The following is a 50,076-nucleotide window of genomic DNA, read 5'->3' as shown; positions in this document are numbered from 1 at the left end:
CTTGGGCAATGTCTGATGAACGATCGGATTACCGTTGCCTGACCGCGCGGTATCGGATCATATCTCGAGAAGCTGGTCTTAAGACCTGACACAAGCGAGCTGCTCGGCGTAGCTCCGATAAAGTGATCAGGTCGAACACGTCGATGGCATCATGAAATGATCCGGTTGTAAAAGGTAACCGGATTTTGGACTGACTGCACGGCAATCGCAAGGTTGTCCGGATGGTCAGATTTGGCACCCCCACTCTTTCGTCTCAAACTGGGGCGAAAGCCGAGTGGATAAGGTTTGCCAAATCCAAATATAGATGAGCATTGGCAATGAGAACGATTAAGTGTCGTAAGGGCATTTGGTGGATGCCTTGGCATGCACAGGCGATGAAGGACGTGATACGCTGCGAAAAGCCGTGGGGAGCTGCGAATGAGCTTTGATCCATGGATCTCCGAATGGGGCAACCCACCTTAAATGCTTGGGAATCTGGCGCCGCAGGCGCCGCGAATAGGAATAGCGAATAGCGAATAGAATTTAAAAACTGTTCGCTACTCGCTACCAACTATTCGCCAGCGTCGCGAAGCGACGCCAGGTTCCAAGCATTGTGATAAGGTATCTGCACCTGAATACATAGGGTGTAAGAAGCGAACGCAGGGAACTGAAACATCTAAGTACCTGCAGGAAAGGACATCAACCGAGACTCCGCAAGTAGTGGCGAGCGAACGCGGACCAGGCCAGTGGCAATTGTGATTAAAGTGGAACGCTCTGGAAAGTGCGGCCGTAGTGGGTGACAGCCCCGTACGCGTAGATATCACGATTGTCCTAGAGTAGGGCGGGACACGAGAAATCCTGTCTGAACATGGGGAGACCACTCTCCAAGCCTAAGTACTCGTGCATGACCGATAGCGAACAAGTACCGTGAGGGAAAGGTGAAAAGCACCCCGACAAGGGGAGTGAAATAGAACCTGAAACCGGATGCCTACAAACAGTCGGAGCCCGCAAGGGTGACGGCGTACCTTTTGTATAATGGGTCAACGACTTAGTGTAACAAGCAAGCTTAAGCCGGTAGGTGTAGGCGCAGCGAAAGCGAGTCTGAACAGGGCGATATAGTTTGTTGCATTAGACCCGAAACCGAGTGATCTAGCCATGAGCAGGTTGAAGGTTGGGTAACACCAACTGGAGGACCGAACCCGCATCTGTTGCAATAGATTGGGATGACTTGTGGCTAGGGGTGAAAGGCCAATCAAACTCGGAAATAGCTGGTTCTCCGCGAAATCTATTTAGGTAGAGCGTCGAGCGAATACCCCCGGGGGTAGAGCACTGGATGGGCTATGGGGACTCACCGTCTTACTGATCCTAACCAAACTCCGAATACCGGGGAGTACTACTCGGCAGACACACGGCGGGTGCTAACGTCCGTCGTGAAAAGGGCAACAACCCTAACCTCCAGCTAAGGTCCCCAAGTCATGGCTAAGTGGGAAAGGATGTGAGGATCCCAAAACAACCAGGATGTTGGCTTAGAAGCAGCCATCATTTAAAGAAAGCGTAACAGCTCACTGGTCTAAATAAGGGTCTTTGCGCCGAAAATGTAACGGGGCTGAAGCCATGCACCGAAGCTGAGGATGTGTAGCAATACACGTGGTAGCGGAGCGTTCCGTAAGCTGATGAAGGGATACCCGTGAGGGGTCCTGGAGGTATCGGAAGTGCGAATGTTGACATGAGTAACGATAAAGAGGGTGAGAGACCCTCTCGCCGAAAGACCAAGGGTTCCTGCTTAAAGTTAATCTGAGCAGGGTTAGCCGGCCCCTAAGACGAGGCGGACACGCGTAGTCGATGGGAACCACGTTAATATTCGTGGGCCTGGTGGTAGTGACGGATTGCACAAGTTGTTCTGGTTTATTGGATTATCAGGGCAGCGGAGCGGTTCCAGGAAATAGCTCCACCGTATAGACCGTACCCGAAACCGACACAGGTGGTCAGGTAGAGTATACCAAGGCGCTTGAGAGAACTATGTTGAAGGAACTCGGCAAATTGCACGCGTAACTTCGGAAGAAGCGTGACCCCATTTTAGGCAACTATGATGGGGTGGCACAGACCAGGGGGTAGCGACTGTTTATCAAAAACACAGGGCTCTGCGAAGTCGCAAGACGACGTATAGGGTCTGACGCCTGCCCGGTGCTGGAAGGTTAAGAGGAGAGGTGCAAGCTTTGAATCGAAGCCCCAGTAAACGGCGGCCGTAACTATAACGGTCCTAAGGTAGCGAAATTCCTTGTCGGGTAAGTTCCGACCTGCACGAATGGCGTAACGACTTCCCCGCTGTCTCCAACATAGACTCAGTGAAATTGAATTCCCCGTGAAGATGCGGGGTTCCTGCGGTCAGACGGAAAGACCCCGTGCACCTTTACTATAGCTTTACACTGGCATTCGTGTCGGCATGTGTAGGATAGGTGGTAGGCTTTGAAGCGGGGACGCCAGTTTCCGTGGAGCCATCCTTGAAATACCACCCTTATCGTCATGGATGTCTAACCGCGGCCCGTCATCCGGGTCCGGGACAGTGTATGGTGGGTAGTTTGACTGGGGCGGTCGCCTCCGAAAGAGTAACGGAGGCGCGCGATGGTGGGCTCAGACCGGTCGGAAATCGGTCGTCGAGTGCAATGGCATAAGCCCGCCTGACTGCGAGACTGACAAGTCGAGCAGAGACGAAAGTCGGTCATAGTGATCCGGTGGTCCCGCGTGGAAGGGCCATCGCTCAACGGATAAAAGGTACGCCGGGGATAACAGGCTGATGACCCCCAAGAGTCCATATCGACGGGGTTGTTTGGCACCTCGATGTCGGCTCATCGCATCCTGGGGCTGGAGCAGGTCCCAAGGGTTTGGCTGTTCGCCAATTAAAGCGGTACGTGAGCTGGGTTCAGAACGTCGTGAGACAGTTCGGTCCCTATCTGCCGTGGGTGTAGGAATATTGACAGGATCTGTCCCTAGTACGAGAGGACCGGGATGGACATATCTCTGGTGGACCTGTTGTCCTGCCAAGGGCATAGCAGGGTAGCTATATATGGACGGGATAACCGCTGAAGGCATCTAAGCGGGAAACCCACCTGAAAACGAGTGTTCCCTATCAGAGCCGTGGAAGACGACCACGTTGATAGGCCGGGTGTGGAAGTGCGGCAACGCATGAAGCTTACCGGTACTAATAGCTCGATCGGCTTGATCGTTCTCATTGACTGTGCTCATCGAACAAAGTTCGATAATGCGAATAGCGAATAGGGAGTAGCGAATAGTTGCTCCTCATCCGCTCCAAAGACGTGTTCAAAACCAGCGAAAGAGCAGCAGCGAAATCTATTCGCTATTTGCTACTCCCTATTCGCTCAAACCCAAATCCAGCTTCTCAAACAAAAAGTTGCGCTTTGCCGACCTGGTGGTTATGGCGGGGTGGCTGCACCCGTTCCCTTTCCGAACACGGCCGTGAAACGCCCCTGCGCCCATGGTACTTCGTCTTAAGACGCGGGAGAGTAGGTCGCTGCCAGGTCTGCAAAGCGCAACTAAAATCTTCTCAATCACAATCCGGCCCAGGCCAACACAAAAGGGTCGCGACAGCGGCCCTTTCTGCTGTAAAATAATTCCGCGGGGTGGAGCAGCCCGGTAGCTCGTCAGGCTCATAACCTGAAGGCCGCAGGTTCAAATCCTGCCCCCGCAACCAAATGCAAAAAGCCCGCAGCTCGCGGGCTTTTTTGATTCCAAAGCCCATCTAAGCAAATCGCCGGCACGAAGAGCTCATCTTCTCGAAGAAGGCCAGACAGATGCCCACATTGGTCGCCTTCACGATCGGCAAACAAATAGCGTTTTGTCCTGAAGTAGCGCAATACAGAGACGTACGCATCGAGCCAGTCGTCCTGAACTCGGGTAATATTGTAAGAGGTGCGTCGCCGTTATACTATGTAGCCTGACAAGGGGAACAAGTGCTCAGCGAATAGCCGGAGCGAAAATCCGGTTGCGCGTTTCTCCCCGATGAATAAGTGGCCGCGGATCATGGAACTTATCGTCGCCTTTGGCCTGATCGTTTTCAAGGTCGCGTTGCTGATTGCGATCTTGCTGCTGCTGCCCTTGCCGCTGACCTGGCTGGAACGCAAGATCGCCGGGCATATGCAGCAGCGGATGGGGCCGATGCGCGTGGGGTGGCATGGGCTCCTGCAGCCGGTGGCGGATGGAATCAAGCTCTTAACCAAAGAGGACCACATCCCGGCCGAGGCCGACCGATTCCTGTTCAAACTGGCGCCGATCCTGGCGCTCGCTCCGCCCTTCGTGGTGTTCGTCGCAATCCCTTTCGGCGAAACCATCTCGGTCCGCGGCACCGAGATCACGCTCTACCTCTCCAACATGAATGTGGCGCTCCTTTTCGTCTTCGCGGTGATCGGGATCGAGGTCTTCGGCGTTATCTTCGGCGGCTGGGCTGCTAACAGCAAATACGCGGTCCTCGGCAGCCTCAGGACCTGCGCGCAGATGATCAGCTACGAGATTCCGATGGGGTTCGCGGTGATCGGGGTGGTCATGCTGGCGCAATCCATGAGCCTGCTCGACATCGTGCGGGCCCAAACCGATGTCTGGAACATCGTCTACCAACCGGTCGGCTTCTTCGTGTTCTTCGTCGCCGGACTGGCCGAAGCGCAGCGCATTCCCTTCGATCTGGCGGAAGCGGAAGGCGATCTGGGGGCCGGGTTCCATACCGAATACAGCGGTATCCGCTTTGCATTCTTCATGGTTAGCGAATATGTCATCGTATTGCTGGTGTCGGTCCTGTTGGTGATCCTGTTCTTCGGCGGCTGGAACGGCATATTGGTCCCCATGCCACCGCTCCTGTGGTTTCTGCTCAAGGTGGCGTTCTTCGTCTATTTGTTTATATGGTTCCGCTTCACTTTCCCTCGCTATCGCTATGACCAACTGATGGCAATCGGATGGAAAGTCTTGCTTCCTCTTTCGATGGCGAACATAATTATAACCGGTGTACTTTTAGGAGCCGCAGCGGCTCCGTAGCGAGGCGGCGATGTCGCGCGCACAAGACAGAATTGGGACATGGATCGGCTGGACGTTTTTCGCCGATCTGGCGAACGCCTTGACTCTGACCTTCGGCTACATGTTTTCCAGCCCCGTGACCATGCAGTATCCGGACACGGAAAAATGGTTGCCCTACTCACGCTACCGCGGGCATCACTTCCTGAAGCGTGACGAAGAGGGCGAGATTAAATGTGTGGCCTGCGAACTCTGCGCGCGGATCTGTCCCTGCGACTGTATCGAAGTCGTCCCCTATGAGGACGAGAAGGGCAACCGGCACCCGGCCAAATTCGAGATCGACACGGCTCGCTGCCTGTTCTGCGGGCTGTGCGAGGACGCCTGCCCAGCAGATGCAATCGCGCTGGGCCAGCAGTACGAATTTTCGAGTTTTTCCTCGGCCGACCTGGTGATCGGGCGCGACGACCTGCTCGCCAAGCCGGGCAAGGCGGCAACCGGCGGCGGCGTGGTTTCCGCACGCCTGAATACAAAGAAGGACGTGCTCGTCGAGACGAAAGAGATGCAGGGCTACAACTGGTGGCGGAATATCCGGCGAACGTGAACGCGCGCCATCCGTCAAGCCGGAGCGCGCAGACAGGAGGCTCAGATGCTTGTCGGCGAAATCATGAAGAACAAGGGTGTCGGTGTCATCGCGGTCGCTCCCGATCAGACGATGGTGGAAGTCTTGAGGCTGTTTCGCGACAACAATATCGGCTTCGTCGTGGTCAGCCAATCGAACGACGAATACCTGGGTTCGTTATCGGAGCGGGATTGCTGCAACGCGGTCGCGGAATACGGGGCCGAGGCGGCGATGATGCGGGTTGCGGATGTCATGAACCGCAATGTGGCGACCTGTTCGACACGGGATTTGCTACCCGTCGTGATGGGAATCATGACCCAGCGGCGTACGCGTCATGTGTTGGTCATGGATGGAGGCGATGTTGTCGGCGTGGTCAGCATCGGTGACGTGGTTAAGCATAGGCTCGACGAAGCGCAGCGCACAGAGCAGGAACTGCAGGATTACATCTGCGGGACCAGGTATCACTGACGTCGCCGGCTTGATGTGAGGACTCTGGGGCAGGGCAGCTTGCGGAAGGCGCGGCGCCCCGACCCCAAATCTTCAGACCCCACGCCAGATCCGGCTCGTGCATTCGGCCTCAAGAGTGGCATGCACCTTCTGGACCTCCACCGGGCATGGGTATTCGCCCCGCCGCATCAGGCTGTTGAGACGCAAGGCTCTATAGTTTTCCGGAATGAAGACGAGACCCTTGGGAAACCGCCTGTCGACCTTGAGCTGTGCCGTCAGTTCGCCCTGGGCTGAACGCACGATCACCGGATCGCCATCCGAAAGGCCAAGCTGTGCGCTATCCTGCGCGCTCATTGCGACATAGGGATCGTTGGCGACCGTGTTCAGGATGTCCGACCGTTCGGAAAGATATCCGTTGTGGAACAGGCAGTCGCCGGTGATCAGCATGAGCCGGTCGGTGGCTATCGGGACGGGCGGCGGCGCAAGGAACACGCCAGTCTGTGGTGTTGGCACTGCCCTGGTGAATGCGCCGTCAGCGCCAAGCCCGTCCTGCGTCAATCCCTGATAGACCGGAACCAATCGGGTAATCTCATCGAAAATTTCGCCTTGCGTCGAAGGCTGCAGCACCTGGTTGCGGAGAGCTGCGATGAAGTCGAAGATCGCCAGATTGCCTCGCGCCTCGAAAACGAGCTCACGGAATTTGCGAACCTTCTGGATCCGGCCTTCGTTGTTGGTGAACGTGCCGGATTCTTCGCCGTAACCCGCCGCTGGCAGGACGACCTCAGCCAGCCCGGCCGTGTCCGTAAGAAAGGCGTCCTGGACGATCAGGAGATCGGCGGCGCCAAGCGCCTGCTGCACGAACGCCCGGTCGGGATAGCTGATCAGGGGGTCGGTTCCGGCAATGTAGAGCGCACCCATCCGCCCGCCGACGCAGAGTTCCAGCATGGCATCGAGACCCGCGCCCGGTTCAGACGGGATTTCGGCGCCCCAGTTCCGCGCAAGCGTCGTGCGCGCCGCATCATCGGCGACCGGCCGCAGCCCCGGCAGAGCCGCTGGCAGACCCCCCATGTCCCAGGCGCCCATCTGGTTGGCACGGTCGAAGACGAACTGCATCGCCGGGCCTTTGTCGAGCAGGCGGAGAAGCTGCAGCAGGTTGTTGATCTGCTGCAGCGTCACGGGCGCGTCGGGTGATCTCAGGAGATCGACGCTGACAAGCACGGTGACGCTGTCGGCCTCGTTGAGCACGGTTGCCAGACGACCCGGCCCATCACTGCGGGCATCCGCCGCTGACCTCTCGACTGTTGCTTCGATGGTCGCAAGAACGCTGCCGGGCAAGGCCTGACCAGCCGCTGTCACGAGTCCGGCTACGACCGCCGCAATACTCGCCGCCTCTCCGCCCGCCAGTACGCGAACCACCACTCTGGCATCGTCGTCCAGACGAGATGGCCGCGCGGAGAGCATGAGCAATCCGGCCTGCCGCCGCCGCGCGGCATCCCGCAATAGGTATTCGGTGACCGGGTTCTCCTCGGTCACGTTTCCGCCGACGATGAGTATACAGTCGTTGCCGATCACATCGCCTAGCGGTGCGCGGCTGTAGAACCCTCGCACCAGCGGACCGAGCGTATCGAAGGGCGCGGACCAGCGAGAAGAGCAGTCGATGTTGTTGGTCCGGAACACCGTCCGCAACAACTTCTGGAACTGATAGAGCACCTCGTTGGGCAGTCGCGGCGAGGCCAGCCCGCCGGCTGCCTTGCCCTCGACGGACGATAGCCGCCGGCGCAGATAGTCGCCCGCTTCGTCCCAGGAAACCGGCACCAGGGCGCCGTCCCGACGGATCATCGGCCGCTTGATTCGGTCCCGGCTGGTGACGAAATCGAGACCAAAGCGTCCCCGTACGCAGAGCGTTTCGCGGTTCAAGCCCTCGTCCCACTTCGAGCGCACCCGCAGGAACTCACCCTTGCGCGTACCCACGGTCAGCTGGCAACCGGTGCCACAATGCGGACAGACCGTGTCGGTCTCGACCAGATCCCAGGGGCGCGCCTTGTAACGATAGGGGAAGCTCATCAGCGCGCCGACCGGGCAGACCTCCACGCAGTTGCCGCACTGGTCGCAACTTGCGAGACTGCCCTCGAAGCCGGTGACGGCGGTATCCATGCCTTTTTCGACGGTGCCCAGCGCCACCGCGCCGACGACCTCCTCGCACATCCGCACACAGCGCTGGCATTGGATGCAGCGGTTGACGTTCATGATGATGACGGGGCTGAGACGGATGTCCTGTGAGTGGAATACGCGCTTGGGGTCATGGAACTCGCTTTTGCGGGGTCCGTAGGCCATCACCATGTCCTGAAGCTCGCATTCGCCGCCCTTGTCGCAGATCGGGCAGTCGAGGGGGTGGTTGGCGAGCAGCATGTCGAGCATGGAAGAGCGCGTTTCCTCGATCTGAGGCGTATTCGTCCGCACCACCATACCGTCGGTGACCGTGGTGGCGCAGGACGGCTGCAACCGCCGCAGCCCCTCGATCTCGACCAGACACATGCGGCAGGAGGCCAGCGCCGGCAGGCGCTTCATATAGCAGAAGGTCGGGATATCGATACCTAAGTGCTGGGCAGCCTGCAGCACCGTCGAGCCGGGCTCGACTTCCAGTATTTGCCCATCGATCGTAACGCTGACCATACTTCCTCGCAATCTGTGCCACGCAATCCTTCAGTGAAGCGGGCACCTTCGTTCCTCGATATGGGCGACGAACTCTTCGCGGAAATGCTTAAGGGCTGCCCGCAATCCCATCGCGGCGCCATCACCCAAAGCACAAAACGTATTGCCGAAAATGCCTTTGCAGAGCATGTCCAACTGCTCCAGATCGCCGGGTGCGCCATCCCCGGCCTCAATCCGGCGCAAGATCTTCACGACCCAGTTCAATCCTTCCCGGCAGGGCGTGCACTTGCCGCAAGACTCGTGGTGGAAGAACTCGATGATCCGCGTGGCGACCTTGACCATGCAGGTGGAGTTGTCGATCACGATAACGCCGGCCGAACCGAGCATCGAGCCAGCGGCAGCCAGCGAGTCGAAATCCATACCCACGTCCAGCCCATGCTCCGGGATGACCGGTGCCGATACACCGCCGGGGATCACCGCTTTGATCCTGCGCCCCGGTGGGGGGCCGCCGGCGTGGTCGACCAGTTCGCGCAGCGGTATGCCCATCGGCAACTCGTAGAGGCCGGGTTTACGGACCTGCCCGCTGACGCAGTAGAGCTTCGGGCCGGGGCTTTTCTCCGGGCCGATGTCCCGAAACCAGTCCGACCCCCGCACAACGATATGCGGCACGCAAGCGAGCGTCTCGACATTGTTGATCACTGTGGGGCTGGCGTAGAGCCCGGCCACGGCCGGAAAGGGCGGCTTCAATCGCGGCTGCGCCCGCCTGCCCTCGAGCGACTCGAGCATCGCGGTCTCCTCGCCACAAATATAGGCGCCGGCGCCGCAGTGGATGTGGACGGTGAAATTGAAATCCGAGCCTAGAATGCGCGATCCTAGATAACCCTTGGCGTGAGCCTCGGCGATCGCCTGCTCAAGGCGACGGATCGCCGTCACATATTCTCCGCGGATGTAAACATAGGCGGTTTTGGCCCCGATCGCGTAAGCGCTTACCGCCAGCCCCTCGATGAGCTGGTGCGGATCGCGCTCCATGAGGATCCGGTCCTTGAAGGTGCCCGGCTCGCCCTCATCGGCGTTGCAGCAGAGATATTTCGGCTTGCTCGACTGCTTCGGCACGAAACTCCATTTCATGCCCGTCAGGAATCCGGCGCCGCCGCGACCGCGCAGATTGGACCGTTTGACAAGCTCAACGACCTCGTCAGGCGTGTATTCGCGCAGCACCTTGACCAGCGCCTGGTAGCCTCCGCCGGCTTCGTAGGTCGACAGCAAATGACCGCCCGGCACGTCGACATTCTTGAGGAGGATCGGTTCAAACATGACGGTAATCTCCCGGCGGTGCTGCTAAGGCGAGATCGGCACCAGTCGGTTGCCTCGCCTCCGTTCGCAACCTGTCGAGAAGCGCGTCGATTCGCGCGATGTCGAGGTCGCCGTGATAGTCGTCCCCGACCTGCATCACTGGAGCCATCTCGCAGGCGCCGAGGCATTCGACGGTCGAAAGCGTGAACAGCCGGTCTGGAGTGGTTTCGCCCTTCTTGATCCCGAGGACCTCCTCCAGATGCCTCAGCAGGTCCTCGGATCTGCACAGCATGCAGGAGACGTTGTCGCAAAGCTGCAGATGGAACATGCCCACCGGTTCGGTATGGAAGAGGGTGTAGAAGGTCGCCAGCTCGTAGACCCAGATCCGCTCGACTCCGAGAATGTTGGCGACTTCCTCCAGCACCGGACCAGGCAAATGGCCATGCTCCGTCTGCGCGATCCGAAGCGCGGGCATGATCGCCGAGCGCTGGTCGGGATACCGCGCCGCCGCCTCTTCGATCTTTTCGCGCATGGTCATCATCGTCCAAATCCTCTGCTACTTGTCCACCTCCGCCATTACGGGGTCGAGGCTGCCGAGCACGGCGATCATGTCCGCCAGATACCGGGCGTTGGTGACCCCGAAGAGGGCCTGAAGATTGACGAACGAGGGTGCTCGCACCTTCATGCGGAACGGTTTTGGCGAGCCGTCACTGATGATGTAAAAGCCAAGCTCGCCCTTTGGCGCCTCGATCGCCGAATAGACCTCGCCCTTCGGCACCTTGAAGCCGTAGGCCGACAGGTCGAAATGTTGGATCAGCGCCTCCATCGAGCAGTGCACCCGATCCTTGTCCAGCGGGAAGGCGATCGTCGGCATATCGATCTGGAACGGCCCCTCAGGCATCTGGTCGATGCATTGTTCGATGATCCTCATGCTTTCGCGCATCTCGTCGACGCGGCATCGCCAGCGTGCATAGCAATCGCCCTCGTCACGGGTGATGACGTTGAAATCGAGCCGGTCGTAGATCTCGTAGGGCTCATCGCGGCGGATGTCCCAGTCGACACCGGAAGCACGCAGGTTCGGACCGCTGAGGCCGAGATCGACAGCATCCTCGGCGGAGATCACGCCGATCCCCTTCGTGCGATTGAGAAACACCCGGTTATCTTCGAGCAGTCGCTCATAATCGCGGATTCGGTTCGGGAAGATGTCGCAAAACTCCCGGATCTTGGGGAAGAATCCGTCAGGCAGATCCTCGCGCACGCCGCCGACCCGGCAGAACGAGGTGTGCATGCGTGCACCGGTGATCATTTCCAGGAGGTCCATGATCATTTCACGTTCGCGCATGACGTAAAGCAGCGCGGTCATGGCGCCGAGATCCATCGGCAAGGCGCCCGTGATCAGGAGGTGACCGGAGATCCGAGCCAACTCGGCCATCATCACGCGGATATATTGCGCCCGGATCGGTGCTTCTATGCCGAGGAGTTTCTCCACCGCCAGCGCGAAGGCGAGGTTGTTCGAGGGCGGACAGAGATAGTCGAGCCGGTCCGTCAGCGGGAAAATCTGGGTATAGGTGAAGCTCTCCGCCAGTTTTTCGGTGCCGCGATGGAGGTAGCCGATATGCGGATCGACGCGCTCGACGAACTCGCCGTCCAGTTCGAGGACGAGCCGAAGAACCCCATGGGTGCTGGGGTGCTGCGGACCGAGGTTGAGAAGCACTTCCCTGGTATTGAGGGCTTCGCCTTCAGGCCTGCTGAGCTCGGTGACTTCTGTCATCTCAACGTTCCGGCGTAGACGGCCTCCCTTGCGGAATGTCCCTGGTGGCAAGGTCGGGCTGCGTTGGCGGCGGACCTTCGGCACCGAATGGGTTCAACTTGTCCCTATAGCCCCTGAGGGGGAAATCCTTGCGCTGGGGAAAGCCCTCGAAGCCTTCCCACATATAGATCCGGCGCAGATCCGGGTGTCCCGCGAACCGGATGCCATACATGTCCCAGGCCTCACGCTCATGCCAGTTGGCGGTGCGCCAGACTCCCGTGACCGAAGGCACTTCAGGAGGATCGCCAAGGCGGCACTTGATGCGGACCCGCCACCTGTTGGGCAGCGAATAGAGATGGTAGACCGCCTCGAACCGCGGCGTCTCGGGATAATGATCGACCCCGCAAACGTCCGAGAGGAAGTCGAATTGCAGTGCCGGATGCTCTTTCAGGAACCGGCAGAATTCGACGATCCTCTCGGGCGGAACGGCAAAGACGTCGATACCGTGCGCAGTGCCGAGGTCCTCGATTGTTTCTCCGAAGCGCTCCATGATCGGAGCGCGATTGAGGGACGGCTCCACACTCATGGCGCTATAACCCGATCCAGAGGTGTTCCGGCGAGCGCCCGGGACCTCTTGATCTTTTCTTGAAGCAGGAGGAAACCGTGCATCAGCGCCTCGGGCCGCGGCGGACAGCCGGGCACATGCACATCGACGGGCACGAAGGTTTCCGACCCCTGCACCACGGCGTAGGTGTTGTAGACGCCACCCGAGATGGCGCAGGTGCCCATGGCGATCACCCAGCGCGGTTCCGGCATCTGGTCATAAAGCCGCCGCACGACAGGCGCGAATTTCCGGGTCACTGTGCCGGCGATGATCATGACGTCGGACTGGCGCGGCGAGGGGCGGAACACCACCCCGAAGCGGTCGAGATCGTAGCGGGCGCAACCGGCTGAGATCATTTCGATGGCGCAGCAGGCAATGCCGAAGGTTTCAGGCCACAGCGCCGAGCTTCGGCTCCAATTGATGACACTGTCGGCCGTGGTGAACAGCACGCTATCGCGGATCGCGTTGTTTACTGCTCCCATTCCAGCGCTCCCTTCAGCCAGGCGTAGGCGAAGCCTACAAGAAGCAGCAATATGAAGACGAACATCTCGACATAGCCGACCAGCCCGATGTCTTTCAGGACGACGGCCCAGGGAAAGAGGAACATCGTCTCGACATCGAAGACGACCAGCAGGATCGCGAGGATAAAGAATGGCACTCTGAAGCGCCCCGCGGCGGCCTCACCCGCGGCGTCCATGCCGCATTCATACGGCATGTTCTTTTCGGGATAGGGATTGGACGGACGCAGGAGCGAGGAGACAAAAAGCGTCGCTCCCGCCACCAGAACAACTCCGGCGACCATTACCAGAACCGGCAAGAATTCCATTGCAGTCATATCGCACTGCACCGGTCACCCAGCGATGGCTTCGCTTGCGCCGCGACCGACCCCGTTTTGGAACCGGTAATGCGGTCGCCCCGGGAAGCGACTTGGGCAATCCTTTCCTGAAGGGTAAGTTTATTCCGTCGAGCGGAGCATTGCAAATTCAATGATCAGCCGCCGAACGCAGAATGTTGGGCAAGCCTCAGAAACCACGACGGAAATAGGCCGATGCCGATGGTGCCGGCGGCGGTGAAGGCGAGCGTGGCGCGAACCAAGGGTGTTAGCGCCGGGTCGAACGTCCTTTCCGGCTCGCGCATGTAGATCACCATGACGATGCGGATGTAAAAGTAGGCGGCAACGGCGCTCAACAGCACTGCGATCACGGCGAGCATGACGAAACCTCGCTCGACGAGCGCAGCCAGAACGTAGAACTTGGCGAAGAACCCGGCCGTTGGCGGAATGCCGGCCAGCGAGAACAGATAGAGCAGCATCAAAAGCGCTAGCCCTGGATGCTGCTTGGCCAAACCCGCGTAATCTTCGATAACCTCGCCCGAGAAATCGCCGTTCCGCATCATGGTGACGATGCCAAAAATGCCGAGATTCATGAACGAGTAGATCAGCAGATAAAGCATCACGCTGGCGATACCGTCCGCACCGCCGGCCACCACGCCGAAAATGGCGAACCCGGCATGAGCGATGCTGGAATAGGCCAGCAACCGCTTGAAATTGTCCTGCACAAGCGCCACGAAACTACCGAGCGCCATCGTCACCACCGCAATGACCGCGACGATGATCCAGACGTCTGAAGCTGCGACCAGAGGGTTGAGGAACACCCGAAGGATGACCGCGAACCCCGCCGCCTTGGGGCCGACCGACATGAAGGCGGTGATCGTCGTCGGCGCGCCTTCGTAGACGTCCGGAACCCACATATGGAACGGCACCGCGCCGACCTTGAAGACCAGCCCCGCGACAATGAAGACTACCGCTAGCAGCAATCCGGGATCGAGCGGACCGCCGGTCACCGCTGCAGCCATCGCGTCCAGCTGGGTGGTGCCGGTCAGCCCATAGACCAGCGAAACGCCATAAAGGAAAATCCCGGTCGAGACTGCGCCAAGGATCACATATTTCAGCGCCGCTTCGTTCGACCGCCGCTCTCGCCGCAGGAAGCCGGTCAGCACATAGGTACAGAGCACCACCAGCTCGAGGCCCACATAGATCGACATGAGATCGGTGGCCGACGCCATGATCATCATTCCCGAAAGCGCGAAGAGCAGCAGGACATAGTATTCGCTGCTGCCGATCCCTTCGATGTCCGCATATTTTCGCGAGAGGAGGAATGTCAGAACGGTGGCTAAATAGAACACGAATTTAAAGAAGACCGCGAAGCGGTCGGCGACGAACATGCCCGTGTAGGCCGGCCGCACCTCTCCCGCCAGCATGAGTGTCGCCAAGGCGGCAATCAGCACGATGGCAACGGAAGCCCAGACAAGGAAATGTTCCTGTCTCTTTTGCACAAACTGTCCCAGGATCAGCAGGGTGCATGCCCCCGTGACCACCACGATCTCGGGAAGGCTTGCAAGGACCGACTGGAGAAGCGCAGCAGCGGTCATGGGCCGCTCTCCTCACCGTGCACCTGCGCCAGCAGATGTTTTGCCGAGGCGTCGATGATGTTGAGAAAGGGTTTTGGATAAAGCCCGACCCAGAGCACGAAGACGGTCAGCGACAGAATTGCAGCGATCTCGCGGGCGTTTACGTCACGTATCTTGAACCGGGCGCTGACGCTCGCCGGACCAAGCGCGACTTTCCCATACATGCCAAGCAGATAGGCCGCGCCCAGCAATGCGCCCAAGACGGCGGCCGCGCCGACGGCCAGATTGGCCGAAAACCCGCCAGACAGCACGAGCAACTCGCCCACGAACGAATTCGTTCCCGGCAGCGCCATCGACGACAGGATGAACAAGGCAAGAAACGCGGTATAGACGGGTGCTGCCTTCATCATCCCGCCATAATCGGCGATGCTGCGGGTGTGGGTCCGCTCATAGATCAGGCCGACGAACAGGAACAACGCGCCCGTCGTCACGCCATGATTGAACATTTGCAGGATGCCGCCCTCGAGCCCGCGGAGGTTCAGCGCGAAAAGCCCCATCGTCACGAAGCCCATGTGGCTGATGCTGGAATAGGCCACCAGCTTCTTGAGGTCGTCCTGAGCCAGCGCAAGCAACCCGCCATAGACGATCGCAAGTGCCGAAAGCGAAAGCATCAGGGTTGAAAAATACACTGATGCGTCCGGCAGCATCGGCAGCGAGAATCGCAGGAAGCCGTAGGCGCCCATCTTCAGCAGCACTCCGGCGAGGATGATGCTGCCCGCTGTCGGCGCCTGCACATGGGCGTGCGGCAGCCAGGTATGGACCGGCACCATCGGCACCTTGACCGCGAAGGCGACCAGGAAAGCGAAGAACAGCCACGACTGGACCCCGAACGGCAAATCCTGTGCCGTCAGAGCGAGAATGTCGAAGGTTTCGCCGCCGTTGAAATAGAGCACGATGATGCCGACGAGGAACAGGACGCTGCCTGCCAGCGTGTAAAGGAAGAACTTGAAAGCCGCATAGACCCGGCCGTCGCCGCCCCAGACGCCGATGATCAGGTACATCGGGATGAGCATCGCCTCCCAGAAGACGTAAAACAAGAACAGGTCGAGTGCGCAGAACACCCCCAGCATCAGCGCCTCCATGGCCAGCAGACTGACCATGAATTCCTTCACCTTGCGGTCGATCGCGACCCACGAGGCGAGCACGCAGGTCGAGCCCAGCAGCGCGGTCAAGAAAACAAAGAGTGCGCTGATTCCGTCGATGCCGAGCGCATAGTTGATCCCGAACGCAGGAACCCATTGGCGCGTCTCGGTGAACTGCATGGCGTGGGTCGTCGTGTCAAAACCGGCCAACATGGCGATGCAGAGAGCGAGGTCGAGGACGGTGACACCCAGCGCCACCCACCGCACCGCAGCGTCGCTGCGCAGAAACATCAGAACCGCTGCCCCGGCGGCGGGTGTGAATACGATGAGGCTGAGTAGCGGTAACCCCATAGGCCCCCCTACCGCCAAGCCACGGCGAAGATGGCGGTGGCCGCGATCACACCGACGATCATCGCGAGCACGTAATGGGTCACGATGCCGGTCTGCAATCGCCGGAGCCGCCCGCCGCCGCGCAGGATCGAGCGGGCAACGCCGTTCACGACGGCGTCCACCCCGGTGAGATCGATCTGCAGTCCCGCCCGTGCCGCCCCATACAGCAGGGGCAGCGCCGCGGTTTCGGACACGTCGCTCACCGCCTTCTCGTAGCGCGCCAGCGGCCGTTCGGCGAACCACATGAAGACCCGCGCGCCCTTGCGATAGAACCAGTCGGTGTCGATGCTGACGGTGTTCTCCGGGTCGAGCGCCCGCAGGAACAGCACGAACCCGAAGGCAGTGAACATCAGCACGCCGAGGCTCTCCGTGACATGGAGGCCAGTATAAGGTTCGAAGTCGACCGGATAGGGCAGAAGCGCATAAAGCTGCTGCGGGAACACTCCGATCGCAATGCAAAGCACCGCCGCCATTCCCATCGCGACCAGCATGTTGCGCGGCGGCTCCCGCGCCTCCAGCTTCCGGTCGGTGCCGAAAAACATGTAATACGGCAGCTTCAGCCCCGTGTGCAGGAAGGTCCCCGACGATGCCATTGTCAGCGCCAGCACCACCAACGCCCGATGATCCTGTCCGGCAGCGGCGATCACCATGGATTTGGTGACGAAGCCCGAGAAGAAGGGAAACGCCGAGATCGCGAAGGCGCCGACCATGTAGAGCGCCACTGTCAGCGGCATGGTCTTGTAGAGCCCGCCAAGCTCGGTGAGCTTGCGACGGCCGGTGACGTAGATCACCGCCCCGGCGCCCATGAACAGAAGCGCCTTGTAGAGGATGTGCGCGAAGGCATGGCTGGTGGCGCCGTTGACAGCCATCTCGGTCCCGATACCGATGCCGGCCACCATATACCCTACCTGGCTGACGATGTGATAGGCCAACAGGCGTCGGCAGTCGTTCTCCAGTACTGCATAGATGACGCCATAAAGCGCCATCGCGGTGCCGAGCCAAACGAGAAGCTCGGTTCCCGGAAACGCGCGCGCCAGCACATAAACGGCGGTCTTGGTGGTGAAGGCGCTCATGAACACCGCCCCGGTGACAGTTGCCTCAGGGTAAGCGTCGGTCAGCCAGGCGTTGAGCGGCGGCACGGCGGCGTTCAGAAGAAACCCGGCAAGGATCAGGTAGGCGCCGGCGCCCATCCCCCCTTCGATCGGACCGAAGAGAAGCGAGCCTGTTGAAAGCCCGTAGAGAATGATGCCGCCAAGCAGGACGACGCCGCCGGTGATATGGACCATGAGATACCGGAACCCGGCGCTGATCGCTTGGCGGCCGCCCTGTGCGAAGACTAGATAGGCAGAGGCAAACGCCATGCCTTCCCAGAACAGGTACAGCGTCAGGTAGTCGCCGGCGAATACCACGCCGAGCGCGCTCCCGACGTAGACGAACGCAGCGACGTGCTGGCCGGGGCGAGGCAAGTGCAGCGCGTAGACTGTTCCGATCAGAGCCATGATGGTGAAAACCGTGGCGAAGACGCTGCTCAGCTTGTCGACCTTCAGGACCTGGATTTGCTGCCCGAGGAACGCCGCCGCGCCGTAGTTGCCCGGCTGCATCGTAACCACGGCGAGGATCGCCAACGCCGGGATCAGCAGCAGATAAGCCTTACGGATCGATCCTCCGAGGAATGGGATCGGCAAAGCGCCCAGAACGAAGAGAAGGGCCGGATGAATGAAGTCAGTCATAGTAGTCCACGCGCCGCATCAGCCCAGCCCGATGGCCGAGAAACTTGGAAACGAAGATGAGCAGCACGCACGAGCCGAAGCCGTAGAGGGCCGACCAGCCCGGCAGGCGCTCCCACAGGTATTCGGCGTGTTCGCGGGGGACCAGAAAGTCGGCGATGACGATAAGAACGAGCGCCAGATAGAACAGCCGGCGCCGCTGATGCGCATATTCTTCGGCACCAAAGAAATCGACCACGCGCTTGATCATCTGACCACTCCGTCCGCCAAGGTGAGAAAATAGCCGGGGAAGATGCCCATCAGCACCGACAGGATGGCGGTCGCGACCAGCGGGATCGTGACCATCGGAATTTCCCGAACCGTCGCGGGGCTCTCCTGTGCCTCAGTCCCGAAAAAGGCGAGATAGCTGACTGGCAGAAAATAGGCGGCGTTCAGGACAGAACTTATGAGGAGCACGATCAGGAATGGGATTTCCCCCGCCTCCACTGAACCCCGTGCCAGATACCACTTGCTGACGAAGCCCGCGGTCGGCGGCATCCCGATCATGCTGAGCGAACCGACGAAGAACGCCCCCATCGTCCAGGGCAGCCTGCGGCCGATCCCAGCCATATCGCTGATGTTGCGCTTGCCAGATGCGCAATAGATTGAACCCGCGCAGAAAAAGAGCGTGATTTTGGAGAACGCATGCGCCGCGATGTGAATGATCCCGCCGACCATCGCGACGGGCGACAACAGAACCGCGCCCAGCACGATGTAGGAGAGTTGGCTGACGGTCGAATAGGCGAGCCTCGCCTTCAGGTCGTCCCGCGTGAGGGCGTAGACCGACGCCATGAGGATCGTGAACGAAACCAGATAGGCCGTGGCGATACCGAGGCCCAGCTTCCCCACCAGCTCGACGCCGAAGACATGGAAGATCACTCGCAGCACGCAGAACACGCCCATCTTGACCACGGCCACCGCATGCAGCAGCGCGCTGACCGGTGTCGGGGCCACCATCGCGGCAGGCAGCCAGGCGTGCATCGGCATCACCGCGGCCTTGGCGAAGCCAAAGAGATAACAGAAATAAACGACCGTCAGCAGCTGCGCGGAGGCATCAGCCCCCGCCAGCAGCCCGCCCGTCACAAAGTCGAGCGACCCCGCAATGTGGTAGGTCAGCGCCAGCGCGGCGAGCAGCACGCTTTTCGACGCGCCCATCAGATAGACGAGGTACTTGCGGCTGCCCGTCCATCCTTGCTCGTCCTCGTGGTGGTAGACGAGGGGATAGGTAACGAGACTGAGCATCTCGTAGAAGATCACCAGCGTAAACAGATTGGCGGCGAAGGCACCGCCGGCGGCGGCCGCCAGACTGCTGGCGAAGCAGGCGAAGAACCGGGTCTGCGCGTGCTCGTTCAAGTGGCGCATGTAGCCGATGGAATAGATCGCAGCCACGATCCACAGCAGCGACGAGACGGTGGCAAACACCATTCCGAGCGCATCGACCCGGAAAGCTAAGTCAATCCCCGGCAGGATCTCGAACAGGCGCAAATCGATCGTCCCGCCCGCCAGCACGGTGGGCGCCATCGAGGCGACAATCGCGAACATGGCGATCGCGGCCAACGGCGAAACGATATCGCGGAGTTTCTCGCGGTTGTTCAGAAGGAGAATCGCAAGGGCCGCCAGACCTGCGACGGCAACGGCAAGCAGCGGCCGGATCGATATCACCGGGTCCAAACCGCTATCCTTTCATCATGGTCACGTCGTCGACCTTGAGGGTGGACTTGTTCCTCACGAGGGCGACCAGGATACCGAGGGCGACGGCAACCTCCGCCGCGGTGATTGCGATGACGAAGATCGCGAAGATCTGCCCGCGGAAATCGTCGTAGTAATGCCCGAAAGCGATGAAGTTGATGTTGACGGAGTTGAGCAAAAGCTCCAGCGACATGAGCACCACCAGAATATTGCGCCTGATCAGTACGCCCGCTGCTCCGATCACGAACAGGACCACTCCAAGCACAATATACCACCAGAGCGGAACCATCATTGCTGCTCCTTCCGCGCCAGCACGATGGCGCCGATCAGGGCCGCCAAAAGGATCACGGAGGCGATTTCAAACGGCAGGAGATAGTCGGCGAAAAGTGTTGTGCTGAGCTGCCTGAGCTGATCGCCGCCACGCATGGCGACAGGTTCGATGACCGAAAAGCGGTCACTCCAGAGCACCAGCACAAGCATCTCGACCCCAAGCAGAACGACCAGCACCAGAGCCGGCAGGTTGCCGCCCGGCAGGAACCGCTGCAACACCGCTTCGCGCACATCGATCATCATGATCACGAACACGAACAGGACCATGATCGCGCCGACATAGACAAAGATCTGGATGACCGCGAGGAACGGCGCCTCGAGCAAGACGAAGATGGCCGAGATATTGAGGAAACACGCCATCAACGCCAATGCGCTGTGAACCGGATTCCGCGCCAGGACCACCGTCAGGGCGGTGATCACGGACACCGTAGCGAACAGAAGAAAGAACCCCTGATCCATCGACGCCGACCCTCCGGCGCGAACTGTCACTCGGCGCGAGACGGCCGGCTTTGAGGTTACGCCGCAACTTCAGATGCGTTCGCAAATTGTGCCCTAGTATCGGATTTTTCACAAGTTTATTGTCATCGGCAGAGCGAAACCAAGCCAGCCCGATACCGCGAAGACCGCTCGCGACGCGCGCGTTCGATAGCGCATAGCAATCGGACAATCTAGCGTGGCCGCTAGCAGCAGGCGGTCCGACCGGAGGGGCATCTATCGGACATATCGTGCTTGTGTAGGCAATAGCGTCCTGCAGCTTCTTGCGTCCGCCAACTGAAGGGGCTCCCAAGCGACGACGGAGCATAAGTCTGACTAGGTGGCGAATAGCTCACCAGTGAAGACTTCATCTTCGCTGGTCGGTTCCTGCATGCCGGACATCATTGCTGGAAAATCAACAGGACGTAGGCCAGGAAAAGCACGAGGTGGACAGCACCCTGCATCAGATGCGTACGGCCGCTGGCAAAGGTAATGATGCTGACGGCGAGAGTGAGCAGCAACATCACAAGGTCTCCATGCTCCAGACCGAGGGTTACCGGATGTCCGTAAAGACGGCTGATGACGAGCATCGCCGGCACGGTCAGCCCGATGGTCGATAAAACCGACCCGAGAAAAATATTGATGGAGCGCTGAAGATTGTTGGCGATGGATGCGCGCACGGCGCTGATTGCCTCCGGGGTCGCGACAAGAACGGCCATGACGACACCACCAAATGCGGTTGGGGCCCGCAGGGTTTCGATGATGTAATCGATCGGCCGCGCGAGTTGTTCAACCAGGAACACCACAGGCCCCATATAGGCGAACAGCATTAGTGCGTGAGGCCACACCGGCGCTTGAGGAAGCGCTGCTTCGCCAGGAGGTTCGCGGCGATTGCTGCCGTCGGTGAAATAGCCCTGATGGCGACCGGCTTGCAGAAACAGAAACGTGGCATAAAGACCGACGGAGAGTGTGCCGAGGATCAATTGCCGTGGTGCCGACGGGTGCTGTCCGTCCGGGTCGGAAAGAAATGTCGGCATCACGAGGCTGAGCGTCGCCAACGGCACGATGACCCCGAGATAGGCGTTGGCCCCCTGGAGGTTATGCTGTTGCTCCGGCCGCCGCCATGCACCCAGGAGCAATGACAGGCCGACCATGCCGTTCAGGATGATCATGACGACCGCAAACAAGGTGTCGCGGGCCAGCGTCGGGTTGTTTTCGCCGTGAATCATCACGGCGGAAATCGCCATCACTTCAATCGAAGTGATGGCGAGCGTCAGAATGAGGGTGCCGTAAGGCTCATTAAGGCGCTCCGCCAGGTGATCCGCGTGCCGCACGACCGACAGAGCGGAACCGAGCACAACGGTAAATAGCCACGCAAAAACGACGGTGAACCAAAGCGGATCGGAAAGTCGGCTGAAGAGGTCCTCCCGGAAAACAAGGAACGCCAAGCTCGTCGCGATGCTGACGCCCAGGAACCACTCCTCGCGCATCAAGTCGACTGCGCCGGCGGGCAGTGCCGGCCCGTCAGCCATCGCAACCACCGTGATCCGGCAGATGCCGCCGGAATGCGATCATTGACACCATCGCCTGCCCGATCCCCGAGATAAAGGTCGCCCATTCGGCCCACAATAGCAAAAGGACCGCGCTCCAGGCCAGATGGCAGTGACCATTCCAAATGGGCACAGCTTGCCTATGCGCGGCCGGTGGCGGGGATCGCTGCGCCAGTGACGACGGCTGCGGCGGGCGATATCAGGAAGGCGATGAGCCGGGCGATCGACTGCGGCGATACCCAGGCGTCCGTTTTTGCATTGGGCATGGCAGCACGATTCTCAGGCGTATCGATCGTGCCGGGCAGAATGCAGTTGGCGGTAATGCGGTCGTCGCGGCATTCGGCAGCAAGCGCTTCCGTCAGCCGGATGACGGCAGCTTTCGAGGCTGCATAGGCGGCCTGATTAGGGCCGGCCTTCAGGCCGGGCATCGCAGCGACGTGTACGATGCGGCCATAGCCTGAAGCTTTCATCGTCGGGAGAACCGCAGCGCTGATCGTCAGCGCGGTGCGGGCGTTTGCCGTCATCATGGTATCCCATTGCGCAGGGGCCTCCGGCCCGACCGGTCCCATCTGAAAACCGCCGACCGTGTTGACCAATGCACCTACGCCGCCGAAGCGCTTGACGGCTCGGGCGACGGCGGCAGCGCAGGAGGCGTAGTCGGTGAGATCCGTGCCGGCGATCGATAGAAACTCGGTGGACGCAGGAAGCTCGCCGGCCAAAGTTTCCAGCTCCTGGCTCGAACGGTTCATACAGACGAGTTTGACGCCGGCGCCGGCAAGCTCCCGGACAACGGCGCTGCCGAGGTTGCCGCCGGCTCCCGTGACGATCACGGCTTTCTGGTCATTCATGGCAAGCGATCTCCTGACGGTGCCGGTGCTGGACGCCGCGCATTGTTGGTCCAGGCTGCGCCGCAACGCAACCCCTGCACAGCCGCGCCAGTCAGGTATCTTGAGACGGCGGTCGGAGCAGGGAGCCACTCCCGTTATCATCCCGGTTTCGTCGGACTGGCCGTCAGTGATATTTTTGCCGTTCGCGGCCGAGGATGACCGGCGCATCCAACTCAGAGATCGGGCGGTTGACATCTGCCGGGATGTCACCGGCGAGCTGCAGGTCGAGGTAGCGAGCGCAGCAGACGCGCAGGAAGGATGTGAAGTTTCCGAGATCATGGCCGGCATCGATTGATTCATGATGCAGCCGGGTAATCAGCTGCACAACGTTCATGCCGTCGCGCCGCGCAATTTCCTCGAGCTTCGACCAAAAGAAATTCTCCAGCCTGACGCTGGTGACCATTCCATCGATTCGCAGCGACCGGGTGGTGCTTTCCCATAGCCGCGCATCTGCCTTGATGAAGAGTTCACACATATCGTCCTCCCGGCCCCCCGCCTCCTCAGGCGGCGTTGGTTTCAGGTATTGACGAGGCATCGAGTACGGTCATGAACTGCCGCAGCCAGGAGGGATGCGCCGGCCATGCCGGTGCGGTGACCAGATTGCCGTCCGAGACCGCATCGGTGATCGCAATATCGGCGTAAATGCCGCCGGCAAGTTCGACTTCCGGCCGGCAGGCCGGATAGGCCGAGCAGGTGCGGCCCTTCAACACGCCGGCGGCGGCAAGCAGCTGCGCACCGTGGCAAATGGCGGCAACGGGTTTTCCAGCTTCGAAGAAGTGCCGGACCGATTTGATGACGTCGGCGTTGAGGCGAAGATATTCCGGCGCGCGGCCGCCGGGGATGACGAGGGCATCGTAATCCTCTGCCCGCACGCTGTCGAAAGTGGCGTTCAGCGCGAAATTATGGCCGCGTTTTTCCGAGTAGGTCTGGTCACCCTCGAAATCATGAATGGCGGTGGCGACGCTCTCACCCGCCTTCTTGCCGGGGCAGACGGCATCGACCGTATAACCGCAGGCGAGCAGCGTCTGGAACGGCACCATCGTTTCATAATCTTCGGTGAAATCACCGGTGATCATCAGGATCTTTGAAGCTGGCATCGCATCCTCCTTTGAAACCAACAGACGAAGATTAACAAAGACCGCTCTGCAGCAGGTACTATGGGAATACTACAGGCGAAATTCTCGGCCGGATAGCGTTCAGCTCCTCTCCCGCATGTAAGCCATTGCATCGACCGGCGGCAGGGATCAGACCCTCCTGACCCCCGTATCCGATACGGCACAGGCTTCGCCGCCGCCGAAGAGGCGGGAGCGGGTAAGAAAGCGTTTCTCGCGGCCGTTGTCGAGCGAGAACATGCCGCCGCGGCCCGGCACGACGTCGATGATGAGCTGCGTGTGTTTCCACGCCTCGAACTGGCTGGCGCTGATATAGACCGGTACGCCGCCGATTTCGCCGAGCTTGACGTCGCTGTCGCCGACCATGAATTCTTTGGCGGGATAACACATCGGTGACGAGCCGTCGCAGCAGCCGCCGGACTGGTGGAAGAGGATATCAGGATGATCGCGTTTGATCTCAGCGATCAGATCAAGGGCTGCGTCGGTTGCGAGAACTCGCGGTTCGCCGTTGACGGTCGTTTCCATCGGTCTTCCTCTAAGGTTTCGGGAGGAAGAAACTCCCCTCCCCAACCCCTCCACACAAGGGGAGGGGCTACGCTGTGGCACCGCCTCGCAAAACAACAAGCCGGATGCATAATATGCTGCGGCCCCGAGAGCGAATACGGCGAGCGCCGCACGTTAAGCCCCTCCCCCTTGTGGGGAGGGGTTGGGGAGGGGTCTAGACCTCTCCCACGATGCGAGATGCTTCTCAGAAGAAACCAAGCGCCTTCGGGCTGTAGCTCACCAGCATGTTCTTGGTCTGCTGGTAGTGCTCGAGCATCATCTTGTGGGTTTCGCGGCCAATGCCCGATTGCTTGTAGCCGCCAAACGCGGCATGGGCGGGATAGGCGTGGTAGCAGTTGGTCCAGACGCGGCCGGCCTGGATCTCGCGGCCGAAGCGATAGCAGCGATTGGCGTCGCGGCTCCAGACGCCGGCGCCGAGGCCGTAAAGCGTGTCGTTGGCGATTTCGAGCGCTTCCTTCTCGGTTTTGAACGTCGTGACCGAGACCACCGGTCCGAAGATCTCCTCCTGGAAGATGCGCATCTTGTTATGGCCCTTGAAGATCGTCGGCTTCACGTAATAGCCGTTCGCCAGGTCCCCGCCGAGATCGTTGCGCGAGCCCCCAGCCAGAACCTGAGCTCCTTCCTGCTTGCCGATATCCAGATAGGCGAGGATCTTTTCGAGCTGCTCGGTCGAGGCCTGAGCGCCGATCATCGTGGCCGGATCGAGCGGGTTGCCCTGCTTGATCGCCTCGACACGTTTGACGGTCTTTTCCATGAAGCGGTCATAGATCGATTCCTGAACGAGGGCGCGGCTCGGGCAGGTGCAGACTTCACCCTGGTTGAGGGCAAACATCGCAAAACCTTCGAGCGCCTTGTCGAGGAAGTCGTCATCCTCGGCCATCACATCGGCGAAGAAGATGTTCGGCGATTTGCCGCCGAGTTCCAGCGTCACCGGAATGAGGTTCTGGCTGGCATATTGCATGATCAGCCGGCCTGTCGTCGTTTCGCCGGTGAAGGCGATCTTGGCGATGCGAGGGCTGGTCGCCAGCGGTTTGCCGGCCTCGATGCCGAAGCCGTTGACGATGTTGAGCACGCCGGGCGGCAGCAGATCGCCGACCAGTTCAGCCCAGAGCAGGATCGAGGCCGGCGTCTGCTCGGCAGGCTTCAAGACGACGCAGTTGCCGGCCGCAAGCGCCGGAGCCAGTTTCCATGTGGCCATCAGGATCGGGAAGTTCCAGGGAATGATCTGGCCGACGACGCCGAGCGGCTCGTGGAAGTGATAGGCGATCGTATCGTGATCGATCTCGCCGATCGAGCCTTCCTGGGCGCGGATGCAGGAGGCGAAATAGCGGAAATGGTCGATCGCCAGCGGAATGTCGGCCGCCATCGTTTCGCGGATCGGCTTGCCATTGTCCCAGGTCTCGGCCTGCGCGAGCAATTCCAGCCTGTCTTCCATGCGCTGGGCGATCTTCATGAGGATATTGGAGCGCTCGGCAGCGGAGGTGCGGCCCCAATTTTCCTTGGCCGCGTGAGCGGCGTCGAGCGCGAGATTGATGTCCTTTTCATCGGAACGGGGAATGTCGCAGAGCTTGCCGCCGGTGACCGGCGTCAGGTTTTCGAAATACTTGCCTTCGACCGGCTCGCGCCACTCGCCGCCGATATAGTTGCCGTATTTAAGCTTGAACGGCGACTCGACGATTTTCTGATGCAGCATGTCATCCTCCCATGATGAGCCAGGTTCCCAAGTGAACCAGTGGGAAGAAAATGTGCGTGTTTTGGCGAAGGGAACAGGGCGGCTCTTTCATACCGCAGTGCACAGTGTCGCAGAGTTGCGACAGGATCGAGTCACGATTGCCGTCGTGGCGGAACCTTTAAGCCGATCAGTGGAGGTCGAGCTTCTTCATCTTCCTGTGCAGGGTGGCGCGGCTGATGCCAAGCGCGATCGCCGCCTGGGAGACGTTGCCGCCGGCGCGCGACAGAGCCCGTAGCAAGGCTGCCTTCTCCGCCTCGACCATCTCTTCCTGCTGTGAGACGACGGCTTCGCGGAGAGCATCGGCGGCCGGAATGCCGGCGGCGATTCGCTTGTCGTCCAGCTGCAGCGCAATGCGGGCGGCGCGCGTCGCCCCGAGCACGAGGTCATGCCGGTCGACGGCCAGCAGGGCGGCGGCCGAGTTGGCGCCGGCCGGAACCACCAGAAAGCGGGCGCTGGGAAAGGCCGAACGAAATAGGTTGAGTTCGATGCGCATCGCCGCATCGCGCACGGTCTGCATCAGGATCGCCAGGGTCATCTCGTTGACGTCTTCACGGCAGGTGGAGATGTCAAGGGCCGCGGCCAGCCGGCCACGATGATCGCGGATCGGCGCCGTCGTGCAGCTGAGGCTGGTATTGGCGCAGAAGAAATGCTGGTCGCGGAAGATGGCGACAGCGCGTTCATCGGCAAGCGCGGTGCCGATGCCGTTTGTGCCGATGCTTGCCTCGGTCCAGACGGAGCCGGTCCAGAGGCCGAGTTCGCGGAATTCCTTGTCGTCGCCGGCCGCTCCCCGCCGCTCCAGCGCAATGCCATTCTTGTCAGTCAGAAGCAGGCAGCAGCCGGCCTTGCCGACGATGGTGAAGAGGCGATCGAGCTCTTCGGTCGCGCTGGCAATCAGCTGCCCGGACTGCTCGCGGGCGCGGCGGAATTCCTCATCGGTCAGGCGCAGCGGCGCCCGTTCGTCCTCGGGGGCGAGCTGGTGCATGGTCATGCATCGCCGCCACGAGGCGACCACCGGAGAGCTGGCCGCGGCGGAATCGCGCTGAGCAGAGGTATAGACATGCTCTGCATGCGCTGACTGTTCGTGCATCTGCTCCTCCCACGGAACTTCAGCACAGTCTGATGGAAAAGCGGCCGGTTTGCAATTGCACGCTCGGCCGCCTTCCTCTGCACCCTTGGTGATCAGACGCAGTGCTGAAAAGCGATCAGTGACCGTCGCACGACATCTGCTCCCCTTCATTGATCTAGATCCGGTTCAAGACCATCGATGTCTATCGCGACAGCCAGGCCTCGATGCCGCGAGCGGCCGCTCTGCCGGTCGCAAGGCAGGCGGTGAGGAGATATCCGCCGGTCGGCGCCTCCCAGTCGAGCATCTCGCCGGCGACGAAGGTGCCCGGCAACGCCTTCAGCATGAAGCCTTCGTCGATGCTGGTCCAGCGAATGCCACCGGCAGAGGAGATCGCCTCGGCGATCGGCCTCGTATCGAGAACCGGTATCGGCAGAGCCTTGATCATGCCGGCGAGACGTTTGAGGTCGGTTCGATCGCGCTCGGGTGCGAACTCCCGAAACAACGCCGCCTTGACACCGTCGATGCCGGCACCCTTGCGCAGGCGGTTTGAAAAGCTTGATTTGGCGTCCTGGCGCGCGAGGTCGCGGGTCAGCCTTTCGAGCGTTCGGCCCGGGGCGAGGTCGAGCGTCAGGGCAGCGCTGCCGTGGCTCTCAAGCCGGTCGCGGAGGCTTGCCGCGTGGGCATAGACAAGGCTGCCCTCGATGCCGTTTGCGGTGATGATGAATTCGCCGGGAAAGGTGCCGGCATCGGAGGTGGCGGTGACCGATTTCACCGGCTCGCCGGCGAAGCGCTCGCGGAAGTTTTGGCTCCAGCCGACGACGAAGCCGCAATTGGCGGGCTGGAAGGCGTCGATCTCGATACCCCTCTCCAATAGCCACGGCGGCCAGCGTGCATCGGAGCCGAGGCGCGGCCAGCTGGCGCCGCCGAGCGCCAGCAGGGCTGCGTCGCAATGGACGATGCTGCGTCCTTCCGGCGTTTCGAAAACATAGCCCTGATCGGCAAAACCGATCCAGCGGTGGCGGGTGCGCAGTGTAGCGCCCTGCGCCTCCAGCCGTTTGAGCCAGGCGCGCAGCAAGGGAGAGGCTTTCATCACATCCGGGAAGACCCGGCCGGACGAGCCCACGAAAGTCTTGGTCCCGAGCCCTGCTGCCCAATCCCTGACATCGTCAGGGGTGAAGGCATCGAGCGCCGGGCGCAGGCGGGCGGAGGCGGCGCCGAAGCGCGTGGCGAAACGGTCGTAATCCTCGGAATGGGTGATGTTCAGCCCCGACTTGCCGGCCAGCAGAAACTTGCGGGCGAAGGTCGGCATGGCGTCGTAAACCGTCACCGCATGGCCGGAGAGCGTAAGCAGTTCGGCGGCCGCCAGGCCCGCCGGGCCGCCACCGATGACGGCAATTCGCTTCTGGTTCATGAATGTCTTAGCCCGATTCTTTCCGGTGCAGTTTTGGCGCGGCTGCGCCTTGCCTTCAAGGGCGGGATCAGTGATGGGAATGCGTGCACTGGCCGTGGTCTGCGAGAACCTCGATGACGCGGCATTGGTCGACGCGGCCGTGGCCGCAACCTTCCACCATCGTTTCGAGCTCGGCCTTCAGCGCCATCAGGCTGCGGATGCGCTGCTCGACCTCGACGAGGCGGGCCTTGGCGATGGCATCGGCCGAGGCGCAGGATTGGTGAGGATCGTCCTGCAGGGTGAGCAGCGTGCGGATCGCCTCGATCTCGAAGCCGAGTTCGCGGGCATGGCGGATGAAGGTGAGGCGGCTGATATCGGCAGGTTCGAAGGAGCGCTGGTTGCCTTCGCTGCGGCTCGGGGCAGCGAGCAGACCGATGCTCTCGTAATAACGCACCGTCGGCACTTTGACACCGCTCCGGCGAGCGGCTTCGCCGATCGTGATCTTTTTCATGATTTTCCTCTTGCACCTCTAGTCGCTAGAGGATGTAGGAGGGATGCTTCTGTTTGACAAGGAAGCGGATCATGGCTGAGACGAGCGAGACACGATACCGGGTCGGCGGCATGGATTGCGCCGCCTGTGCGACCAAGATCGACACGGCGGTCAGGCGCGTGGCGGGTGTTGCCGATGTATCCGTCTCGGTGGTGGCGGGCACGATGACCGTCCGGCATGACGGCAGCAGCGACCTCAAGGTGATCGAGAAGAGGGTGACGGGGCTCGGTTATTCGGTTTCGCCCATCGTCGGTACCGTCGCGCCGGCGCAGAACCACCGCTCGCACGATCATCATCGTCATGATCACGCGGGGCGCGACCATGGCGATCACGATCATGAAGGTCATGATCATGATCATGGCCATGCCGAGAAGGAAATCGAAGGCCTGCATGGGCATGACCGTGGGTCGATAGCCGCTCCGTGGTGGCAGAGCAGGAAGGGCCAGCTGACCATCCTCTCGGGTGCGGCGCTGATTGCCGCCTATGCCTTCGGCCATCTCGTGCCTGCCATCGGGTCCTACGCTTTCATCGTCGCCATGCTGGTCGGTCTGGTGCCGATCGCGCGGCGGGCTATCATGGCGGCGCTTTCGGGCACGCCCTTTTCGATCGAGATGCTTATGACGATCGCCGCTGTCGGCGCCGTCATCATCAATGCGGGAGAGGAGGCGGCGACCGTCGTTTTCCTGTTCCTCGTCGGCGAACTGCTCGAGGGCGTGGCAGCGGGCAAGGCGCGCGAAAGCATCCAGTCGCTCACGGCGCTGGTGCCAAAGAATGCTTTGTTGGAAGACAATGGTCAGACGCGGGAGGTTCCGGCGGAAAGCCTTGCCGTCGGCGCTATCATTATGGTGCGCCCGGGTGACCGCATTTCGGCGGACGGCGTCATTGTCTCCGGCGAGAGCGCGATCGACGAGGCGCCGGTGACGGGCGAGAGCACGCCGGTGCGCAAGAGTGTCGATGCCGTCGTCTTTGCCGGAACCGTGAACGGCGATGCGGTGCTCAGGGTACGCATCACGGCGGCCGCGGCCGACAATACCATCGCCCGCGTCGTCAGGCTGGTCGAGGAAGCGCAGGAATCGAAGGCGCCGACCGAACGTTTCATCGACCGGTTCTCTCGCTATTACACGCCCGGTGTGGTGGTGGTCGCAGCACTGGTCGCGGTGGTTCCGCCGCTATTCCTCGCCGGCGCCTGGAGCGAATGGATCTACAAGGGCCTTGCCATCCTGCTGATCGGCTGCCCCTGCGCGCTTGTCATCTCGACGCCGGCGGCGATTGCCGCCTCGCTTTCGGCAGGCGCGCGGCGCGGGCTGCTGATGAAGGGCGGCGCGGTGCTGGAAACGCTCGGCAAGCTCACGATGGTCGCCTTCGACAAAACAGGCACGCTGACGGAAGGCAAGCCTCAGGTGACCGATATCGTTGCCTTCGGATTAAGCGAGGCGCAGGTCTTGTCGCGCGCGGCGGTGCTGGAGCAGGGCTCCGGCCATCCCTTGGCGCTGGCGATCCTCAACCGTGCTTGGGCGGACGGCGTCCCCGTGCCGCCGGCCTTCGAGCTGGAAGCGCTGCCGGGCAAGGGCGTCAGCGGCAAAGTCGGCGGCGAGACGCTGGACCTGCTGTCGCCATCCGCGGCCCGGGAGCGCGGAGCCCTCGATGGCGAAAAGGATGCAGGCATTGCTGTTCTGAACGACGAGGGCAAGAGCGTATCGGTGCTGCTCGTCAACGGCGTTGCGGCCGGCCTGATCGCCATGCGCGACGAGCCGCGCGAGGATGCGGAAGCCGGGCTTTCGGCGCTGAAATCGGCCGGCGTCAAGGCGATGATGCTGACGGGCGACAACAAGCGGACGGCTGCAGCCGTTGCCGGCATGCTCGGCATCGACTGGCGCGGCGAGATGATGCCTGAGGACAAGCAGAAGGTCGTCGGCGAATTGAAACGCCAGGGTTTCATCGTCGCCAAGGTCGGCGACGGCATCAACGACGCGCCGGCGCTGGCGGCTGCCGATATCGGCATCGCCATGGGCGGCGGCACCGATGTGGCGCTGGAGACGGCCGATGCCGCCGTGCTGCACGGGCGCGTCGGCGACGTGGCGCGGATGATCGAACTGTCGAAACGGACGATGCGCAACATCCTGCAGAATATTACCATCGCGCTCGGTCTGAAGGCGGTGTTTCTGGTGACGACCATTGCCGGCATCACCGGGCTCTGGCCGGCGATTCTTGCCGATACCGGCGCCACCGTGCTGGTGACGATCAACGCGCTCAGGCTGCTTCGAGTAAAGGGACAATGACTATTCGGGGCGACTCGCGCCGGGCCGGGAAACAAAAATCTGAGGCCCGGCTACAGGCCATCCGAACCTTCTCCACAGCCTCACTTCGTTAAGCCTTCGTTAGCCATGTTTTTCACAGGAACGCAGCGATTTCAAACCTGTCGTAACGCGATGCACAAACCATCCGTTGACGTGATTTTGGATTCGCGTACTATATCTAGTGTTCAAGGTTCCTTCGATTCGTCAGGATCGCGGGCGAAGATGGGAATACGGTGCGTTTCGCCATGACGGCGCAACAAGGCCGGAGCTGCCCCCGCAACTGTAAGCGGCGAGCAACTGTCCGATTTCAGGTCACTGAGGCATGATGCCTCGGGAAGGCTGGGGCAGGGTGCTTCGACCCGCGAGCCAGGAGACCTGCCTTGAACTAGATGTCCACGGGCGGGGTGTCCGGAAGGTGCGTGCATGAAAGCGGAATAATCCGCGCCTGTTGCGCCGCCCTGAACGCCCGCATGAGCACTTCGGGGTTGAAGTCATGTCCAGAATATCAAGGCCGCCGCCCGCGCAAATCCCGAAGGGGATCGTATCGGGCGTTTAAACCGCCGACTTTGCCAGATCACCATCAAGCGTTGCCCCGGACGTCGCAAGGCGCCCGATCCCAGTATTACGTCCTGAATTTGACATCACGAGGAACATGATGAGTGTTACCGTCTACAGCAAACCCGCCTGCGTCCAATGCACCGCCACCTATCGCGCCCTCGACCGCCTGGGTGTCGATTACGATATCGTCGATATCTCCCAGGATGCAGAAGCGCTTGATCGTGTCCGCAGCCTCGGCTACATGCAGGCGCCCGTCGTCATCGCCGGCGAGCGGCATTGGGCGGGTTTCCGTCCCGATATGATCAGCGCGCTCTCCTGACCCGAGGAGAAAGGCGATGGGGCTGATCGTTTATTATTCTAGCCGATCCGAAAATACCCATCGCTTCGTCGCCAGGCTCGGATTGCGCGCGGCGCGCATTCCGGCGAGCGGTGCGGACGCGTTTCATATCCGCGAACCCTTCGTGCTTGTTGTGCCGACCTATAGCGGCGGTGACGGCAAGGGCGCCGTTCCCAAGCAGGTGATCCGTTTCCTGAACGATGCGGAGAACCGAGGACACATCCGGGGCGTGATTGCCGCCGGCAACAGCAATTTCGGTGAGACATACGGGCTCGCCGGCGACGTGATCTCGCGCAAATGCCAGGTGCCTTACCTGTACAGGTTTGAGCTCATAGGCACGGCCGAAGATGTCGCCAAGGTCAAACACGGATTGGAACGATTTTGGACACGGCAACAACTCTGACGCGGGATGCCGGAGCAAAACCACATAACACTTTTGCTCATCCCACCGGCGAACGCCCTTTGAAAGCGGCGGAAGCGCTCGACTATCATGCGCTGAACGCGATGCTGAACCTCTATGACGATGAGGGGCGGATCCAGCTTGACAAGGACCGCACGGCGGCCAAGCAGTACTTCCTGCAGCATGTGAACCAGAACACCGTGTTCTTTCACAATCTCAGGGAAAAGCTCGATTACCTCGTGACTGAGGGGTATTACGAGCAGGAGGTGCTCGACCAGTATTCCTTCAATTTCGTGCGCGACCTGTTCGATCAGGCCTATGCGAGGCAGTTCCGCTTCCCCACCTTCCTCGGCGCTTTCAAATATTACACCAGCTATACGCTGAAGACCTTCGACGGAAAGCGCTATCTCGAGCGCTACGAGGACCGCATCTGCATGGTGGCGCTGACCCTGGCACGGGGCGACGAGGCGCTTGCCCGCGACATGGTCGACGAGATCATTTCCGGCCGTTTCCAGCCGGCGACGCCGACCTTCCTCAATGCCGGCAAGAAGCAGCGCGGCGAACTGGTTTCATGCTTCCTGCTGCGGGTCGAGGATAATATGGAATCGATCGGCCGGTCGATCAATTCGGCGCTGCAGCTGTCGAAGCGCGGCGGCGGCGTGGCGCTGTCGCTGACCAACATCCGCGAGGCCGGCGCGCCGATCAAGCAGATCGAGAACCAGTCCTCCGGCATCATCCCGGTGATGAAGCTGCTCGAAGACAGCTTCTCCTATGCAAATCAGCTGGGCGCGCGCCAGGGCGCGGGCGCCGTCTATCTCAACGCCCATCATCCCGACATCATGCGCTTCCTCGATACCAAGCGCGAAAATGCCGATGAGAAGATCCGCATCAAGACGCTGTCGCTCGGCGTCGTCGTGCCAGACATCACCTTCGAGCTCGCCAGGAACAATGAGGACATGTACCTGTTCTCGCCCTACGACGTGGAGCGGGTCTACGGTATGCCCTTCACCGAGATTTCGGTGACGGAAAAGTACCGCGAGATGGTGGCGGATGCCCGCATCTCGAAGAAGAAGATCAAGGCCCGCGAATTTTTCCAGGTCATTGCCGAAATTCAGTTCGAAAGCGGCTATCCCTACATCATGTTCGAGGACACGGTGAACCGGGCAAACCCTGTCGCCGGGCGCATTTCGATGAGCAATCTCTGCTCGGAGATCCTGCAAGTGAGCGAGGCGAGCGAATATAATGACGACCTCTCCTACAAGCATCTCGGCAAGGATATCTCTTGCAATCTCGGCTCGCTGAACATTGCGGCGGCGATGGACTCTGGCGATTTCGGCAAGACGATCGAGACCGCGATCCGGGCGCTGACGGCGGTCTCCGACATGAGCCACATCGCCTCGGTTCCCTCGATCGAGAAGGGCAACGACGAAAGCCATGCGATCGGCCTCGGCCAGATGAATCTGCACGGCTATCTCGCCCGCGAACGCATCTTCTACGGTTCGGAGGAAGGCGTCAATTTCACCAATATCTATTTCTATACGGTGACCTATCACGCGATCCGCGCCTCGAACCTGCTGGCGGTCGAGCGTGGCGCGAGCTTCAGGGGCTTCGAAAATTCGAAATACGCATCGGGCGACTATTTCGACAAATATACCGAGCAGGAATGGAAGCCGGCGACCGAGAAGGTGCAGGCGCTGTTCGACAAATCAGGAATCCATATTCCGACACAGGATGATTGGGTGGCGTTGAAGACGGGCGTCATGACGACCGGCCTCTATAATCAGAACCTGCAGGCGGTGCCGCCGACGGGCTCGATCTCCTACATCAACCACTCCACCTCCTCGATCCATCCGATCGTCTCGAAGATCGAGATCCGCAAGGAAGGCAAGATCGGCCGCGTCTATTATCCGGCGCCGTTCATGACCGACGACAATCTCGATTATTACCAGGATGCCTACGAGATCGGGCCGGAGAAGATCATCGATACCTATGCGGCGGCGACGCAGCATGTCGATCAGGGCCTGTCGCTGACCTCGTTCTTTCGCGATACGGCAACGACGCGTGATATCAATAAGACGCAGATTTACGCCTGGAAGAAGGGCATCAAGACGATCTACTACATCCGCCTTCGCCAGATGGCGCTGTCCGGCACCGAGGTGCAGGGCTGTGTGTCTTGTACGCTGTGAGTTGAATTCGGCCGCGAGCCTTTGAGCGAATGGCCCCCTCATCCGCCTGCCGGCATCTTCTCCCCGATGGGGAGAAGACATCTGCGGCAGGCACGACATCCCCTCTCCCCTCGGGGAGAGGGCAGGGTGAGGGGGCTCCGAGCGCCACCAGATCTATTGGAAGGACATAATCAACATGAACATCGCGCTAAAGCCAATCAGCCGCGTGCGCGCCATCAACTGGAACCGCATTGAGGACGATAAGGATCTCGAAGTCTGGAATCGGTTGACCGGTAATTTCTGGCTACCGGAAAAAGTGCCGCTCTCCAACGACATTCCCTCCTGGGCGACGCTGACGGCCGCCGAGCAGCAGCTCACCATCCGCGTCTTCACCGGGCTGACGCTGCTCGACACGATCCAGAATGGCGTCGGCGCCGTGGGGTTGATGGAGGATGCGGTAACCCCGCACGAGGAAGCGGTGCTTTCCAACGTCTCCTTCATGGAGGCAGTGCATGCACGCTCCTATTCCTCAATCTTCTCGACGCTATGCTCGACGCCTGATGTCGATGACGCCTATCGCTGGTCGGAGGAGAACGAATTCCTGCAGCGGAAATCGGCGCTGATCATGGAGCAATACGCGTCTGGCGATGCCTTGAAGAAGAAGGTCGCCAGCGTCTTCCTCGAGAGCTTCCTGTTCTATTCCGGCTTCTATCTGCCGATGTACTGGTCGAGCCGGGCCAAGCTCACCAATACGGCCGACATGATCCGCCTCATAATCCGGGACGAGGCGGTGCACGGCTATTATATCGGCTACAAGTTCCAACGCGGCCTTGAAACGCTCTCCGAAGAGCGCCGCCAAGAGATCAAGTACTTCGCCTTCGACCTGCTGCTCGAACTTTACGACAACGAGGCCAAATATACCGAAGCGCTCTATGACGGCGTCGGCCTGAGCGAAGACGTCAAGAAGTTCCTGCATTACAACGCCAACAAGGCGTTGATGAACCTCGGCTACGAGGCGCTGTTCCCGGCCGAAGCCTGCAAGGTCAATCCGGCAATCCTGTCGGCGCTGTCGCCGAATGCCGACGAGAACCACGACTTTTTCTCGGGCTCTGGTTCCTCCTATGTCATCGGCAAGGCAGTGGCCACCGAGGATGAAGACTGGGATTTCTGAGTTTAATTGCAGTCTCCCCTTATCATTTGCTTCGCCATCGACCACATTCACGAAAACTGATTTCGGTATTCGTCGGTGATGCGGCGTAGTGGAGTTTCGATGTCCTCTTTTGTGAACAAGGCCGGGGCTGCCGTTGAAACGGACGAAGGCGCCTGGCCGATCCGCCGAAGGCGGATCCTCGATTGGCTGGTGAACGAGACGCGCGGCGAGCGTTTCATCGATAACATCCTGGTGGCAATGTGTGAGAAGCTGTTGGCCGCAGGGGTGCCGGTGGCGCGCGCGACGCTGCACTTCCGGACGAACCATCCGCAATGGATCGGCGCCCGCATCCTTTGGAAAGAGGGCATGGCGGAAGCGAAGATCGACACCTTCGCCTATGGTGTCGAAACCACGGCGGAGTTCTTGAAAAGCCCGGTCAACGCGATCCATCAGGGCGTGGAGGAGGTGCGCAAGCAGCTGGAAGGTGCAGTCGAAGACGACGAAGATAGCCTTTTCCAAGAACTGCGCGATGACGGTCTCACGGAATACATCGCCTGGCCGATCGAGCATACTTTCGGCAAGCGGCATGTCGTGACGTTCTCCACCAGCCGGCCGGGTGGTTTTACGAGCGAGCACACGGATTTTCTGCGCGATCTCCTGCCGGCGCTGACCCTCGTCAGCGAGATCAGGCTGAAGAACATCATGGCGCGGACACTGCTGCAGACCTATGTGGGACCGCATGCGAGCGAGCACATATTGTCGGGTGTGACGACGCGCGGCAGCGGTGCGACCGTCGGCGCCGCCATCATGATCTGTGATCTGCGCGACTTTACGGCGATCTCGGACCTCTGGCCCCGCGACGATGTCATCCATCTGCTGAACGATTATTTCGATGCCATGTCTGACCCGATCGAGCGACATGGCGGGGAAATCCTGAAGTTCATGGGAGACGGGCTGCTGGCGATCTTCCCGCTCGCCAAGGAAACGGCCTGCCTCGATCTGCTGCAGGCGATCCGCGAGGGGCGGGCGTTGATGGCCGAGCTGAACGCGGAGCACCTGCGAACGGGACGCGAACCGCTGCGCTACGGCGTCGGGGTGCATGTCGGCGACGTCATGTACGGCAATATCGGCTCGCGCCGCCGGCTGGATTTCACCGTCATCGGCCCGGCGGTCAATGTCGCCTCGCGCCTGGAAAACCTGACCAAGGAGGTCAAGCGTCCGGTGCTCTTGTCGCGCGCCTTCGTCGAAATGGCGGGCTGCGCGAAAGACATGGACAGTCTCGGCACCTTCCCGTTGCGCGGGCTCGGAGAGCCTGTCGATGTCTTCGCTTTTCCGGAGCGATAGCGGGCTCAGACGCCTCGTTTGTTTCCCCACAGCAGCACGTGCAGCTGCGGCAGGACGCGCGGTGCAAACCATCGGTCGACCGTCACCTTGTCGACAAGCCAATGCATGCGATCCATCACGCCGTCGATATCGATGCGCGCGTCTTCGTCTTCGGACGGCGGCGGTGTATGGTTGCCCGGCTGAAGGTACAGGGGAATATAAGGGTAGCGCTGGCCCACCTCTCGCGCGAACGCATAGTCTACATCGTCAAAGATGACGACTTTCAGCGCGATCTCCGGCCCGCCGGCTGAAAGCCGAACACAATTGTCGACCTGATCCCAGTCCGTGTGCATCCCGCTCGACGGCGGCTTAGGGCTCAGGACCAGGACGTCGAGATCGCGGAACCAGTTCTGGGCAACGCTCCCCTGTGTTTCCAGTGCGAAGCGATATCCCTTGGAATGGCCGAGCTCGATCAGCGGCCTCAAAGGCTGGATTGCGGGATTGCCTCCGGAAAGAGAAACAGTCAGCGGGTTACCTCCAGAGAGCTTCGTGACTTCCTGCCAGATCGCCTCGACGGACATGGGAAGCCATTGATCCCGGAAGGCGCTGTCGACGGCGTAAAGACTGTCGCACCAGGAACAGCGATAATCACAGCCGCCGGTCCTGACGAACACTGTCGGCAGCCCGATCAGCGCGCCTTCGCCCTGTATGGTCGGGCCGAAGATCTCGCTGACGCGAATGGTCTCGACGCTCATGGTCGGTACTCCGCCCAGGTCTTCGGCGTCTCGCTGACCCGGACGGAAGAGGTCTCCGGAAAGCGCTCTCTGCACCAGTCGTAAAAGTGCTTGGCGAGGAATTCCGAGGTCACTTTCGAATGGCCGAAGACCTCGTTCAGGTGGCGATGATCGAGGGATTCGTCGATATAGCGCTTGAGCGGCGCGAGGTCATGATAGTCGCGAACGAAGCCGTCATCGTTTAGGTTTTCGGCGGAGAGCTCGACCACCACGACGTAGTTGTGGCCGTGCAGCCGGGCGCATTGATGGTCGGCCGGCAGATGATCCAGCTGATGCGAGGCGGAGAGGTGAAACTCCTTTGTGATGCGGTACATCAACGCACCTCCGCTGCCGAGTATTGCGATGCCGCCGCCTTCCAGAAATCCCGATCTTCATATTCCGTCGGATCGGACACACCGGCTAGGTGGAAGGCTTCGCGGCGTTCGACGCAGGTTCCGCAGCGCCCGCAATGAAGGCTGCCACCTTTATAGCAGGACCAGGTTTCCGCGAAGGGCGTGCCATGTCTTGTGCCGTCGGCCACGATCGCCGCTTTGGAGACCTCGACATAAGGCGCGAGCAGCTTGACGCTGGCGTAACCGTCCAGCGCTTCGTTCTGCATGCGCTGGAAGGCATCGATGAAACCCGGGCGACAGTCCGGGTAGATGAAGTGATCGCCGCCATGCACGGCGACGGCAACGGCATCGGCTTTCTGGGCGGCCGCCAAGCCGAAGGCGATTGCCAGCATGATGGCGTTGCGGTTGGGCACCACGGTGGCCTTCATGGTCTCCTCCGCATAGTGGCCGTCCGGAACCTCAACATTGTCGGTCAGGGCCGATCCGCTGAGATGGCCGCCGATAGCAGCGATGTCGATGATATGATGAGGGACCGCAAGGCGCGCGGCGCATTTGGCGGCGAAGTCGAGTTCCTTGCGATGCCGCTGGCCGTAATCGAAGGAGACGAGACCGATAAGCTGCTCTTCCGATGCCGTTCTGTGGGCAAGCGAAACGGAGTCGAGTCCGCCGGAGCAGACGACGATAGTTTTCATATTTTGGATTCCCTTGTTTTGACCGGGTGGGCTGCGACCGGATTACGCGGTGCTTTTAAGTCAAATCACGCGCCATGAAAACAGTTTTAATATGACCGCCCTTCGATCCGGCGGGCTAACCGATCGGAAAGTTGATCTGCGGCGGCAGCAGGAGGTGCAGATCCTGTGCGTCGGGATTGTTGATACGCTGCAGCAGCATGCGGCCGAGATCCTCTCCCGCCGCCGTCAGGTCCTCATGGATCGTGTCGACCTTCGGCTGCAATTGGGTGAGAAGGCGGGATGTCTCCTTGGCGACGATATCATAGTCGGCGGCGAGAGTGCGGCCGGCATCGCTCATGCCGCTGATGACGGCAAGCGCTGAGACTTCGCCGGGACAGATGAAGCTATTGGGCGCATCCGGTGCGGCTGCGCGGGCGCGCACAAAATCGCGCAACACATCCGCCGGCGTATCGAGATCGACCGTCTCGGGTATCTCGTAAGCGATGCCGGCCTCGCGCACCGCCGTCATGAAACCGTGTAGGATATGCTGGCAGAAGGTCAGCCGTTTCGGCGGCAGGATCACCGCCACCTTTGTGCGGCCCTTGGCGATCAGCCGGCGTGTCGCCTCATAGGCGAAGGTGAAATTGTCGTAATCGACATAGGGATGCGGCGTCGAAAATTCCGTGCGGCCGTGACAGATGAAGGGAAAGCGGGTTTCGAGCAGCAGGCGGACGCGGGCATCGAGCGGTTCGGTCCGCGTGAAGATCAGCCCATCGGCCAGGTGGTTGCGGATGATGTATTCTGCGGCTTCGACGTTGGTCGTCGACAGGAAGTTCGGCGCGACGACGAGATGGTAGGACGTCTCTTTCAGCGCCTTGGCAATGCCGTACATGATTGAGGTGCTGAAGCCGACCACCTCCTCGTGGGAATCAAGCAGGATGGCGACGACGTTGGTGCGGCCTGTCTTGAGACGCTGCGCCGCCCGATCCGGGAGGTAGCCGATTTCGCGGGCGATGCGGTGCACCCGCTGGCGGGTCTTGAGCGAAATTTGTGGCGCGTCGGAAAGTGCCCGTGACACCGTCGTCACCGCCAGCCCGGTGATCGTGGCAATCGTCCGCAAGGTCGGCTTGTCGCGCTTGTGGGCGAGATCGAGATTTTCGCCGCGATGCGGCCGGGACGATTCGGTCACTCTGGCTTTCCGTGCTGGAATTGCCGATACAATAACACGATGACTCAGGTGCGCAATCCGACAATGAAAACGTTTTAAATTTTAACGCCTCATTATCCTTTCGGATTATTTGACTGTAATTCAACACGTTATGGAAATAGCCATACTTTTCTCGGGAGTCGAGAAAGGGCTTGACGGCTCAAGGCTTATAACGTTTTAAATTGTTAACCGCGCGGAGGAGCGCGGCTTCATGCCGACCGCTGCAATGGCGGGACGCACTGGTGGCGGGGAGGGTCCTGCCGCCGATTTCAAACGGGAGGAAATTCATGCGCAAGTTCGTGAGCTCGGCAGCTGTTGCTGTCGTGATGCTGGCTGGTTTGGGTGCGGCGCAGGCAGCCGACGTGAAGGAAGTTCAGATGCTGCACTGGTGGACGTCAGGCGGCGAGGCAGCGGCTTTGAACGTTCTGAAGCAGGATCTCTCGAAGGAAGGGTTTGCCTGGAAGGACGTGCCGGTTGCCGGCGGCGGCGGTGATGCGGCGATGACGGCGCTGAAGGCGATGGTGGCAGCCGGTACCTATCCGACGGCCTCGCAGATGCTGGGCTATACCGTGCTCGATTATGCCCAGGCCGGCGTCATGGGCGACCTGACCGAGACGGCGAAGAAGGAAGGCTGGGACAAGTCGGTGCCGGCAGCCCTGCAGAAGTTCTCCGTTTATGACGGCAAGTGGGTCGCAGCCCCGGTCAACGTCCACTCGGTCAACTGGCTGTGGATCAACAAGGCTGTCATGGACAAGATCGGCGGCAGCCAGCCGAAGACCTTCGACGACCTGATCGCGCTGCTCGACAAGGCGAAGGCTGCCGGCGTCATTCCCTTGGCGCTCGGTGGCCAGAACTGGCAGGAAGCGACGATGTTCGATTCGATCGTGCTGTCGACCGGCGGGCCGGAGTTCTACAAGAAGGCCTTCAACGACCTCGACGAGGAAGCGCTGAAGTCGGACACGATGAAGAAGTCCTTCGACAACCTGGCGAAGATCGTCAAATACGTCGATCCGAACTTCTCCGGCCGCGACTGGAACCTGGCGACCGCCATGGTCATCAAGGGTGATGCGCTGGTGCAGGTGATGGGCGACTGGGCCAAGGGCGAATTCGTTGCCGCCAAGAAGACCCCGGACAAGGACTTCCTCTGCTACCGCTTCCCCGGCACCGAAGGCAGCGTCATCTACAACTCCGACATGTTCGGCATGTTCAACGTTCCTGACGACCGCAAGGCCGCCCAGGTGGCACTGGCAACGGCGACGCTGTCGAAGAGCTTCCAGTCGGCCTTCAACGTCGTCAAGGGCTCGGTGCCGGCTCGTACCGACGTTCCCGACACCGACTTCGACGCTTGCGGCAAGAAGGGCATTGCCGACCTGAAGGCCGCCAATGAGGGCGGCACGCTGTTCGGTTCGCTCGCTCAGGGCTATGGCGCCCCTCCGGCGATCGCCAATGCCTATAAGGACGTCGTCTCGAAGTTCGTCCACGGCCAGATCAAGAGCTCGGACGAAGCTGTCACCCAGCTCGTCCAGGCGATCGACGACGCCCGCTGAGATCTGTCGATGAATATGCTTCCCCGCGCGATCTCGCGGGGAGGCGTCAGCTCCGCGACGATCAGGCGGAGACGATCGGCAAGGCCGATCCTGCGGGAAGGGAGAACATTCCATGAGCACAGTTGCGACCACCGATCCGGTTCTGACGCCGCGACAAGCGACGCCGGTCTCGCTGCGGGGCCGGCTGCAGGATGCGCTGCCGAAGATCGTGCTGGCGCCGAGCTTCGTCATCACGCTCGTCTTCGTCTACGGCTTCATCGTCTGGACGGCCTATCTGTCCTTCACCAATTCCAAGACCTTCCCCTCCTATCAGCTGACCGGCGCACGTGCCTATCAGCGGCTGTGGCGCTGGACCTTCGAGAGCGACCCGCCATCCTCCTGGTACACCTCGATCACCAATATGGCGATCTTCGGCTTTCTCTATGTCGGCATCTGCCTGGCGCTCGGCCTGCTGCTTGCCATCCTGCTCGACCAGAAGATCCGCGGCGAGGGACTATTGCGGCCGATCTTCCTCTATCCGATGGCGCTGTCCTTCATCGTCACCGGCGTGGCCTGGAAATGGTTCCTCGATCCCGGTCTCGGGCTGGAGCAGACGCTGCACCACTTCGGCTGGACGAGCTTCCACTTCGACTGGATCAAGAACAAGGACTTCGTCATCTACACCGTCGTCATTGCCGGCGTCTGGCAGGCCTCGGGCTTCGTCATGGCGATGTTTTTGGCCGGCCTTCGCGGCATCGACGGCGAGATCATGAAGGCGGCGCAGATCGACGGCGCCTCGCCCTTGCAGCTTTATCGCCGCATCGTCATTCCGCTGTTGCGGCCGATCTTTCTCTCCGCCTTCATCGTGCTCGCCCATATGGCGATCAAGTCCTACGACCTGGTCGTGGCGCTGACCTCGGGCGGGCCGGGCGGCTCGGCCTGGCTGCCGTCCAACTTCATGTATGAATATACCTTCAAGCGCAACGAGATGGCCGTCGGCTCGGCCAGCGCCATCATCATGCTGATGACCATCTCGGCGATCATCGTGCCCTATCTCTATTCCGAACTGAAGGAGAAGGCCCGATGAGCAGCCTCAGCTCTTCCATCGGCACCTCCTCATCGGCAACGGCCGCCGAAGGAGTGGAGCGTGGCAACAGCGCCCGCTTAATCGGCCGCATCGTCATCTACGGCCTGCTGGTGATCTTCGCCATCCTCTATCTGATGCCGCTCTTCGTCATGCTCACCACCTCGTTCAAGACGATGGACGAGATCCAGGGCGGCAACATGCTGGCGCTGCCTGAGGCGCCGACCTTCGATCCCTGGGTCAAGGCCTGGGGCGAGGCCTGCGTCGGGCTGACCTGCGCCGGCATCAAGGGCTACTTCTGGAACTCGATCAAGATGGTGGTGCCGGCAGTGGCGATCTCCACCATCATGGGAGCGCTCAACGGCTATATCCTGACCAAATGGCGCTTCCCCGGCCATACGCTGGTGTTCGGGCTGATGCTGTTTGCCTGCTTCATCCCGTTCCAGTCGGTGCTCTTGCCGATGGCCACCATCCTCGGCTCGCTCGGCCGCTTCGGCGTCACCCTGCAGAACGCGACGGGCTGGAACTTCGGCTTCGGCAATTCGACGGTCAATCTGGTCTTCGTCCATGTCGTCTACGGCTTGGGCTTCACCACGCTGTTCTTCCGCAATTTCTACGAGGCCTTTCCGACCGAGCTGGTGCGCGCCGCCCAGGTCGACGGCGCCAGCTTCTTCCAGATCTTCCGCCGCATCATGCTGCCGAACTCGCTGCCGATCATCGTCGTCACGGTGATCTACCAGTTCACCAATATCTGGAACGACTTCCTGTTTGCCTCGGCTTACGCCGGCACCGGCGACTCCATGCCGATGACGGTGGCGCTCAACAATGTCGTCAACACCTCGACCGGGGTGGTCGAATACAATGTCAACATGGCGGCGGCAATGATCGCGGCCGTTCCGACGCTCATCGTCTATATCCTCGCCGGCCGCTACTTCGTGCGTGGCCTGATGGCGGGCGCAGTCAAAGGGTAAGTCATGGCCTTCCTGGAAATCTCCGGTCTCAGAAAACGCTTCGGCGCCGTCGACATCCTCAAGGGGATCGACCTCGAACTCGAAAAGGGCGGCTTCCTGGTGCTGGTCGGCCCGTCCGGCTGCGGCAAGTCGACCCTGCTCAACACCATCGCCGGGCTGGAGACGATCACCTCGGGCGACATCCGGATCGACGGCCGCGCCGTCAACGGCCTGCATCCTTCCAAGCGCGACATTGCCATGGTGTTCCAGTCCTATGCGCTCTATCCGAACATGACGGTAGCGGGCAACATCGCCTTCGGCATGGAGATGCGCGGTGTGCCGCCGCAAGAGCGCAAGCAGGCGATCGACAAGGTCGCCAAGGTGCTGCAGATCGGTCACCTGCTCGACCGCAAGCCGAGCCAGCTGTCCGGCGGCCAGCGCCAGCGCGTCGCCATGGGCCGGGCGCTGGTGCGCGATCCCAAGCTCTTCCTGTTCGACGAGCCGCTCTCCAATCTCGACGCCAAGCTGCGCGTCGACATGCGCATCGAGATCAAGCGGCTGCATCAGGCGACCGGCAAGACCATCGTCTACGTCACCCACGACCAGATCGAGGCGATGACGCTGGCGACCAAGATCGCCGTGATGAAGGACGGCATCGTCCAGCAGTTCGGCACCCCGGCCGAGATCTACAACAATCCCGCCAACATCTTCGTCGCCGACTTCATGGGCTCGCCCGCCATGAACCTGGTCAAGGCCTCGGTCGAGAACGGCGCCGGCGGCCTGGCGGTGTCGCTCGAGCGGCCGAATGCCGCCCCGCTCAGGCTGCCCGTCACGACAACCGGCAACGGCCTTTCCTCCTATGCCGGCCGCCAGGTGATCTTCGGCATCCGCCCGGAAGCGCTGACCGACCCCGACGGCGCCGACCGCAATGCCCGCTCGCTCACCGAAGGCGACTGCCTGATCGAGGTCGTCGAACCCGCCGGCTCCGACACCTTCGCCGTCACCAAGCTCGGCGGCAAGGAAGTCGTCGCCCGCCTGCGGGCCGATGCCGGCATCGCCCCAGGCCAGAACACTCGCCTCGCCTTCAATCTCGACAAGGCGGTGTTCTTCGATCCGGAAACACAGGCCAGGATTTCGTAAGTGGCGCGACACGCGTCCGATAAGACGCGCGGCGCTCTATACTCTCAGAAAATCGATTTCGATTTTCGGACTTAGGCGACGGCCGTTACGTTGAGGGTCACCGGCGCGAAGCGCGAGGAAACCGCTTCGACGGTAATTTCTCCCACCAGCCCCGTCGCTTCCAGCCAGAAGCCTGATGTGCCGCCCTGCAGCGGCACATTGGTCGGACCGACGATCCTTGCGGGTCCATGCACCTTCAGCGAAATGCTGTCGTTCATGAAAGGCAGGCGCTGACCGCACTGGTCGAGGGCGCGGATGATGACGCGGGTGCTGTCGCGTTCGCGAGTCTTCAGCGTCGAGCTGTCGGCGACCATTTCCAATGTCGTCGGCAAGGGATCGGCTGCCAGGTTCAGGCTGACCACCGCTTCGCCGGCGATAAAGCCGGTGAGGGCACCGTCGATCCATTCCAGGCCCCAGGTGCCGAGCTCATCGGCGGTGAAGTGCCGATGATCGAGTACAACAGGCGGATGCGGCAGATGCGGATAATTCTCGCGGTCCGGGCCGACGCGCTTGCTGAGCGCGCCATATTGCAGTTCCACCTCGTCGCAATTGGTCAGGATGATCAGCGGCAGCACCCCGCCGATATTGCGCTCGCCGCGCGCCCAGAAGGTCACCGGCTTCATGACGATTTCCTCGGAAGGCTCGCACTGGCTGATATAGGCATAGGCCGCGAATTTTGGTTCTCGGAACATGTCCATCACCCCGTGATAGCAGACGCGGTCGCCGGAGCCGAAATCCTTGTGGGTGTTGTAATCGAACATGCACCAGCCGATGGCGCCCGAGATATCCGGATCGCCATAGGCGGCGTTCAGAACCTCGAGGTGACGGCGCACATGCTCGGCTTGACGCTGTTCTTGATCGTAGATCTTCGTCGGGTGCATGTGGCCGTTGAACTCGGTGATGAGGTACGGCACCTTGCGGGATAGCCCGGTGTTTTCCTGCTGACCGCGCAGGACGGTGCGCGGGCGGTTGGCGCCCGGCAGTTCCTCGTTGCCGAGGATGAAGTCGTTCATCGTGTAGACGTCTTCGAGCAGCTCGCTTTCGGTGATGTAACGCACGCCGCCGGTCTGGCGGGTGCTGTCGAGTTCGCGGGCCAGCCGATTGGTCTCGGCGTAGAAATCGTGACTATCCTGCGACTCGTTGATGCGCACGCCCCAGATGATGATCGAGGGATGGTTCCAGTCGCGCTCGATCATGCGGCGGACGTTCTCGATCGATTCCTTCTGCCAGTCGGCATCGCCGATATGCTGCCAGCCGGGGATCTCCTCGAAGACCAGCAAGCCGATCGCATCGCAACGGTCGAGGAACCATTTCGACTGCGGGTAATGCGAGGTGCGGACGATGTTGCACTTCAGCACGCTCTTCATGATGTCGGCGTCGCGCTCCTGGGCGGAGCGGCCGGCGGCATAGCCGACATAGGGGAAGGCCTGGTGACGGTTGAGGCCGCGCAGCTTCAGCGGCTTGCCATTCAAGAGGAAACCTTCCGGCGTGAATTCGGCGGTGCGGAAGCCGAACCGGGTGGAGAGGCGGTCGGAGCCGTGCTCGGTCCTGAGTTCGACCGTGACCTCATAGAGCGTTGGGTTGGTAATGTCCCAGAGGGTAATGCCGGTGAGGCCGCCCAAGGAAAGCGTCGTGCGATTGCCGATCGTTTCAGTGGCTGCGGTGGCGATCACCGTGCCGTCGGCCTGTTTCAGCGCGGCGGTGAGAGTCGCCGAGAAGCTGCGGCCCTCGGGGTTGGCGAGATCGACGCGGATGCTTGCCGACTTATGAGGGGCGAGAACGTCAGCCGTTTCGATCTTGAGATTACGGATCGAAACCGGGTCGGTGACCTTCAGCCAGACGTCGCGGTAGATGCCGGCATAGGTCAGATAATCGATGCGGCCGCCGAAGGGCGGGATCGCAGGGTTTTCGCTGCCGTCGATCTTGACGGTCACGAGGTTCTCGCCCTTGAGGAGCTTGCCGGTGAGGCGGGCCTCGAAGGGTGTATAGCCGTCCTTGTGGGCGGTGATCTCTTCGCCGTTCAGATAGACGACGCTGTCGGCCATGGCCGCGTCGAAGACGAGGGAGACTTCGCGACCCTCGAATTCCGGCAGCCAGCGCAGCACCTTCTGATAAGTGAAGGCGCGCTGATAGCTCTTCTCATCGAAATAGTTGAAGGGCAGTTCGACGGCGGTGTGGGGCAGGCTGACCGGCTTGGCGGCATCGAAGTTTTCGAGCAGGCGTTGGCCGAAGCCCTCGTGGAAACTCCAGCCCTCGTTGAAGGAAACGACGGAACGCATCTCAGGTTCTCCCGGTCGTGGCATCAGGAGCCGTGCGGCGCCCCTTGGTGCGTGAAAATCGGATCATCGGGTATTCCTCCTTGATGCAATGAGGTGCGAGCGCTCCAGCGCGTCGCATCAAATCTGATTCATGCGATGGGCTTTAGCTTTTTTCGTGCGGGTCGTCATCCAGAACCGCTGCTGCTCCTTGCAGATGACGCGCCGGGAGCAACGCCGTCCTGTCCGGCGATGGCGATCTTGTCAGGCGTGTCTGTCGAGCCCACGCCGTGCTTCCAAAGGTTACGGATATTGTGCGCCGTTCGTCTTGGTATAGATCGAATAGACCGAACGGGTCGCGGTGATGAAGAGCCGGTTCTTCTTGGGGCCGCCGAAGGTGAGATTGGACACTGTTTGCGGCACTTTGATCTTGCCGAGCAGCGTGCCGTCGGGTGAGAAGCAATGCACACCGTCACCCGCGCTCGTCCAGAGATTGCCGCTGACATCGAAACGAAAGCCGTCGGGGTGGCCGGCATCGAGGCTGCAGAAATAGCGGCTGTTGGCAAGCTTTCTGCCGTCGACGACATCGAAAACCCGGATATGGCAAGGCACTTCGTGTTTGCCCGAACCGGAATCGGCAATGTAGAGTTTCGTTTCATCGGGCGAGAAGGCAAGGCCGTTCGGCTGGATGAAATCCTCGACGACGGCGTCGATTGCGCCGCTTGCGGGGTCGATCCGGTAGACGTTACGGGTCGGCTGCTCGGGCTCGGACTTATGGCCCTCGTAGTCCGAGAGGATGCCGTATGTCGGATCGGTGAACCAGATCCCGCCGTCCGAATGGACGACAACGTCGTTCGGCGAATTTAATCTCTTGCCCTTGTAGCTGTCGGCGAGAACGGTGATGCTGCCGTTCGGTTCGGTGCGGGTGACGCGGCGGCCGCCATGTTCGCAGGAGACCAGCCGGCCCTGCCTGTCGCGCGTATTGCCGTTGACATAATTTGAGGGCGAGCGGAAGACGGAGACCGTCCCATCCGGAGTCCAGCGCATCATGCGTTCGTTCGGGATATCGCTCCAGAGAAGGCAGTTCAGGTCGGAAAACCAGACCGGACCCTCTGTCCAGCGGCAGCCGGAATAAAGCTCATCGAGGGCGGCGGTGCCGACAACCAGAGCGCCGAAACGTTCATCGCGGGTCTCATAAAGCGGATTGTCAGCCATGCCAGTTCCTCCCTGAATGCTGTCGTCCTTCTCCTAGCGATAAATCCTCCCAGCTGCCAGAGCCCGGCAACCGGAAATGTAAGCTCGGATTTTCTCAGAGAGCGGCGACCGGATGAGGCGAGCCGTCGTAAGCCCCCCAGATCGATTGATCGAAACAGATGACCGAGCCGGTCATCAGGCCCGATTCCGCCGATGACAGGTAGGCGCAGGCGCGTGCCACCTCATGCGGATCGACGAGGCGGCCGAAGGGCTGGTTCGCCGCCGCCTTTTCCAGCCAGTCGGAGGGTGCGCCGTGATATTCCCGCTGGATGCGGTCCTCGCCTTCCGACGCCATCCAGCCGATATTGAGGCCGTTGACGCGGATGCGGTTGCGCAAAAGCGCATAGGCGGTGTTCTTCGTCAGCGTCTCCAGCGCCCCCTTGGAGGCGCAATAGGCGGCGATGAAGGGCTGGCCGGCTTTGGCCGACATCGAGCCGATGTTGACGATCGTTCCCTCTGTCTTTTCGCGGCGCATGACCTTCACCGTCTCCTGCATCAGGAAGAACGGTGCGCGCACGTTGACCGCGAACATAGCATCGAAGAGCTCAGGACTGGTGTCGAGGATGGTGCCGCGATCGGTGATGGCGGCGGCATTGACCAGCGCGTCGACGCGACAGAAGGCCTCATCGCAGGCCCGCACGACATTTTGCGCGTCCTCGACCTTGGCGAGGTCGGCCCTGACGTAGACGACCTTCACACCGGTCGCGGCTGAAATCTCCGCGGCTTTCGTATTCCCCTTGGCTTCGTTGCGGCCGCAGATGACGATGCCTTGGGCGCCGCGTTCGGCGAAGAGGCGGGCAATGGTGGCCCCCAATCCTTGTGTGCCGCCTGTGACGATGGCGATCTTGCCGTCAAGGCGGCAGTGGTCGGTGCTCATGTGGTTCCTCCCTGGTGATGATATGCAAATGGCCTCCCGCGTGCGGGAGGGAGTTATGGCATTGCGGGTAGGGGGCCCTCATCCGCCACACGGGCACCTGCTCCCCGCTGGGTAGAAGGGGGAATCGAGACGTCGCGGCAAGTCTCTTCCCCCTCGGGGAGAAGGTGCAGGCGGGCGGATGAGGGGGCTCCAATCTCAACGTTCAGCTCAATTTCTTCCTCGCCTGTTCCGCAAGCGCTGCCGTAAAGGCTTCATCGCTCCAGCCTTCCCGCAACGCCTCGTGCATCAGCTGCGCCTGCGTCTTCG

44 protein-coding genes, 1 tRNA gene, 2 rRNA genes and 1 riboswitch (1 of these 48 cut by a window edge) are annotated in these 50,076 nt (G+C 60.9%); of the genes, 16 read left to right on the top strand and 31 right to left on the bottom strand.

Annotated elements, in window-relative coordinates; all coding sequences use genetic code 11:
- Positions 1 to 325: 325 nt before the first annotated feature.
- The 6 genes from RHE_RS19160 (at position 326) to RHE_RS19135 (ending at position 6,082) form a co-directional block, all read left to right on the top strand.
- Positions 326 to 3,203: ribosomal RNA gene (locus RHE_RS19160) — 23S ribosomal RNA — on the top strand.
- Between the two features lie 199 nt (positions 3,204 to 3,402).
- Positions 3,403 to 3,517: ribosomal RNA gene (gene rrf / locus RHE_RS19155) — 5S ribosomal RNA — on the top strand.
- 94 nt (positions 3,518 to 3,611) lie between these two features.
- Positions 3,612 to 3,688, top strand: a tRNA-Met gene (locus RHE_RS19150).
- Positions 3,689 to 4,017: 329 nt separating this feature from the next.
- Positions 4,018 to 5,019, top strand: coding sequence for an NADH-quinone oxidoreductase subunit NuoH (nuoH, locus tag RHE_RS19145; protein WP_020922376.1), 1,002 nt, complete (start codon positions 4,018 to 4,020; stop codon positions 5,017 to 5,019).
- Positions 5,020 to 5,029: 10 nt separating this feature from the next.
- On the top strand, positions 5,030 to 5,596 hold the full coding sequence (locus tag RHE_RS19140; RefSeq protein ID WP_011426951.1) for an NADH-quinone oxidoreductase subunit I: 567 nt from the start codon (positions 5,030 to 5,032) through the stop codon (positions 5,594 to 5,596).
- A gap of 45 nt (positions 5,597 to 5,641) precedes the next feature.
- Entirely contained in the window at positions 5,642 to 6,082 is a 441-nt protein-coding gene (locus RHE_RS19135) for a CBS domain-containing protein (RefSeq protein WP_011426950.1), read from the top strand.
- Positions 6,083 to 6,154: 72 nt separating this feature from the next.
- On the opposite strand, the gene nuoG is transcribed toward RHE_RS19135, so the two are convergent.
- The 23 genes from nuoG to RHE_RS19020 all read right to left on the bottom strand — a co-directional run bounded on the left by nuoG (position 6,155) and on the right by RHE_RS19020 (position 29,372).
- Entirely contained in the window at positions 6,155 to 8,734 is a 2,580-nt protein-coding gene (nuoG, locus tag RHE_RS19130) for an NADH-quinone oxidoreductase subunit NuoG (RefSeq protein ID WP_011426949.1), read from the bottom strand.
- Positions 8,735 to 8,764: 30 nt separating this feature from the next.
- Positions 8,765 to 10,027, bottom strand: a complete 1,263-nt coding sequence (gene nuoF, locus RHE_RS19125) for an NADH-quinone oxidoreductase subunit NuoF (protein ID WP_011426948.1) — start codon at positions 10,025 to 10,027, stop codon at positions 8,765 to 8,767.
- Positions 10,020 to 10,544, bottom strand: a complete 525-nt coding sequence (gene nuoE / locus RHE_RS19120) for an NADH-quinone oxidoreductase subunit NuoE (RefSeq protein WP_042119339.1) — start codon at positions 10,542 to 10,544, stop codon at positions 10,020 to 10,022. Before nuoE ends, nuoF begins: the two co-directional genes overlap by 8 nt.
- A gap of 18 nt (positions 10,545 to 10,562) precedes the next feature.
- Positions 10,563 to 11,777 carry an NADH dehydrogenase (quinone) subunit D gene (gene nuoD / locus RHE_RS19115; protein ID WP_011426946.1) on the bottom strand — a complete coding sequence of 405 codons (1,215 nt, stop codon included), beginning with the start codon at positions 11,775 to 11,777 and terminating at the stop codon, positions 10,563 to 10,565.
- A gap of 1 nt (position 11,778) precedes the next feature.
- Positions 11,779 to 12,342: an NADH-quinone oxidoreductase subunit C gene (locus RHE_RS19110; protein ID WP_011426945.1), complete on the bottom strand. Its 564-nt coding sequence runs from the start codon at positions 12,340 to 12,342 to the stop codon at positions 11,779 to 11,781.
- Positions 12,339 to 12,842, bottom strand: a complete 504-nt coding sequence (locus RHE_RS19105; protein ID WP_011426944.1) for a NuoB/complex I 20 kDa subunit family protein — start codon at positions 12,840 to 12,842, stop codon at positions 12,339 to 12,341. The genes RHE_RS19110 and RHE_RS19105 overlap by 4 nt, the downstream gene beginning before the upstream one ends.
- A complete protein-coding gene (locus RHE_RS19100) occupies positions 12,830 to 13,195 on the bottom strand; it encodes an NADH-quinone oxidoreductase subunit A (protein ID WP_004675794.1) in 366 nt (121 codons plus the stop codon). Before RHE_RS19100 ends, RHE_RS19105 begins: the two co-directional genes overlap by 13 nt.
- A gap of 155 nt (positions 13,196 to 13,350) precedes the next feature.
- Positions 13,351 to 14,790: an NADH-quinone oxidoreductase subunit N gene (locus RHE_RS19095; protein ID WP_011426943.1), complete on the bottom strand. Its 1,440-nt coding sequence runs from the start codon at positions 14,788 to 14,790 to the stop codon at positions 13,351 to 13,353.
- Positions 14,787 to 16,262, bottom strand: coding sequence for an NADH-quinone oxidoreductase subunit M (locus RHE_RS19090; RefSeq protein ID WP_011426942.1), 1,476 nt, complete (start codon positions 16,260 to 16,262; stop codon positions 14,787 to 14,789). The genes RHE_RS19095 and RHE_RS19090 overlap by 4 nt, the downstream gene beginning before the upstream one ends.
- Before the next feature lie 8 nt (positions 16,263 to 16,270).
- Positions 16,271 to 18,031 carry a Na(+)/H(+) antiporter subunit D gene (locus RHE_RS19085; protein WP_011426941.1) on the bottom strand — a complete coding sequence of 587 codons (1,761 nt, stop codon included), beginning with the start codon at positions 18,029 to 18,031 and terminating at the stop codon, positions 16,271 to 16,273.
- Complete coding sequence (locus tag RHE_RS19080; RefSeq protein ID WP_042119043.1) at positions 18,024 to 18,278, bottom strand: hypothetical protein; 255 nt, start codon at positions 18,276 to 18,278, stop codon at positions 18,024 to 18,026. Before RHE_RS19080 ends, RHE_RS19085 begins: the two co-directional genes overlap by 8 nt.
- Complete coding sequence (locus RHE_RS19075; RefSeq protein WP_042119042.1) at positions 18,275 to 19,738, bottom strand: monovalent cation/H+ antiporter subunit D family protein; 1,464 nt, start codon at positions 19,736 to 19,738, stop codon at positions 18,275 to 18,277. Before RHE_RS19075 ends, RHE_RS19080 begins: the two co-directional genes overlap by 4 nt.
- A 4-nt stretch (positions 19,739 to 19,742) precedes the next feature.
- Positions 19,743 to 20,045 carry an NADH-quinone oxidoreductase subunit NuoK gene (gene nuoK / locus RHE_RS19070; protein ID WP_010029941.1) on the bottom strand — a complete coding sequence of 101 codons (303 nt, stop codon included), beginning with the start codon at positions 20,043 to 20,045 and terminating at the stop codon, positions 19,743 to 19,745.
- Entirely contained in the window at positions 20,045 to 20,545 is a 501-nt protein-coding gene (locus tag RHE_RS19065) for an NADH-quinone oxidoreductase subunit J (RefSeq protein ID WP_011426938.1), read from the bottom strand. Before RHE_RS19065 ends, nuoK begins: the two co-directional genes overlap by 1 nt.
- A gap of 416 nt (positions 20,546 to 20,961) precedes the next feature.
- On the bottom strand, positions 20,962 to 22,092 hold the full coding sequence (locus RHE_RS19060) for a calcium:proton antiporter (RefSeq protein WP_011426937.1): 1,131 nt from the start codon (positions 22,090 to 22,092) through the stop codon (positions 20,962 to 20,964).
- Positions 22,093 to 22,250: 158 nt separating this feature from the next.
- A complete protein-coding gene (locus RHE_RS19055) occupies positions 22,251 to 22,958 on the bottom strand; it encodes an SDR family NAD(P)-dependent oxidoreductase (RefSeq protein ID WP_011426936.1) in 708 nt (235 codons plus the stop codon).
- Positions 22,959 to 23,121: 163 nt separating this feature from the next.
- On the bottom strand, positions 23,122 to 23,472 hold the full coding sequence (locus RHE_RS19050; protein WP_011426935.1) for a ribbon-helix-helix domain-containing protein: 351 nt from the start codon (positions 23,470 to 23,472) through the stop codon (positions 23,122 to 23,124).
- A gap of 25 nt (positions 23,473 to 23,497) precedes the next feature.
- On the bottom strand, positions 23,498 to 24,094 hold the full coding sequence (locus RHE_RS19045) for a DJ-1/PfpI family protein (protein ID WP_011426934.1): 597 nt from the start codon (positions 24,092 to 24,094) through the stop codon (positions 23,498 to 23,500).
- Between the two features lie 147 nt (positions 24,095 to 24,241).
- Entirely contained in the window at positions 24,242 to 24,634 is a 393-nt protein-coding gene (locus RHE_RS19040; RefSeq protein ID WP_011426933.1) for a DUF779 domain-containing protein, read from the bottom strand.
- Between the two features lie 223 nt (positions 24,635 to 24,857).
- Positions 24,858 to 26,366 carry an aldehyde dehydrogenase gene (adh, locus tag RHE_RS19035; RefSeq protein WP_011426932.1) on the bottom strand — a complete coding sequence of 503 codons (1,509 nt, stop codon included), beginning with the start codon at positions 26,364 to 26,366 and terminating at the stop codon, positions 24,858 to 24,860.
- A 166-nt stretch (positions 26,367 to 26,532) separates the two neighbouring features.
- The gene (locus tag RHE_RS19030; protein ID WP_011426931.1) at positions 26,533 to 27,492 is read right to left on the bottom strand and encodes a helix-turn-helix domain-containing protein; all 960 of its coding nucleotides are present in this window, start codon (positions 27,490 to 27,492) and stop codon (positions 26,533 to 26,535) included.
- Positions 27,493 to 27,673: 181 nt separating this feature from the next.
- Positions 27,674 to 28,882, bottom strand: a complete 1,209-nt coding sequence (locus RHE_RS19025) for a TIGR03862 family flavoprotein (RefSeq protein WP_011426930.1) — start codon at positions 28,880 to 28,882, stop codon at positions 27,674 to 27,676.
- A 67-nt stretch (positions 28,883 to 28,949) separates the two neighbouring features.
- Positions 28,950 to 29,372 (bottom strand): MerR family transcriptional regulator, encoded by a 423-nt coding sequence (locus RHE_RS19020; RefSeq protein ID WP_011426929.1) that lies wholly within the window; start codon positions 29,370 to 29,372, stop codon positions 28,950 to 28,952.
- A 71-nt stretch (positions 29,373 to 29,443) separates the two neighbouring features.
- Between RHE_RS19020 and RHE_RS19015 the strand changes: the two genes are divergently transcribed.
- From RHE_RS19015 to RHE_RS18990, 6 genes are all read left to right on the top strand, one after another.
- On the top strand, positions 29,444 to 31,690 hold the full coding sequence (locus RHE_RS19015; protein ID WP_011426928.1) for a heavy metal translocating P-type ATPase: 2,247 nt from the start codon (positions 29,444 to 29,446) through the stop codon (positions 31,688 to 31,690).
- A gap of 189 nt (positions 31,691 to 31,879) precedes the next feature.
- Positions 31,880 to 32,105: riboswitch (cobalamin riboswitch) on the top strand.
- Between the two features lie 258 nt (positions 32,106 to 32,363).
- A complete protein-coding gene (gene nrdH / locus RHE_RS19010) occupies positions 32,364 to 32,585 on the top strand; it encodes a glutaredoxin-like protein NrdH (RefSeq protein WP_010068756.1) in 222 nt (73 codons plus the stop codon).
- 16 nt (positions 32,586 to 32,601) lie between these two features.
- A complete protein-coding gene (nrdI, locus tag RHE_RS19005; RefSeq protein ID WP_011426927.1) occupies positions 32,602 to 33,006 on the top strand; it encodes a class Ib ribonucleoside-diphosphate reductase assembly flavoprotein NrdI in 405 nt (134 codons plus the stop codon).
- Positions 33,007 to 33,065: 59 nt separating this feature from the next.
- A complete protein-coding gene (nrdE, locus tag RHE_RS19000; protein WP_406867022.1) occupies positions 33,066 to 35,189 on the top strand; it encodes a class 1b ribonucleoside-diphosphate reductase subunit alpha in 2,124 nt (707 codons plus the stop codon).
- Between the two features lie 175 nt (positions 35,190 to 35,364).
- The gene (nrdF, locus tag RHE_RS18995) at positions 35,365 to 36,339 is read left to right on the top strand and encodes a class 1b ribonucleoside-diphosphate reductase subunit beta (RefSeq protein ID WP_011426925.1); all 975 of its coding nucleotides are present in this window, start codon (positions 35,365 to 35,367) and stop codon (positions 36,337 to 36,339) included.
- Positions 36,340 to 36,438: 99 nt separating this feature from the next.
- Positions 36,439 to 37,662 (top strand): adenylate/guanylate cyclase domain-containing protein, encoded by a 1,224-nt coding sequence (locus RHE_RS18990; protein ID WP_011426924.1) that lies wholly within the window; start codon positions 36,439 to 36,441, stop codon positions 37,660 to 37,662.
- Positions 37,663 to 37,667: 5 nt separating this feature from the next.
- On the opposite strand, the gene queE is transcribed toward RHE_RS18990, so the two are convergent.
- The 4 genes from queE to RHE_RS18970 form a co-directional block, all read right to left on the bottom strand.
- A complete protein-coding gene (gene queE / locus RHE_RS18985; protein WP_011426923.1) occupies positions 37,668 to 38,396 on the bottom strand; it encodes a 7-carboxy-7-deazaguanine synthase QueE in 729 nt (242 codons plus the stop codon).
- Positions 38,393 to 38,749 carry a 6-carboxytetrahydropterin synthase QueD gene (gene queD / locus RHE_RS18980; protein ID WP_020922355.1) on the bottom strand — a complete coding sequence of 119 codons (357 nt, stop codon included), beginning with the start codon at positions 38,747 to 38,749 and terminating at the stop codon, positions 38,393 to 38,395. Before queD ends, queE begins: the two co-directional genes overlap by 4 nt.
- Positions 38,749 to 39,459 (bottom strand): 7-cyano-7-deazaguanine synthase QueC, encoded by a 711-nt coding sequence (queC, locus tag RHE_RS18975; RefSeq protein ID WP_011426921.1) that lies wholly within the window; start codon positions 39,457 to 39,459, stop codon positions 38,749 to 38,751. The genes queD and queC overlap by 1 nt, the downstream gene beginning before the upstream one ends.
- 115 nt (positions 39,460 to 39,574) lie before the next feature.
- Positions 39,575 to 40,627 (bottom strand): LacI family transcriptional regulator, encoded by a 1,053-nt coding sequence (locus RHE_RS18970; protein WP_011426920.1) that lies wholly within the window; start codon positions 40,625 to 40,627, stop codon positions 39,575 to 39,577.
- Between the two features lie 305 nt (positions 40,628 to 40,932).
- On the opposite strand from RHE_RS18970, the gene RHE_RS18965 reads away from it, so the two are divergent.
- The 4 genes from RHE_RS18965 to RHE_RS18950 all read left to right on the top strand — a co-directional run bounded on the left by RHE_RS18965 (position 40,933) and on the right by RHE_RS18950 (position 45,345).
- Positions 40,933 to 42,192 (top strand): ABC transporter substrate-binding protein, encoded by a 1,260-nt coding sequence (locus tag RHE_RS18965; RefSeq protein WP_011426919.1) that lies wholly within the window; start codon positions 40,933 to 40,935, stop codon positions 42,190 to 42,192.
- A 112-nt stretch (positions 42,193 to 42,304) separates the two neighbouring features.
- Positions 42,305 to 43,258 (top strand): carbohydrate ABC transporter permease, encoded by a 954-nt coding sequence (locus RHE_RS18960; protein ID WP_011425017.1) that lies wholly within the window; start codon positions 42,305 to 42,307, stop codon positions 43,256 to 43,258.
- The gene (locus tag RHE_RS18955) at positions 43,255 to 44,226 is read left to right on the top strand and encodes a carbohydrate ABC transporter permease (RefSeq protein WP_011425018.1); all 972 of its coding nucleotides are present in this window, start codon (positions 43,255 to 43,257) and stop codon (positions 44,224 to 44,226) included. The genes RHE_RS18960 and RHE_RS18955 overlap by 4 nt, the downstream gene beginning before the upstream one ends.
- A gap of 3 nt (positions 44,227 to 44,229) precedes the next feature.
- Complete coding sequence (locus RHE_RS18950) at positions 44,230 to 45,345, top strand: ABC transporter ATP-binding protein (protein WP_011426918.1); 1,116 nt, start codon at positions 44,230 to 44,232, stop codon at positions 45,343 to 45,345.
- 71 nt (positions 45,346 to 45,416) lie between these two features.
- Here RHE_RS18950 and RHE_RS18945 read toward each other — a convergent pair whose 3' ends face one another.
- The 4 genes from RHE_RS18945 to RHE_RS18930 all read right to left on the bottom strand — a co-directional run.
- Positions 45,417 to 47,663, bottom strand: a complete 2,247-nt coding sequence (locus RHE_RS18945) for a glycoside hydrolase family 2 protein (protein WP_011426917.1) — start codon at positions 47,661 to 47,663, stop codon at positions 45,417 to 45,419.
- Positions 47,664 to 47,942: 279 nt separating this feature from the next.
- A complete protein-coding gene (locus RHE_RS18940; RefSeq protein WP_011426916.1) occupies positions 47,943 to 48,854 on the bottom strand; it encodes an SMP-30/gluconolactonase/LRE family protein in 912 nt (303 codons plus the stop codon).
- Between the two features lie 94 nt (positions 48,855 to 48,948).
- Positions 48,949 to 49,770, bottom strand: a complete 822-nt coding sequence (locus tag RHE_RS18935; protein ID WP_011426915.1) for an SDR family oxidoreductase — start codon at positions 49,768 to 49,770, stop codon at positions 48,949 to 48,951.
- A 202-nt stretch (positions 49,771 to 49,972) separates the two neighbouring features.
- Positions 49,973 to 50,076, bottom strand: partial view of a phytanoyl-CoA dioxygenase family protein gene (locus tag RHE_RS18930; RefSeq protein ID WP_011426914.1) — the final stretch only. Its footprint extends 1,081 nt past the window's final position; 104 of the gene's 1,185 nt are visible here — the last part of the coding sequence; its start codon lies beyond the right edge, outside the window — the gene reads right to left on this strand; its stop codon occupies positions 49,973 to 49,975.

Origin of the sequence: Rhizobium etli CFN 42, from assembly GCF_000092045.1 — a bacterium.
Classification (GTDB): domain Bacteria; phylum Pseudomonadota; class Alphaproteobacteria; order Rhizobiales; family Rhizobiaceae; genus Rhizobium; species Rhizobium etli.
Note: the sequence above shows the minus strand (reverse complement) of the source record. Positions and strands in the feature narration are given on the sequence as shown.

Bases quoted from the DNA above. Each gene is read 5' to 3' on its own strand.
- RHE_RS19040 (WP_011426933.1), bottom strand. From the start codon at position 24,634: ATGGAAACGACCGTCAACGGCGAACCGCGAGTTCTCGCAACCGACGCA.
- RHE_RS19110 (WP_011426945.1), bottom strand. From the start codon at position 12,342: ATGAGTGTGGAGCCGTCCCTCAATCGCGCTCCGATCATGGAGCGCTTC.
- RHE_RS19100 (WP_004675794.1), bottom strand. From the start codon at position 13,195: ATGACTGCAATGGAATTCTTGCCGGTTCTGGTAATGGTCGCCGGAGTT.
- RHE_RS19055 (WP_011426936.1), bottom strand. From the start codon at position 22,958: ATGAATGACCAGAAAGCCGTGATCGTCACGGGAGCCGGCGGCAACCTC.
- RHE_RS19020 (WP_011426929.1), bottom strand. From the start codon at position 29,372: ATGAAAAAGATCACGATCGGCGAAGCCGCTCGCCGGAGCGGTGTCAAA.
- RHE_RS18950 (WP_011426918.1), top strand. From the start codon at position 44,230: ATGGCCTTCCTGGAAATCTCCGGTCTCAGAAAACGCTTCGGCGCCGTC.
- RHE_RS19030 (WP_011426931.1), bottom strand. From the start codon at position 27,492: ATGCACGAACAGTCAGCGCATGCAGAGCATGTCTATACCTCTGCTCAG.
- RHE_RS19085 (WP_011426941.1), bottom strand. From the start codon at position 18,031: ATGACTGACTTCATTCATCCGGCCCTTCTCTTCGTTCTGGGCGCTTTG.
- nrdH (WP_010068756.1), top strand. From the start codon at position 32,364: ATGAGTGTTACCGTCTACAGCAAACCCGCCTGCGTCCAATGCACCGCC.
- nuoK (WP_010029941.1), bottom strand. From the start codon at position 20,045: ATGGTTCCGCTCTGGTGGTATATTGTGCTTGGAGTGGTCCTGTTCGTG.
- RHE_RS19065 (WP_011426938.1), bottom strand. From the start codon at position 20,545: ATGGATCAGGGGTTCTTTCTTCTGTTCGCTACGGTGTCCGTGATCACC.
- queC (WP_011426921.1), bottom strand. From the start codon at position 39,459: ATGAAAACTATCGTCGTCTGCTCCGGCGGACTCGACTCCGTTTCGCTT.
- RHE_RS19015 (WP_011426928.1), top strand. From the start codon at position 29,444: ATGGCTGAGACGAGCGAGACACGATACCGGGTCGGCGGCATGGATTGC.
- nrdF (WP_011426925.1), top strand. From the start codon at position 35,365: ATGAACATCGCGCTAAAGCCAATCAGCCGCGTGCGCGCCATCAACTGG.
- nuoG (WP_011426949.1), bottom strand. From the start codon at position 8,734: ATGGTCAGCGTTACGATCGATGGGCAAATACTGGAAGTCGAGCCCGGC.
- RHE_RS19060 (WP_011426937.1), bottom strand. From the start codon at position 22,092: ATGGCTGACGGGCCGGCACTGCCCGCCGGCGCAGTCGACTTGATGCGC.
- RHE_RS18990 (WP_011426924.1), top strand. From the start codon at position 36,439: ATGTCCTCTTTTGTGAACAAGGCCGGGGCTGCCGTTGAAACGGACGAA.
- RHE_RS19090 (WP_011426942.1), bottom strand. From the start codon at position 16,262: ATGGGGTTACCGCTACTCAGCCTCATCGTATTCACACCCGCCGCCGGG.
- RHE_RS19080 (WP_042119043.1), bottom strand. From the start codon at position 18,278: ATGATCAAGCGCGTGGTCGATTTCTTTGGTGCCGAAGAATATGCGCAT.
- queE (WP_011426923.1), bottom strand. From the start codon at position 38,396: ATGAGCGTCGAGACCATTCGCGTCAGCGAGATCTTCGGCCCGACCATA.
- RHE_RS18960 (WP_011425017.1), top strand. From the start codon at position 42,305: ATGAGCACAGTTGCGACCACCGATCCGGTTCTGACGCCGCGACAAGCG.
- RHE_RS19105 (WP_011426944.1), bottom strand. From the start codon at position 12,842: ATGGGAGCAGTAAACAACGCGATCCGCGATAGCGTGCTGTTCACCACG.
- nuoF (WP_011426948.1), bottom strand. From the start codon at position 10,027: ATGTTTGAACCGATCCTCCTCAAGAATGTCGACGTGCCGGGCGGTCAT.
- RHE_RS18940 (WP_011426916.1), bottom strand. From the start codon at position 48,854: ATGGCTGACAATCCGCTTTATGAGACCCGCGATGAACGTTTCGGCGCT.
- adh (WP_011426932.1), bottom strand. From the start codon at position 26,366: ATGCTGCATCAGAAAATCGTCGAGTCGCCGTTCAAGCTTAAATACGGC.
- RHE_RS19025 (WP_011426930.1), bottom strand. From the start codon at position 28,882: ATGAACCAGAAGCGAATTGCCGTCATCGGTGGCGGCCCGGCGGGCCTG.
- RHE_RS18935 (WP_011426915.1), bottom strand. From the start codon at position 49,770: ATGAGCACCGACCACTGCCGCCTTGACGGCAAGATCGCCATCGTCACA.
- RHE_RS18965 (WP_011426919.1), top strand. From the start codon at position 40,933: ATGCGCAAGTTCGTGAGCTCGGCAGCTGTTGCTGTCGTGATGCTGGCT.
- nuoE (WP_042119339.1), bottom strand. From the start codon at position 10,544: ATGACCATGCGCGAAAAGATCGAAGAGGCGGCGGCGCGGTATCCCGAC.
- nuoD (WP_011426946.1), bottom strand. From the start codon at position 11,777: ATGACAGAAGTCACCGAGCTCAGCAGGCCTGAAGGCGAAGCCCTCAAT.
- nuoH (WP_020922376.1), top strand. From the start codon at position 4,018: ATGGAACTTATCGTCGCCTTTGGCCTGATCGTTTTCAAGGTCGCGTTG.
- nrdI (WP_011426927.1), top strand. From the start codon at position 32,602: ATGGGGCTGATCGTTTATTATTCTAGCCGATCCGAAAATACCCATCGC.
- RHE_RS19045 (WP_011426934.1), bottom strand. From the start codon at position 24,094: ATGCCAGCTTCAAAGATCCTGATGATCACCGGTGATTTCACCGAAGAT.
- RHE_RS19135 (WP_011426950.1), top strand. From the start codon at position 5,642: ATGCTTGTCGGCGAAATCATGAAGAACAAGGGTGTCGGTGTCATCGCG.
- queD (WP_020922355.1), bottom strand. From the start codon at position 38,749: ATGTACCGCATCACAAAGGAGTTTCACCTCTCCGCCTCGCATCAGCTG.
- RHE_RS18945 (WP_011426917.1), bottom strand. From the start codon at position 47,663: ATGCGTTCCGTCGTTTCCTTCAACGAGGGCTGGAGTTTCCACGAGGGC.
- RHE_RS18955 (WP_011425018.1), top strand. From the start codon at position 43,255: ATGAGCAGCCTCAGCTCTTCCATCGGCACCTCCTCATCGGCAACGGCC.
- RHE_RS19140 (WP_011426951.1), top strand. From the start codon at position 5,030: ATGTCGCGCGCACAAGACAGAATTGGGACATGGATCGGCTGGACGTTT.
- RHE_RS19050 (WP_011426935.1), bottom strand. From the start codon at position 23,472: ATGTGTGAACTCTTCATCAAGGCAGATGCGCGGCTATGGGAAAGCACC.
- RHE_RS19095 (WP_011426943.1), bottom strand. From the start codon at position 14,790: ATGACCGCTGCTGCGCTTCTCCAGTCGGTCCTTGCAAGCCTTCCCGAG.